The organism is Actinomyces stomatis (assembly GCF_031292835.1).
Lineage (GTDB): Bacteria > Actinomycetota > Actinomycetes > Actinomycetales > Actinomycetaceae > Actinomyces > Actinomyces stomatis.
Genome location: NZ_JASPEP010000003.1, coordinates 1 through 57,301, shown reverse-complemented (window position 1 = coordinate 57,301; position 57,301 = coordinate 1). Strand labels below are relative to the sequence as shown.

Sequence of the window (57,301 nt, the reverse complement as noted above, 5' to 3'; positions counted from 1 at the left end):
TGAACGCCCTGGCCCGCGAGGGCCTGGCGGACACCAGACGCGCTGTCTCCTCACTCCAGACCGCACCGGCTCCCTCCTACGACGTCGACACCGCCTGGGACCCAACCGGCCAAGTCGCGGAACACCAGCGGGCCCCCGGGGGCTCACCCGGCTGGGACCGGCTCACCGACCTGCTGACCACGGTGAGAGCCACCGGTATCAGTGCGGCTCTCACCGAGACCGGGAGGCGTCCCCGCGGCACCGCGGGCAGTCAGGTCCTCGGGGAGGTCGTCTATGTCGTCGTCCGGGAGGCTCTGACCAACGTCATGCGCCACGCTAAGGGCGCCACACGCGTCGTCATCTCCCTGGACCACGACCAGGCCTCCACACGGATCACCGTGTCCGACGACGGTCGTGGCGCTCAGACCGGCCCAGGAGACGACGGTCCCGGCTCGACGCAGGCGTCGCCCGTGGCCGGCCACGGACTGGCCAACCTGGCGGCCATGGTCGGTGAGCACGGTGGCACGATGTCCGCCGGCCCCACGACCGATCAGGGCGCATCCGGCTGGGTGCTGCACGCCCTCGTCCCCTTCCCGGAAGGTGCGCCGCGATGAGTCCATCCGCCCCCTCCGGGCCTGGCACCGGGGGCTCATCGAGCAGCCGCACCCCGATCACGGTGATGATCGTCGATGACCAGCGAGCCACCCGCATGGGTTTGTCCCTCATCATCAACCGGGCCGACGACCTGCGGGTCACGGCCCAGGCCGCCCACGGCCAGGACGCCCTCGACCAGCTCGCAGCCCTGCTTCAGGAGCGCCGGACACTACCCGACGTCGTCCTCATGGACGTGCGCATGCCCGTGCTCAACGGGATCGATGCCACGGCGCGCATCTCCCAGCTCTACCCCTCGATCCGGGTCCTGGTGCTGACCACCTACGACCAGGACGAGTTCGCCTTCGGGGCGCTGTCAGCCGGCGCCTCCGGCTTCCTGCTCAAGGACACCCGCACGGCCGACCTCCACCAGGCGCTGCGGGCGGTCAGCTCCGGGGACGCGATCCTCACTCCGCGCATTACCCGCGAGCTGCTCAACCGGCACATGCTCAGTCCCGTCACCTCACCCCGGCAACGCGCGGCACGACAACGTCTCGACGATCTCAGCCCCCGTGAACGCGAGGTGGCCGACCTGGTGGCCCAGGGGCTGACGAACGCGGAGATCGCTCAGCGCCTCGTCCTGGCCCCGGACTCGGTCAAGAAGAACGTCACCCGGATCCTGACCAAGCTGGACCTGCGCGACCGGGTCCAGCTCGTCATCCTCATGCGCGACGCCCAGTCCTGAGCCTCCGCCCCCGTCCCCTCAGGCCGCGGTGGCAAGGGCCGGGGCCAGAGCCGGCTGCTGCGCCGGAGCCCGGTAGATGAGGCGGGACTGGGCCAGGTAGTTGACGACGAAGAGCGTGGAGTCCACAAGTACCTTGGCCAGCCACAGGGGCGCGCCGGCGCCGGTGAGGACCGCGATGCCGGCGTAGGACGTCGCCGCGACCCCGCCCTGGACCGCCGCGTAGCCGCCGGCCGAGCGCCAGAAGTTCTCCGGGCCCGCTCCGAACAGGCGCCGATTGAGCAGGAAACCCAGGGTGCAGGAGACGATCCTGGCTCCGACGACGGCGTAGAGGACCGAGTCGGTCAGCGAGTTGAGGATGAGGACCAGCGCGTAATCGACGCTCCAGCCGGTGAAGGACACGGCGGCGAAGAGGACGACCGTGGGGATGCGGCGGCGCAGGCGGGCCAGGCGGCTCAGGATCGTCGGGCGGGCAGCGGGGAGGGCGGGGCTCGTCGTCATGGCAGCAAGCCTCGCCGGAGGGCTTATGCCACGTGTTTGATGGACCTGTGCCGTTTCTGTGAGAGACGGTCACCGGGGTCCTGCGGACACCGCGTCCGGCTCCTCCGCCTCAGAACAGGGCGTCGGTCTGCGGCGCGGCGGGGGTGCTCGACGACGCCGCACTCGGCGACTGCGCCGTCCCCAGGCTCCCAGGTGCCCGGCCGCCGCGGGTCCAGCCCGGCCCCGAGGGCACCGGACGACCCTGCTGGAAGGCGGTGGCGGCGCCCCGGGCCCGGGAGTCGGCGGCCTCGTTCATGGGGTGGCCGACGTGTCCGCGCACCCACTCGAAGCGCACGGTGCGACCCGCGAGCGCAGCGTCGAGGTCCTTGACGAGGTCGGCGTTGAGGACGGGCTTGCCGTCGGCCTTGCGCCAGCCGCGCTTCTTCCAGCCGTGGCGCCACTTCGTCAGAGAGTTGATGACGTACTGGGAGTCGCACTGGATGAGGAGCTCCTCGCCGGCGAGGCCGGCGGCCTCGGTGGCTCGCAGGAGCTCGAGGACGGCGGTGAGCTCACCGCGGTTGTTGGTCGAGCTCTCCCAGCCTCCGGCGGCCCAGCAGTCATCGTCCACGTACCAGGCCCAGCCGGCCGGTCCCGGGTTGCCCAGGGAGGAGCCGTCGGCAGCAGCAGTCAGCGTCATGGAGGGCACTCTACCCAGCCTCCCCGGTGCGCCCCGGACAGGCTCGACCACCCGTGCCGTGATCGGTACCATGCTAACCTGCCAGACAGCAAGAATGATCTTGCCACCTGAAACATATCCCCCGAGAGGTACACCGATGTCCTCCACGCTGCATGCTCTATCAGCCTCGTCAGCGGCTTCCGGCACACTCATCGCCGCACGCTGGTACGACTACATCCCCATCGCGATCTACTTCGCCTTCGTCATCGGCGTCGGGCTCATCGCCCGCGCTAAGGCGGCCACGGCCGATGGTTTCCTCACCTCGGGCCGGTCCCTGCCGGCCTGGGTGACCGGTATCGCCTTCGTCTCGGCGAACCTCGGTGCCGTCGAGATCATGGGAATGTCCGCCAACGGCGCCGAGTACGGCATGCCGACCTTCCACTACTTCTGGATCGGTGCGGTCCCGGCCATGATCTTCCTGGGTCTGGTCATGATGCCGTTCTACTACGGCTCCAAGGTGCGCTCAGTGCCCGAGTTCATGCTCAAGCGCTACGGCACCGCCGCGCACCTGGTCAACGCGATCAGCTTCGCCCTGGCCCAGCTGCTCATCGCCGGCATCAACCTGTACCTGCTGGGCAAGATCATGAACTGGCTGCTGGGCTGGCCCCTGTGGGTGGGGCTCATCGTGGCCGCCGTCATCGTCTTCTCCTACATCACCATGGGAGGGCTCTCTGCGGCGATCTACAACGAGGTCCTCCAGTTCTTCGTCATTGTGGCGGCCCTGCTGCCCCTGACCCTCATCGGACTGCACCGCGTGGGCGGCTGGCACGGTCTGACCGACAAGATCACCGACGCCGCCAAGCTCGCCGGCACAGACCCGGCTCAGCAGCTGCACTCCTGGCCCGGCAACTCGATCTCCGGCTTCGACTCCAACCTCATGTCGGTGATCGGCCTGGTCTTCGGCCTGGGCTTCGTGTTGTCCTTCGGCTACTGGACGACGAACTTCGTCGAGGTGCAGCGGGCCATGGCCTCGGACTCGATCTCCGCGGCCCAGTCGACCCCGATCATCGGCACCTTCGTCAAGATGTTCGTGCCCTTCCTCGTCATCGTCCCGGGCATGGTCGCCGGCGTCATGGTCACGGAGGTCCAGCAGCTCAAGTCCGGGGCCAACACGAGCTACCAGTACAACGACGCGGTCCTCTACCTCATGCGCGACCTGCTGCCCAACGGTCTGCTGGGTCTGGCGATCACGGGTCTGCTGGCCTCCTTCATGGCGGGTATGGCGGCGAACATCTCCGCCTTCAATACCGTGTGGGGTGTGGACATCTACCAGCACTACCTCAAGAAGGACGCCGACGACGCCCACTACCTCAAGGTCGGCAAGCTCTCGACCCTGACGGCCTCCGTGGTCGCGATCTTCACAGCGATCATCGCCGCGAGCTATCCCAACCTCATGGACTACCTCCAGATACTGTTCTCGATGTTCAACGCGCCGCTGTTCGCGACCTTCATCATCGGGATGTTCTGGAAGCGGGCCACCTCGCAGGCCGGTTGGATCGGCCTCGTCGGCGGAACCCTGGGTTCCCTGGCGGTCAACATCCTCGTCAAGTACGAGTTCCTGGTCCTGCCGGGGCAGGGCGGCGCCTTCCTCGCGGCGGGCGTGGCCTTCTCGGTCGACGTCGTCATCACGGTGCTGGTCTCCCTGGTCACTGAGCCGAAGCCCGACTCCGAGCTCAAGGGCTTCGTGTACGCCCTGACCCCCAAGAGCGAGCGCACCGACCCGCACCTGCACGAGCTGCCCTGGTACCGCCGTCCAATCCCGCTGGGGATCATCGCCGGGGCCCTGGTCATCACGCTCAACAGCATCTTCCACTAGACCCGCTCGGACACACGAAGGAGAACACTCATGAGCAATCGTTCACTCACGGACATCCGGGCGGTCATCACCGGTGCTCTGGGACTCATCGGCCTCTACCTGGTGGTGTGCTCGGTCCTGTTCAACAGCGCCGAGGAGATGAGCAAGACCGGCGGTATCAACGCCAACCTGTGGTCGGGCCTGGGTCTGCTGGCCATCGCAGCGGGCATGGGCCTGTGGTGGTGGATCAAGCCGAACCCCTCCGGTGGCGAGCAGGACTGAGACTGGCGGGGCCGCACTGAGCCCGCACCAGTGAGGGCCGCCTGCCCCATCACGGCCAATCGGATCGACGGCGTCGCCGCAGCCTCCCGCTGCGACGGCGCCGTCGGCGTGGCCGCGCACGGGCTTCCGACCTCACACGGTCAGAAGATCCGTCTCCAGAGCACCGGCTACCGCGAAGGGGACGCGCCGGTGTCCATGCCGGTCGCCAGCCCCATGAGGACCAGGCCGACGACGGCGGCCACCACGCCCGCGACCACCACCGTGCGTTCCCGGCCGGTGCGCTTCTCCCCCAGGATGGTCAGGCCGCCGAGGGTGGCCAGGACGAAGCCGAGCTGGGAGAGGGTGAAGCCGGAGGCGACACCCACGGCCGCCGTCGAGCGCAGCATGAGGGCGTTACCAACCGCCCACAGGCCCCCGGCGAGCGCGGCCGGCACGATCCGCGGGCCCCGTAGGGGCGCGCGCCGCGGCAGGATGAGGGCGCACAGGCCAGCACCGGCCAGCAGTCCCAGCCCCATGGGCCCGACGGCGTGGGCCGAGGGCACCTCCACGGCGCGCAGCAGCGAGGGGTAGGAGCCGTAGAGGACGGCTGAGGCGGCGGTGGCCAGTAGGCCGTCGCGTCGCTGTGCAGCCGTGGGACCGGGGCCGGTGCGCTCCTGCCAGGAGCAGGCGGCGGCGCCGAGCATGATGAGTGCGAGCGCCACCATTCCTAGGACCAGGGCCCCGGGAGCACGCCACTCACCGAAGAGGCTCACGCCCAGGGTGGCGTTGAGCAGGAGCTGGAGGGCCGTGGTCAGTGGCATGGTGCGGCTGACGCCCCAGGCGCGGAAGGCCCACAGGACGAAGACCTGCCCGCCGGTCCACATGAGTCCGCAGGCCGCACCCCACATGGTGGCGCGCAGGGACCAGGGTGAGCCGAGCATGGCGGCGCACCCGAGCGAGACGGCTCCGGCTCCCACCATGACCGCGGTGTTCTGGCGGCGGATGTCGGTGGGGAAGGCTCCGAGAAGAAGGGAGAGTGCCCCGAACAGCAGGGAGGGCACGAGGGCGATGGCGATATTCATGGCGGGTCCTCGGCGCTCTTCGTCACAGGTGCTTGGTCAGTGTCCCAACACGAACGGGGCGCGCTCCACAGTGGAGCGCGCCCCGCCGGCTGGGCCTGTTCTCAGGCGTCCAGGTCGGTCTCCAGGAGGGCCTTGAGGTCCTCGAGAGCGGCCTCGGCGCCGTCGGCGTCGGAGGCCAGGGTGACGACGTCACCGAAGCCGGCGCCCAGGGTCATCACACCGAGGATGGAGGAGGCGTCAACCGCAGCGCCGCCCTCCTTGGCGATGGTGACCGGGACGCCCTTCTCAGCGACGGCCTTGACGAAGGTGGCAGCGGGACGGGCGTGCAGACCGACCTTGGAAGCGATAGTGGCGGTGACCTGGGCCATGTGAAGCTCCTTGTGACATGTGGGGGCTAACGGAGCGGGAGCCGGATCATGCCCCCGCCCCGGTATGAGCAGCGCAGCGGCTGCCGTCCCGGCTGAGACTACCCGAGATCACGGCTCTGTTGCACTGTTCCACCCCTTCAAAAGCGAGGTTTGTCGTGGCGGCACTCGCTCAAGAACCGGTGGAGCCGGTGTAGGGCGCCAGGACGACCTCGACCCGCTGGAGCTCCTTGACGTCCGCATATCCGGTGGTGGCCAGAGTGCGGCGCAGGGCTCCCATGAGGTTGAGCGTGCCGTCGGCGCGGTCGGAGGGGCCGTTGAGGATCTCGGCCATGGTGCCGACCGTGCCCACATGGCTGCGGAAGCCCCGCGGCAGGCGCTCATGACGGGCCTCGGCGCCCCAGTGGTAGCCGCCGCCGGGAGCCTCCTCGGCCCTGGCCAGGGCGGCCCCGAGCATGACGGCGTCCGCGCCGCAGGCGATGGCCTTGACGACGTCGCCGGAGTTGCCCACCGAACCGTCGGCGATGACGTGGACGTAGCGGCCCCCGGACTCGTCGAGGTAGTCGCGCCGAGCCCCGGCGACGTCGGCCACGGCGGTGGCCATGGGCATGTGCAGCCCCAGGACCTGGCGTACGGAGGAGGAGGCGCCGCCGCCCTGCCCCACGAGGACTCCGGCCGCGCCGGTGCGCATGAGGTGGAGGGCGGCGGTGTAGGTGGTCACCCCGCCGACGACCACGGGCACGTCGAGCTCGTAGATGAAGCGCTTGAGGTTGAGGGGCTCAACGGCTCCGGAGACGTGCTCGGCCGACACGAAGGAGCCGCGGATGACCATGAGGTCCACGCCCGCCTCGACCACGGTACGCCAGTGACGCTGCGTCTGGGCGGGGCTGAGTCGCCCGGCGACGACGACGCCGGAGGCACGGATCTGGGTGAGCCGCTCGGTGATGAGCTCGGGTCTGACCGGAGCGCGGTAGACCTCCTGCAGGACGCTGGTGGCCCGGGACGGATCGGCCTGGCGGATGCGCTCGAGGGCTTCGGTGGGGTCCTCGTAGCGGGTCCACAGCCCCTCCAGGTCGAGCACGCCGATCCCGCCCAGACGCCCCACCATGATGGCGGTCTCGGGGCTCATCACCGAGTCCATGGGGGAGGCCATGACCGGCAGGTCCACGTGGTAGGCGTCGATCTGCCAGCCCACGCGCACCTCGGAGGTGTCTCGAGTACGGCGTGCCGGCACCAGGGCGATGTCGTCGAAGGAGTAGGCGCGCAGGGCGCGCTTGGAGCGTCCGATCTCGACCTCTGTGCTCATGGCCCGATCCTAGTGGGCCCAGCCCGGTATCGACCGGACCGACCGGCGGGGCGGCCACGCGCACGGGGGCACCGGACGCCGGCCGAGGCGCACTGGTGCTGGCGTATTGATGTCGTAGCCCGGTGGCATGCTGTCCCCATGAGCACCCCGCACTCCTCCTCCGTGCCCGACGACGCCGCCACCGGCCCTTCCGCCTGGCCCTTCGGTCCCCTGCTCGGATTCGACACCGAGACCACCGGAGTGGATCCCTCCGGGGACCGCCTGGTCACGGCGGCGCTGGTCTGGCGGGCGGCGCCCCAGGCCGATGGAGACCGGCCGCAGTCCGTGACCACGTGGCTCGCTGATCCCGGCGTGGAGATCCCCGAGGCCGCCTCCGCGGTCCACGGTGTGACCACCGAGAGGGCACGAACCGAGGGGCGGCCGGTGACCGAGGTGCTGGCGGAGGTCAGTGAGCATCTGGTGGCTGCGATGACGGCCGGCACCCCGGTTGTCGCCTTCAACGCCTCCTACGACCTGACTCTCATGGAGGCCGAGCTCGCTCGCCACGGACTGCCCACGATGCGCTCGCGCCTCGGCCGCGAGCTGGGGCCCATCGCCGACCCGCTGGTCCTGGACCGGGCCGTGGATCGCTACCGCCGGGGCAAGCGCCGCCTGGGGGACCTCTGCGAGGTCTACGGCGTGCGCGTCGACGAGGCCCTGCACACCGCGGAGGTGGATGTGGCCGCCACTCTCGATGTGCTCGAGGCCCTGGCCGGGGTCCACCCGCAGATCCTGGAGCTCGACCCCGGTGAGCTCGTGGCCTTCCAGGCCCGAGCCCACCGCACCTGGGCGGAGTCCTTCAACAAGTGGCTGGCGCGCCAGAATCCTTCACGGACGCCGGCCCAGACCGCTTGGCCCCTGCCGGACTCCCCCACGTACTGAGTCCCTCCGAACTCACCCGCCGCACAACCGGCGAGGGGCGTTCAACGCGGGGAGCCGGCCGGATCACTCCGGCCGGCTCCCCGCGCGGCAGTGCGTGCTGAGTCTGTCGGGACAGCTGGGGCTGCTGGCGCCTCAGGCCCCGTCTCGCCCGGTGTAGTTGGGGGCCTCGACGGTCATCTTGACGTCGTGGGGGTGGGACTCCTTGAGGCCGGCACTCGTGATCCGCACGAACTGCCCGCGCTCCTTGAGCTCGGGGATCGTGCGCGCACCCACGTAGAACATGGACTGGTGCAGCCCGCCCATGAGCTGGTAGACGACGTCGCCCAGTGCTCCGGAGTAGGGGACCTGTCCCTCGATGCCCTCGGGGACGATCTTGGAGTCGGAGGAGACATCGGCCTGGAAGTAGCGGTCCTTGGAGTAGGAGGTGCGTCCACGCGAGCTCATGGCGCCCAGCGAGCCCATGCCGCGGTAGCGCTTCCACTGCTTGCCGTTGACGAAGACGAGGTCACCGGGCGACTCCGTGCAGCCTGCCAGCAGGGAGCCGAGCATGACCGTCTCCGCACCGGCCACCAGGGCCTTGGCGATGTCACCGGAGTACTGCAGACCACCGTCGGCGATGAGGGGGACCCCGGCGGGCTTACAGGCGCGGGCGGCCTCGTAGATGGCCGTCACCTGGGGCACCCCCACGCCTGCGACGACGCGCGTGGTGCAGATGGACCCCGGTCCCACTCCCACCTTGACGGCGTCGGCACCGGCGTCGATGAGTGCCTGGGCGCCCTCACGGGTGGCGACGTTGCCGCCGATGACCTCGATGCCCTGGAAGGCGGAATCGGACTTGAGGCGCGAGATCATCTCCAGCGCCAGCTTGGCGCCGCCGTTGGCGGTGTCGACGATGAGGACGTCCACGCCGGCGTCGGCCAGGGCCCCGGCGCGCTCCCACGTGTCTCCCCAGTAGCCGATGGCGGCCCCCACTACGAGACGCCCCTCGGCGTCCTTGGTGGCGTGGGGGTACTGCTCGGTCTTGACGAAGTCCTTGACGGTGATGAGACCGGTGAGGCGCCCCTCGGCATCGACGAGGGGCAGCTTCTCGATGCGGTGCTCAGCCAGGAGCGCCTTGGCGTCCTCCCGGGAGATGCCGGTCGCGCCGGTGATGAGGCGATCACGCGGCGTCATGCACTCGCGCACGGTCAGGCTCGCCCAGCGCTCCGGGGGGACGAAGCGCAGATCGCGGTTGGTGATGATCCCCTGAAGGTTGCCTCCCGCGTCGACGACAGGAAGGCCGGAGACCTTGTAGTGGCCGCAGAGCTCGTCGAGCTGGGCGATGGTGGCGTCCGGGCCAACGGTCACCGGGTCGGTGACCATTCCGGACTCCGAGCGCTTGACGCGTCGCACCTGCTGAGCCTGGTCCTCGATGGACAGGTTTCGGTGGAGGATGCCAATACCACCCTGACGAGCCATGGCAATAGCCATGTCCGACTCGGTGACCGTGTCCATCGCGGCCGAGAGCAGCGGGGTGGCCAGGCCGATCCTCGGGGTCAGTCTGGAGGTCGTATCGACCTCGGAGGGGATGACGTCGGTCAGCCTGGGCAGCAGGAGCACGTCGTCGTAAGTGAGTCCGGTGGGGGCAAAGACGTCAGGGCTGGTGATCGAGTCGCTCACGGGAACATCGTAGGACGACCTGACCGCCCTGTGCATATCCGCCGGTACCGGCCTGTCCGCACCACCGGCCCACTCGTGCCATCGAGCCGTCCGGCACTGAAGCGTCCGGAGGGGTGAGGCCGAGCGGCCGACCCGACACCCGACACAGCACCCGGCCGGACGGCGAGACCATCGCGGCAAGGTGACGCGCGCCCCAAAATAAAGCGACAATGAATGCGGAACGTTTCAGAAAAAAGATGCTCTTCATGCATACATCATTCACAAAACGTTTCTGCTATTCGAGCGTCATATTCTGGCGCACGTTTTCAGACAGCCGGAATGCGTTCACTCAGCAAATCTGGAGAAAATTTCATTGTGAGATAGAATGATTCTTCTTGATTAACGCACCGCGCGATCTTATCGTTAGGTATAGCGCATCAAGTTCGGTGTGCCCGACCGCCATACCCAAAGGAGGGGAGGGAGACAATGCACGACTCATCACGTCTGCCCGGCCCGATCTCCACCCTCTGGGAGTGGCAGTACCGGGGGGCCTGCCTCGGCATGGACTCCTCGGTTTTCTTCCATCCCGAAGGAGAGAGAGGCGGTTCCCGTCGACGACGGGACGAACGAGCAAAGGCCATTTGTCAGGACTGCCCCGTCCTGGAGGAGTGCCGGGACCACGCCCTGAGCACTCGCGAGCCCTATGGCGTCTGGGGAGGCATGAGCGAGGAGGAGCGGCGCGCTTACTACGAGCAGCAGGCACGCCGTTTCGCCAACGAACCGGCCTGACGCTCCGCCCTGTGTCAGGGAATCGACAGCACGGACGTTCCCAACTCAACATCCAGACAATCGTCCGGACACGGCGCACACATGCAGCAGGTACTGCGCGCGCATACTGAAAGGGGAGGCACTCTGGAGTGCCTCCCCTTTCAGCGTGCCGTGGCGCCGGGCGACGCACACGACCTCAACGGGTCACTTGGTGACGACCGCCAGGACGTCGCGCGCCGACAGGATGAGGTAGTCCTCACCGGCGTAGCTGACCTCGGTGCCCCCGTACTTGGAGTAGATGACGACGTCACCCTCGGCGACGTCAACGGGCACGCGGTTGCCGGAGTCATCGACGCGGCCCGGGCCCACGGCCACGACCTTGCCCTCCTGGGGCTTCTCCTTGGCGGTGTCGGGGATGACCAGGCCGGATGCGGTGGTCTGCTCGGCCTCAGCGGTCTGAACGACGATGCGGTCCTCGAGCGGCTTGATGGAGATCGACATCGGAGACCTCCTCCTTCTCTTCAACGTGCAGTAGAACGGCTTGTTCGCCCTCCCCAGGCGTGCCCGACCGCCGTCGCGGGGGTCGGTCCGGCACGATGCAGGAGTGCGAGTCGCAGAAGGTGCCCGCCTGCGTCCCAGGACCGGGCGAGCACCCCGCTGCGCCTGACGGAGAATCTACGACGGCGTTAGCACTCAGTCAACGCGAGTGCCAAAACGTGGCGGTGGTTTCGCCATGGGCGTCAGCCCTCGTCAGCGTCGGTGCTCCCGGGTCCAGACGATGGCCTCCCCGACGCTCGTCTCTCGGCGCCCCAGAGTCGGGTCTCGTCGGGAGACGACATCGATGACGGCCTTGATCGCCGCCGGGCGCTCGCGTATCCAGCTGACCGTCCACCCGATGCGGTCGCTGCGGGCCCGCGAGTCTCCGACACCGTCGACGTCGACGCCGACCGAACGGCAGATGGCGACCGCGCGCGGCTCATGGAAGTCCTGGGTCACGAGCAGCGCCCGCTCGATCCCGAAGATCCTGCGCGCCCGCACGCAGGTGTCGTAAGTGTCGAAGCCCGCGTAGTCCACGGCGATCGCCTGATCGGGGATCCCTTTGGAGACGAGGTACCTGCGCATGACAGTGGGTTCGTCATAGCCGGCACGCCGGTTGTCCCCGGAGACCAGGATCGCCTCGACGCGACCGCCGGTGTAGAGGTCGGCGGCGGCGTCGAGGCGGTGGGCCAGCCAGGGAGAGGGCTGCCCGTCGGCGTGAACGGCCGCTCCCAGGACGATCGCCACCGGCGCCCTGGCGGCCTCACCGTCACCGTCGCTCCCACCGGTGATCTCGATATGCCCGGCGCTGACGGTCCATGCCCAGACACTGGCCCCGGCTGTCAGAAGGGCCGCAGCACCCATGACTGCCAGCGAGATCCGCACCAGTCGTCGCACAAGCACCCGGGGACGGACCGCAGCGCCAGGACTCTGCGATGCGTTCACCTCGTCATCCTTGTGCTCTGTGACGGCGTCGCCCCCGTGAGGGGCGGAGAGTCGAGGCTCCTCCTCAGTCATCAGGCACCCGCCCACCTTCCCGTCCAGCGCTACCCGGCCCCGTAGGCGTACAGGACCTCGACCCACAACCCTACCCACCCGGCTGCCCGACAGAATCCCTCCGCCCCTCTCAGACCCTTCCCGCTCCACCCAGTGAACATCACGCCCACTGGCAGGTTCTCCATGGAATGATTCGGGGTGATGGCTGAGAACCACGTCGCGCTCCTTCTGACCCCCGAGGGCTGGGAGCTTCTGTCCTCCCTGCCCCCCTACGACCCGTCCGAGGCCCTGTCCCTGGGACGCTCCCTGCGCGAGGAGGGCCACTCCCCTGCCCTGGTGGCGGCCGCACTGACGCAGCAGCGCCTGCGCGAGCGGGCCGCGGCGAAGTTCGGGCCCTTCGCCCAGCAGATGCTCTTCACCGCCGACGGCCTGGAGCAGGCCACCCGGCTGGCGGTCGCGGCTCATCATGCAGCCCGTTACGCGGCCGCGGGCGTGTCGAAGGTCGCGGACCTGGGCTGCGGGATCGGTGGCGACGCCGTCGCCCTGGCCGGGCTCGACCTGCCAGTGCTCGCCGTCGACCGCGATGAGGCCGCGGCCGCTCTGGCCACCATCAACCTCATGCCCTTCCCCCACGCGAGCGTCGAGTGCGCCGACGCCCTGGAGATCGACCTGGTCGAGCGCGGGGTCGACGCCGTCTTCGCCGACCCCGCCCGCCGCGCCGACGGGCGGCGCATCACCGACCCGGAGCAGTGGTCACCGGCCCTGTCGCAGGTACTCGCGCTGCGTGAGTCCGTGCCCGCCCTCGGCGTCAAGGCCGCTCCCGGCATCGACCACGCCGCGCTGCCGGCGGATGCCCACGCCCAGTGGGTGAGCGTGGACGGCGACGTCGTCGAGGCGGCCATCTGGTGCGGACCGTTGGCACCGGAGGGGCCCGGGCGCTCCGCCCTGATCCTGCGCTCAGGGACGGATGGTGCGAGCGCCTGCACGTTGGTCGATCCCAGCACCACCGATCCCTCGCAGCCGCCGGTCCAGGTCGACCCGATCGGCTCGCCCGACGACCTGGGCAGCATTATCCACGTTCCCGACGGCGCCGCCGTGCGCGCCGGACTCGTCGCCCACCTCTGTGAGACCCTGGACGCCAGGCCTGTGGGGCCCCGGATCGGCTACCTCACGGGAGAGCGTCTCCCCGATGAGTCGACCGCCCCCTTCGTGCGCTCCTTCCGGCTCACCGAGGTCCTGCCGCTACGGCTCAAGGCCCTGCGGGCCCGTGGCCGCGAGCTCGGTATCGGACGCCTGGAGATCCTCAAGCGCGGAGTCGATGTCTCCCCCGACGCGCTGCGCGCCTCGCTGAGGCTCAGCGGTCAGGAGTCGGAGACCTGGATCCTGACCCGGGTGGGAGACAAGGCGAAGGGCGCCGTTCTCGTCGTCGAACCGATCGCCGGCGCCTCATCGGCGCACTCGCCGACGTGACAGACCCCTTCCAGCGACGAGAGACCATCCCCGTCAGCGCCCACGAGGGACCTGAGGAACCGAGGAGACCAGGACATGCAGGACACGACTGACATGACGAGCCCGAGCGCCGCGTCCGCCGACGCTCAGCTGCCGCCGGCCCGCCGCCCCCAGTCCCTCCCCTTCGCCAGCTCGGCCCGCTCCACGCTGGGGGTGGAGTGGGAGCTGGCGCTCATCGACCGAGACAGTCTCGACCTGCGCCAGTGCGCCGAGGAGATCCTCCAAAAGGTGGGCCCGGACCCGCACGTGCATGGCGAGATGATGCTCAACACCATCGAGCTGGTCTCCGGGGCACGTAGGACCGTGGCCGAGTGCATGGAGGACATCGCTCTCGCCTTCGACCGCGTCCTTCCGGTCACCGACCCGCTGCGCGTGGATCTGGCCTCAGCCGGAACCCATCCCTTCGCGGACCCGTTGGTGCAGAAGGTGACCAACGCCGAGCGCTACGCCCGCCTGGTGGACCGCACCCGGCTGTGGGGCCACCAGATGCTCATCTTCGGCACCCACGTGCACGTCGGCGTCGAGGACCGGGCCAAGGTCCTTCCGATCCTCAAGGCCCTGCTCACGCGCACCGCCCATCTGCAGTGCCTGAGCGCCTCCTCACCCTTCTGGGCGGGGGCGGACACGGGCTATGCGGACAACCGGGCCATGATGTTCCAGCAGCTGCCCACCGCCGGTGCACCCGAGCAGTTCAGCACCTGGGAGCAGCTGGAGAGCTACACCGGGGACCTGGTCCACACCGGCGTCATCGAGGACTTCACCGAGATCCGTTGGGATGTGCGCCCCTCCCCTCGACTGGGGACTATCGAGGTGCGGGCCTGCGATGCCGCCACGAACCTGACCGAGCTGGCCGGGATCGCGGCGCTGACCCAGTGCCTCGTGGAGTCCTTCTCCCGCACCCTGGACCGGGGCGAGGAGCTCGATGCGATGCCGGACTGGTACGTCGCCGAGAACAAGTGGCGCTCGGCCCGTTACGGCATGGACGCGATCCTCATCGTCAACTCAGACGGCGAGGAGGAGCTCGTGGGTGACACCGTTGAGCGGATGCTCACCGAGCTCGCTCCCGTCGCCGAGGACCTCGGCTGCGCCGCCGAGCTGGAATCCGTGCGCGCCACGTTGGAGTCGGGGGCCTCCTACCAGCGTCAGATCGCCGCGGTCAGAGCCTACGACGGGCAGAGGGAGGCGGCCGTCAGGCTGCTGCTGGCAGAGGCCCGTGCAGGCAGGCCCCTGCGCCCCACCGAGGTGCTCTCGCTGGCGGCCAAATCCTGACCCGCCCCTCCCGCGTGTTTCTCCTCTAGACGAGGGACCAACCGCGCGCCCGGGTGCGCTGCTCCCAGAAGCTGCGGTAGGGCCCCTCGAGGGACACGAGCTCATCGTGGTGCCCGTGCTGGGCGACGTGCCCGGCGTCGTCGAGGACGACGACCTGGTCGGCGGCGGCGATCGTCTCGAGCTTGTGGGCGATGACGATGAGGGTCGAGGCGCGTCGCAGCTCCTGCATCGCGGCGACGATGTTGGCCTCGTTCTCAGCGTCCAGCGCACTGGTGGCCTCATCGAGCAGGACGATCGGTGCGCGCTTGAGCAGGGCGCGGGCGATGGAGACGCGCTGGCGCTCACCGCCGGACAGGGCTCGTCCGCCCTCTCCCACGCGCGTGTCCCAACCGTGGGGCAGACGGTCGACGATCTCCGTGACGCCGGCGAGCCCCGCGGCCCACCGCACCTGGGCGTCGTCGGCCGCGGGGTCGCCGATGCGGATGTTGGCGGCCAGGGTGTCGTCGAAGAGGTAGACGTCCTGGAAGACCATGGAGAGCTGCTCCATGAGCTGGGCGGTCGGCATGTCACGCACGTCGGCGCCGCCGACTCTCACGGCTCCCGAGCCCACGTCCCAGAAACGGGCGACGAGGCGGGCGATGGTCGTCTTGCCGCTGCCGGAGGGACCCACGATCGCGCACATGGTGCGCGCGGGCACACTCATCGATACTCCGGACAGGACGGGAGCATCGGCGCGGTAGCCGAAGACGACGTCGTCGAGCTCGACGGTCCCGGGCTCGGCCAACGCAATGGGGTCCTGCGGCTCGGTCATGAGCTCGGCGTCCATGACGGCGTCGAGGTGGTTCATCATCTGGCGCCGCTCCTCCATGCCCATCACGGAGGCCCCGATGTCGTCGAGCATAGTGGTGAAGCGCAGGCACATGCCGATGACGGCGATGGACGCCAGCGTCTCCATGGCGCCGGAGGCGGCCAGTGCGGAGGCCAGGACGATCATGGTGACGACGATGATCTGGCTCAGCGCACCGTTGACAAGGTTGCCGGCGGACTCCCACCACAGGGCGCGTCTGGAGGCGCGGGCTCCGGCGTCGAAGGCGGCTGTGAGGCGGCTGTAGCCGGAGGCGGCCCGGCAGGAGCGCAGGGCCCCCTGACAGCGGGCGAACTCGACGATGCGGGCGGCGAGCTCACGCTCGGCGGGCTCGGAGATGGACTTGCCCCGGTCCAGCAGACGGCGCGAGAGGCGCACGAGTCCGGCGAACAGGGGTGCGGCCGCCGTCAGCAGAAGTCCCAGGCGCCAGTCCCAGGCCCAGGAGCCGACCCCGATGACCACGCATGCGGCTGTCGTGGAGGCGAGCGTGTACATGAAGTGGGCGGCGGACTCCCCCAGTGCTACCATTTCCTGGCTCACGGCCCGCGACAGGGTGCCGGCGGAGTCGGCGGTGAACCAGCGCAGAGGCAGGCGCGCGATCCGGTCGCCCACCGCGTGGTGGACGTCGTGCATGAAGCCCAGCGCGCCTGACATGCCCCTGCGCCGTCCCAGGAAGTCGGAGACGGCCGCGCCGATGCCGACAACGGCCAACACGATGAGCCAACCACCGAAGGACAGCCCCCACCGGGGGGCACCGGTCGCCAGAGCGACCGAGGCTGGCAGCAGCGCCAGAAGCGCGAGCCCCACCAGGAAACCGTTGGCTCCCGCCAGGATGAGGCACCCTCGGGTCTGCTTCCAGGAGGAGTCGGTCATGAGCCGGCGGAAGCGAGACAGCAGGGAGCCCACCGGCCTGGAGGACCCGGTGGGAGAGGACGGGACCGGGAGCGCGGGCCCTGACCGCTCGCCCCGATCGCCGGTCCAGGACGCCGCAAGGTCCTCACTATCGGCTCCGTCGTCGACGGGTACGGGGATGCCCGCCCCGGTCGCGTCGTTACCGTCCGCCCCCGTGGCGTCCTCGAGCTCGCCGGCCTGGCGCAGCAGTGCCCGGTAGTGGGGCTCGTCCACCAGGTCCCGGTGGGTGCCGACGGCGGCGACACGCCCGCCTTCCATGACGACGATGCGGTCGGCGCCGCGCACGGCGGCCGGCCGGTGGGCGATGACCAGGACGGTGCGATCCTTGACCAGGGTGCTCAGTGCCTGCTGGATCTCGGCCTCGGACTCGGGGTCGGCCATGGCAGTGGCCTCGTCGAGCACGATGACGGGGGTGTCCAGCAGGATGGCGCGGGCGATGGCGATGCGTTGCTCCTGCCCGCCGGACAGTGACGTGTCCTGCCCCAGGACGGTGTCGTAGCCCTCCGGCAGCGCCATGATGTCGTCGTGGATACGGGCCACACGGGCGGCGGCGCGCACCTGCTGCAGGTCGGCCTCGGGGCGCCCGAGGGCTATGTTCTCCCGCACGGTGGTGGCGAGCAGCTGGGCGTCCTGGAGAACGAAGGAGACGGTGGAGTACAGGGTGGTCTCATCCATGTCCCGCAAGTCCACCCCGCCGATGCGTATGGCACCGGCATCGGGGTCGGCGAAGCGGGCGATGAGAGTGGCCAGTGTCGACTTGCCCGAGCCGGAGGGACCGAGCAGCGCGGTCACGGTTCCCGGTTCCAGGGTCAGGGAGGCGTCGTCGACGGCGAGGACGTCCCCGTAGGAGAAGGAGACATGGTCGATCTCAACGCGCGTCGCCTGGGGTCGCCCGGGCCGGTCAGTGGCGGGCAGGACGGGGGTATCGAGGACCTCGCACAGCCGCAGGGCCGCCGCTCCGGCCAGCTGGTAGGACCAGGAGATCGAGGCGATGGTGATGAGGGCGGCGGGAAGGACCAGGGCGACGAGGGTCGTGGCCAGGACCTGGGGCAGGGTGACGGCCCCGGCGTGGATGAGCAGCGCCCCGCCACCGAGATTGACCAGGAGCAGCACGGGGATGGAGACCCAGGTGAAGGCCAGGCAGGTGACGGTGACCAGGGGCATCGCCCAGGCGCGGTAGAAGGCGGAGAACTCGTCCGCGGCGGCGAGGTAGGCCGAGTGGGCGCGTCCGACGCGGCCGAAGGCCTTGACCACGCCGATCCCGGAGACGAACTCGACCATGGTGGAGGAGATGGCGGCCAGCTTGCGGTCCATCTCCACGGTCTTCTCGTTCATCCCGCGCATGGACACCGAGTAGGTGAGCACGTAGAGGACGAGTGTGGAGACGGCCAGCAGGGCCAGGCGCCAGTCGATCCAGAAGGCGCACCCCAGCAGGGCCAGCGGAGTGACGATGGCGTTGAGTCGCTCGACGGGGCCGTGGGCGATGACGGTGTGGACGAGGGTCGTGTCGTCCTGAACGGCCTTGCGCAGGTGCCCGGAGGTGGAGGCGGTGAACCAGGACAGCGGGGCGCGAGAGATGCGCTCGACGATGTCGCGGCGCAGGCGGTCGCGCAGGGACAGGTCGGCCAGGTGGGTGATGAGCAGCGCCAGGAAGTACAGCAGCAGGCGGGCGGAGTAGGCGCTCACGAGCACCATGACCGCGCCTGATACCTGCTGGGGGTTCGGGCTCAGGCCTGCCCGGTGGGCGCGCAGCAGGATGTCGCCGAGCTGGACCAGTGCGACGTAGGGCGCCACCGCCAGGACCGCGGAGAGCAGCACGAGGATCTGACCGATTCGCAGGCGGGTGCGCACGGGGGCACCGAGCCGGGCGATGGCGGCCTGTCCCTCGCGCGAACGCTGAGCATTGCTCTGCGAGTCCTGTTCACCTGCCTCGTCAGGCGCTGCAGCGCCGACCGAGGGCGCCGCCGGTGGGGACGCCGGCGATGAGTGAGGCGAGGCTTCCGGAGCCGACGGTTGTGTCTGCGTGCTCATCCGGTGTCCCAACCTTCCGTCGACCTAATTCTGAATGGCTTTCAGAACTCGATAAGGACCACCTTACTCTTGCTGCTGAACCTCGAGCAACCGCTCTCAAGGACCACTACGGTGCTGCCATGACACCACCTGCACGACTGGGCCGACCGACCGGACCGAGACCCGGTTTCTCACGCGATGACGTCGTCGACGCCGCGCTCGAGATCGGCATCGCGGACTTCACGCTCACGGCGGTGGCCAAGCGGCTGGGCGTGGCGGTCTCCGGGCTGTACCGCACGATCTCCTCGCGCGAGGACCTGCTGGCCGCCTGCCTGGAGAGGATCGCCGCCGAGGTCGATGTCCCAGCGGCCGGGAGGCGCTGGCCCGATGCGGTCAGGGCGCACGCCGAGGCCATCTGGGGGATGCTGGAGCGCTATCCCGGACTGGCCGGAGTCATCATGGGCGTGCCGTGGGCCCATCAGCTCTTCGCCACTCGGGTGGCCCAGGCATGTCAGGTTCTGGTCGACGGCGGCCTGGAGGCCGAGGAGGCCGGGGTGGTCCTGGACTTCGTCGGCGACACCGTCATCTCCACGCACGCACAGATCGAGGTCATGCGCTCCCCCGCCGGTCGCCCCGAGCTGCCTGCGCCATTCCTGGGACACGAACCAGGACAGAGCGCCTCGGACGCCGGGAGGGGTGGCGCCACGGGGCTGGAGGAGGCGAGTCGGTTCGCGACGGACAGCAAGGCACCGGCCCTGCCCGAAGCGCTGACACCCAACGAGAGCTGGCTGGACCGAGGCGGGCTAGACCGCAAGATCGAGATCATTATCCGGGGAGTGGCCGCGGGTCTTGCCCCGAGCGCGACGGATGCCGGAGGGCAGCAAGCCTCAGTGAGCGACGCTGACGTCCAGCGGCATTCCCGAGTCCGGAGCGAAGTCCATGGGGCTGGGGGCGACGCCGGCTCGCACGGCCGCTGACCCCAGGGCGGCGATCTGGGCGCCGTTGTCGGTGCAGAAACGCAGTGGCGGCAGGCGCAGGGTGATGCCGGCCTCCTCGCAGCGCTCGGCGGCCAGGAACCGAAGGCGGGAGTTGGCCGAGTAGCCGCCCCCAACGACAAGCGTGTCGCAGCCGGTGTCCAGGCAGGCCTGGACCGCCTTGGCCGTCAGGGAGTCATTGACGGCCTCCGAGAACGCGGCGCAGACGTCGGCAGTGGGCACCTCCTGGCCGGAGTCCTCCAGGGACTCGACGTAGCGGGCCACAGCGGTCTTGAGGCCGGAGAAGGAGAAGTCGTAGCGGTGGCGCTCCTTGTCCTTGCCCGCGGCCAGACCTCGAGGGAAGCGGATGGCGCTGCGGTCACCCTCCTGAGAGAGCCGGTCCACGTGCGGGCCGCCGGGGTAAGGCAGGCCGAGGAGCCGGCCGACCTTGTCGAAGGCCTCGCCGGCGGCGTCGTCGAGAGTGCCACCGAGCTCGACGACGTCGGTGGCGACGTCCCGGATGCTCAGGAGGTTCGAGTGGCCGCCGGAGACGATGAGTCCGACGAAGCGCTCCGGCAGGGGGCCGTCGACCAGCTCATCGACCGCCAGGTGGCCGATGACGTGGTTGACGCCGTAGATCGGCCGGTTCAGGCTCGCGGCCAGCGCCTTGGCGGCGGAGATGCCAACGGTCAGGGAGCCGATGAGTCCGGGGCCGGCGCACACGGCGACGGCATCGACCTCGCCCAGATCGACACCGGACTTCTCCAGCGCGGCATCGAGGGTCGGCAGGAAGGACTCCAGGTGGGCGCGTGAGGCGATCTCGGGAATGATGCCGCCGAAGCGCGCGTACTGGTCCATGGAGGTGGCGGTGACGTCGGCGAGGAGCTCGCGGCCACGCACAATGGCTACGCCGGTCTCGTCGCAGGTGGACTCGATACCGAGAATGAGGGGATCGCTCACCAGCCCAGCCTATCGCCTCGGAGATGGAGGCAGAACAGCTGCCCACTGATGCTCACTGACGCCCACCGAGCCGCCACGGCACGGTTCCACTGAGCCCGCGATGGGGATCAACACCCCTGTCTGACATCTGCATCCCCCCTTACGCTCCTGTCATGAACAGGCTCAGGCAGTACGTTCCTCCCCGTCAGCACGGCCACTCGAGGCGCACCCTGCGCACGTGGAACCGGCGGCCGATGGCCAGGCACTTCATGGCCGTCGCGACTGCGGCCCTAGCAGTTCTCCCGCTGACTGCGTGCTCCGACGGCGGAGGAAGCGTCATCCGCTCCTGGCTCTTGAAGCAGGACGGTGTTGAGAAGGTCAAGACCTCCTGCGAGACGTACGCCGAGACCGGGTGCCACGCCATCGCTACGACGACGCTCTCCGAGGACACGGAGCCGGACCAGGCCTGCGCCTTTCTGAACCGGGTAGCCACCGAGCTTCCCGGCCATGACAAGATCAAGGCGGGTATGGCATATATTGAGCTCACCTGGAAGTACCACAACACCGTCCTTGCATTCACAAAAGTCCCCATCGACCTCAGCGAAGAGAAGGATTCTTCTAGCTCCAACGACCAGGAACAAGCCCTGGAAAAAGCCTGCGCCTTCATGGAGACAGCAGCAGAGCATTCGGGCGGGACCGCCGAAAAAATCACCCAGGAATACGAGTCCCTGACAATCGATCGCGGCACCCAGAACTCAATTCCGTCTGATATATCCACTCATCCCATCCAGGCCAAGGATGGTCAATACCTCAGCGCGGAGGACAGTTTTACGATCGGCGACTGGTCCATCCGCACCAGCACGAGCAGAGAGGAAACAACGGAGACGCTACCCACCTCGTTGATCTCAGACATCGTCAACCTCCCCATTCCCGAGGTGAAGGAACCCAGGATCGTCATCACTGCCAATACTCTCATCTCGGACGAGAAAGAGGGATTCCGGGCGCTCGTCGGAGGCCTTGGCCCCGACAACCCCGATGGCCCCAGCCAGGACACCACGGACTCTCTCCTGTCAACGATCAAGAAGTACCCCAGCGTCTCCAGAGTCAGTCTTTGCACCGAATATCCCAAGAACAGTGCCCAGCACTGCAAGGAGTACGCTCTGAAGAACGGAGAGTTCGTCGAGGCCTCCAGCTAGACATGACGGCGCAGACATGTGCACGTGGATGGCACCCTGATGGACTCCTCGGCGGTCGTGGAGTCGATGTGGGACTCCTTCGCCCGCGATTACGGCATGAGTGAGCGCTTCGATGAGATCATGGCCTACTCCCCCGGCCGCACCGGCCTCGACACGATCCGTCGGTTCCTGCCGGAGCTGACAGCCGAGGAGCAGGATGCCATCCACAAGCGCTTCGCTCGTGAGGAGATCGTGCTCACCACTGGACGGATGACGGAGATTCTCGGCGCCGCAGCTTTCATGACTGCCTTGATCGACGCCGGCATTCCACTGGCCCTGGTGACCTCCGCGCCGATCGAGCTCATGCGGGCGCGCATGGAGGAGGCCGGTGTCCCCATTCCCCCTGTGGTCGTCTCCGCCGACGACATCGACCGAGGAAAGCCCGATCCTGCCCCCTACCTCAAGGCCGCCGAGCTCCTGGACGTACCGATCTCCTCCTGCCTGGTGCTGGAGGATGCCGCCTCCGGCTACACCGCCGCCCGGCGCGCCGGTGCACAGGTCCTTCTTGTGGGCGACGGTGTTCCCGAGGCCGACTCGAATGTCCCCCGGATCGCGGACTTCGCCGGGATCACCTTCACCGTCCACTAGCACCGAGCCGGGTACTTCTCGCGCTGCCCGACAGAAATACTGTTGGGGCCGCGAGAAGTACCCGGCTCGGTATTGAGTGAGGCAGGGAGGTCAGTGGGCGTGCTGACCCTTCCACACAGCGTGGCCGAGATCCCGGTTGAGGCGCGAGATGACCTCGAGCGGAACCGACTTGGGGCACACGGCCGCACACTCTCCGATGTTCGTGCAGCCGCCGAAGCCCTCGTCGTCGTGCTGGTTGAGCATGCTCACCACGCGAGCGAGGCGCTCGGGCTGGCCCTGCGGCAGCAGGCCCAGGTGCGAGATCTTCGCACCGGTGAACAGCATGGCCGAGGCGTTGGGGCAGGCCGCCACGCAGGCGCCGCAGCCGATGCAGGCGGCAGCCTCGAAGGCTGCGTCGGCCTTCTCCTTCTGCACGGGCACCGAGTGGGCCTCCGGGGCCCCACCGGTGTTGACCGAGATGTAGCCACCGGCCTGGACGATGCGGTCCAGGGCGGAGCGGTCCACGATGAGGTCACGCAGCACCGGGAAGCCGGTGGAGCGCCACGGTTCGATCGTGATGGTGGAGCCGTCCTTGAAGGAGGGGTCCTCCGCCAGGTGGCGCATGTGCAGCTGGCAGGTGGTCGAGCGGATGGGCCCGTGGGCCTGCCCGTTGATGACCACACCGCACTGACCGCAGATGCCCTCGCGGCAGTCGGAGTCGAAGGCCACCGGCTCCTTGCCCTCGGCGAAGAGCTGCTCGTTGAGCAGGTCGAGGACCTCGAGGAAGCTCATGTGCTCCTCGATCCCGCTCATGGCGTACTCCTCGAAGTGGCCCTTCGAGTCCTTGTTCTTCTGGCGCCAGATCTTGAGCTTGATGTTCACTTGTAACTCCGCTGCTTGAGCTCGATGTCCTTGTAGACGAGGTCCTCCTTGTGGAGGATCGGCGGCTGGTTCTCCCCGCCCCACTCCCAGGCGGCGACGTAGAGGAACTCGTCATCGTGCCGCAGGGCCTCACCCTCGGGAGTCTGGGACTCCGCCCGGAAGTGGCCACCGCAGGACTCACGCCGGTGCAGGGCGTCGATGCACATGAGCTCGGCCAGCTCGAAGAAGTCCAGCAGTCGTCCGGCCTTCTCCAGGGCCTGGTTGAGCTCGTCGGCCTGGCCCGTGATACGGGCGTCGCGCCAGAACTCCTCCTTGAGGGCCCGGATCTGCTCGATGGCGTCGCGCAGTCCGGCATCGCGCCGTTCCATTCCGCAGTACTCCCACATGATGCGGCCCAGGGCCATGTGGAAGTCGTCCACGCTTCGGGTGCCGCGCAGGGCCATGAGGCGGGCGACGCGCTCCTCGACGGAGCGTTGGGCCTCGGCGATCTCCGGGGCGTTGGGGTCGACCTTGCCCAGGCGCAGCATGTCCGCCAGGTAGTCGTTCATGGTGTCGGGCAGGACGAAGTAGCCATCGGCCAGCCCCTGCATGAGGGCGGAGGCGCCCAGGCGGTTGGCGCCGTGGTCGGAGAAGTTGGCCTCTCCGGCGATGTAGAGGCCCGGGACGTTGGACTCCAGGTCGTAGTCCACCCACAGGCCACCCATCGTGTAGTGCACGGCGGGGTAGATGCGCATGGGGACCTCGTAGGGGTCGTCCCCGGTGATGCGCTGGTACATCTCGAACAGGTTGCCGTAACGGGCGGAGACGGCGTCCTTGCCCAGGCGGTCGATGGCCTCGGAGAAGTCCAGGTAGACGCCGCGACGCATCATCCGCTCGTTGCCGTTGGCGTCACGCTCCTTGATGGCCGGTCCCACGCCGCGCCCCTCGTCGCACATGTTCTTGGCCTGGCGGGAGGCGATGTCACGCGGCACGAGGTTCCCGAAGGCCGGGTAGATGCGCTCGAGGTAGTAGTCTCGCGCCTCCTCGGGGATGTCGCGCGGGTCCTTGTCGCAGTCCTCGGCCTTCTTGGGCACCCAGATGCGTCCGTCGTTGCGCAGGGACTCACTCATGAGGGTGAGCTTGGACTGGAAGTCACCGGACTGCGGGATGCAGGTGGGGTGGATCTGCGTGTAGCAGGGGTTGGCGAAGTAGGCGCCCTTGCGGTGCGCGCGCCAGATGGCGGTGGCGTTGCATCCCATCGCGTTGGTGGACAGGAAGAACACGTTGCCGTAGCCGCCGCTGGCCAGCACGACGGCGTCGGCCAGGTGGGTCTCGATCTTCCCGGAGACCATGTCGCGGGTGACGATGCCGCGGGCACGGCCGTCGACGATGATGAGCTCGACCATCTCGTGGCGGCGGAACTCCTTGACCGTGCCGGCGTGTACCTGGCGCTCGAGGGCCTGGTAGGCGCCGATGAGGAGCTGCTGGCCGGTCTGGCCGCGGGCGTAGAAGGTACGGGAGACCTGCACACCACCGAAGGAGCGGTTGTCCAGCAGGCCGCCGTACTCACGGGCGAAGGGGACACCCTGGGCCACGCACTGGTCGATGATGTTGGCCGAGACCTCCGCCAGGCGGTAGACGTTGTCCTCACGGGCGCGGTAGTCACCGCCCTTGACCGTGTCGTAGAAGAGCCGGTAGGTGGAGTCTCCATCGTTGCGGTAGTTCTTCGCGGCGTTGATACCGCCCTGGGCGGCGATGGAGTGCGCCCGGCGGGCAGAGTCCTGGTAGAAGAAGACCTTGACGTTGTAGCCCTGCTCGCCCAGGGAGGCGGCCGCGGCGCCGCCCGCCAGGCCGGAGCCGACGACGATGATGTCCAGCTTGCGGCGGTTGGCGGGGTTGACCAGCTTGGCCTCGAACTTGCGCTGCTCCCAGCGCCTGTCGATCGGGACGGAGTGGGGGGCCTTGGTGTCGGCGATCTTCTCGCCCTCGTAGTACAGGCCGTCGATGAGTTCAGTCATAGTCGTTCACTCTCAGTGGGTCGCCGCAGCACACTCGGCGAAGTGCTCGGCGGAGGAGCCGATCGCGTCACAGAACTGCGGGTAGTAGTCGCCAGTGGCCATGGGGGCATCGACATAGCCGAAGAGGATCGCCGTCGGAACAGCCATGAAGGCGGCGAACAGCGCGAAGGCCAGCACGAAGGCGATCAGTCGGATGAAGGGGATGGTGTTTCCTCGCACCGCACCCAGCGTCTGCAGGGCGGACCACACGCCGTGCCACACGTGCAGGCACAGGGCGGCCAGCGCGACCGCGTAGATGAGCCACACCCACCACAGCTGGAAGCCGTAGTACATGTTGAGGTAGGCCCGTCCGTGCACGTACTTCCCTCCCGGCGTCAGTGACAGGGTGGTGTACTGCAGGATGTGCCAGATGATGAACAGCAGGAGGATGACACCGCCCCAGCGCATGGTGCGCATGGCGTAGCGGGAGGCGAAGTACTCGGCGCCGGGCTTCTTGACGGCGTACTTGTCATTACCGCGGGCCCGCTTGTTGCGCACCCACAGGTGGAAGGCGCTGCCGGCGTGAGCCAGGAGGCAGGCCATGAGAGCCAGGCGGAGGATCCACAGGACACCGCCGTAAGGCAGGATCGGCACCAGCAGTGCTCGCAGGAACACGGCGTAGTGATCGTAGGCGACCTCACCCTCGAAGTAGTGCAGGTTGCCGTAGGCGTGGAAGAGGACGAAGAACAGGAACACCAGTCCCGAGATCGCCATCATGCGCTTCATGAAGACGGTCGTGGAGAAGGCGGTCCGCCTCTTCAGGGAAGGAGCAGATGTTTTGGCCACAGCAGAAGGCTAGCCGGGCACGAGGTCCCGTAGGTCCCATCTGGGCCCCTACCAGTACAGTTAGCGCTGCGATCCGCAGAATCATGGGATTCTCTCCGAATCTCAGTTCCTCATTCAACGCCGCGGAATATGTTGAGACCGTCACCCGAAGCCACCTTTTCGTCACAGGGGCGTCAGACAAATCTGTGAAGTCGCCGACACTCGTCGCTCCCTCTCCACGGACCGTGTTTATTTCCGGCCGATACGGCACCTATCTGCTTCTTCGATCCCGGCGCAATCCGGCCAGTCGGGCACCATGGCGTGAACCCGGAAAGGCTGCCCCTCAGGCTCACATCGGGCTCGACTCACCGACCTCTGCCCCTGCCGGCCCCGGGCGCGGGCGCAGTGTCAACCGCATGACCACGGCGTCCTCAGGCGGCGCCTGGTAGTAGCGACGGCGCCGGCCGATGGGGACGAACCCGTGCCTGGCGTAGAGCCGCTGGGCGGCCTCGTTGGACTGGCGCACCTCCAGCAGGACGTCAGGGCAGCTCATCCCTCGGGCGGTGGAGATGAGCTCGCTGAGCATGAGGGAGGCGATCCCCCGTCCGCGCGCGGACGGGACGGTGGCGATGGTCAACAGGTCCGCGCTGGACAGGCCGCCGGCGTGGTAGAGACCGGCGTAGCCCAGGAGCCGCGACCCATTCAGTCCGCCTCCGGCGTCATGATCCGCGGCGTCATCGGCATCATCGGACTCGACGACGACGTAGCGGCGGTCCGCCCGAGGCCCGCGGGAGGCCTTCAGCTCGGCTGCCAGCAGGTCGCGGCTCCAGGCCTCGGCCCCGAACAGCTCGCTCTCGAGGCGGGCGATGGTCTCCAGGTCCCCCGCTGCCATCTCCCGCAATCCGGGGGCCCGGCCCCTTGCCTTCACCTCAGGCATCTCAGTCGCCTTCGTGGTCAGCCCCGGGGTCAGCGCACGCGCTTGCGCGCGGCGGGCATCTGCACGTCGGCGTGACGCAGGTAGAGCGGCTGCGTGCTCAGCTCCTCGCCGCGCTCGAGGCGGGCCAGGGCGATGCGCACCTGGGTCAGGGCGTCACCGGAGACGGGGGCCAGGGCCTCGGGGCAGGAGACCGCCTCCGCCAGCTCGGGGTAGAGGGCGGCGCCGGAACCGGCCACGACGTCGATGGTGTCGACTCCGCCGCCCTGCCCCAGTGTCTGCTCGGCGACCTGAGCCGGGGGGCAGACGCTGATCTCGGTCAGGCGGGTGACGTCGTCGGGCCCGTTGGCGCGGAAGAGTGCCGCATAGACCTCGCGTCTACGGGCATCGGTGGCGACCAGGACGACAGGTTCCTTCCGCCCCTCGGGGGCTCCGAGTCCGTCGAGGGCGCGGCGGGCGACGGCGTCGAGACTGGAGACTCCGTGAACGGGGACGCCCCGGGTGCGTCCGATGACCCCGGCCGTCACCAGTCCGGCCCGCAGCCCGGTGAAGGGGGCTGGACCGGTGGCGGCGACCACGGCGTCCAGCGGGCGCTCGGCCACCTCGGGGGCCGACAGGGCCTGAGAGAGCATCTGTCCCAGGGACTCGGCATGACGGCGGGTATCGGCCTGTTCGTCCTGGCTCAGTACCTGCAGGGCGCGTGCGCCGGCGGCCGTGGGAGCGGCGTCGACGACCGCGAGCTGTGTCCCCAGGGAGGAGTCGATGGAGAGGATTCGCACCGGACCAGCCTATGCCCTCGGGTCTCGCGGTGAGTTGATGCGGCTCTCGGGGATCGTGTCCCCCAGGGTCTCGCCGGCGGTCGCATCGGCATCACCCTCGCCCTCGTCCCCGAGAAGGGACAGGTCGATGGCAGCGCGGGGGATGCCCCGCCGCACTGCGGCGCCCTGAGTGTCGGACTCGTCCCGGCAGCGCCGGTCGGCGCGCTCGGCCATGTCGGCGCGGTTGCGGGCCTGACGCAGGGGGGGCGGTCACCTTGCGCTCGTGACGGACCGTGATGATGACGGTGACGAGCCCGACGACGACGACCGCCAGGACCGGCCCCCAGATCGCCCAGCCGCCCGTGGTGGAGCGCTCCTCGCTCTGACCGGCGGAGGTCTTGGGCTTGGAACCGGCGCGTTCACGCAGGATCTCTCCATAGGCACGGAGCTCGATGGGGCCGGCCAGGCGCCGGGTGGCGGCCTCCCCCATCGCCGTCACCGTGGTGCCGCGCAGCGAGTACCAGGCGTTGGCGTTGCGGTCGTGGACGAGGTGGGCCTCACCCATCTGGTCGACGTCGGTGGCCAGGTCGTCGTCGAACACTGGGGTGCAGGTGGCGTGCCCCTTGTCATGGACCACTTCGAGAAGACCGACTGGCTTGCCGCCGGCGGAGACGGTCGCGGCCCAGTCGCCGGTGTCGACGGGTTGCGCGGAGGGCTGGGAGCCGTTGAGGAATCCGGATGCCCAGGTGTAGACGCTCCGCGGCTCACCCACCGTGATCTCGCCCTGCTCGCCGGTGCTCTGACGCACCTGCGCGACGCACTCGCTCTCCATGAGTGCCTTGGCCTCGTCACGTGACTCGGCGTCGGTTGAGACACCCGTGAGGCCGCCGGCGGACGTGATCGGCGAGAGGTGGGGACTGGTATCGGCAACGGCCCGGGCCTCCCCCAGGGTCAGGAGGCAGACGCTCAGAAGCGTCGCCGCCAGCGCGGGAAGGATGAGGCCTCTGGGGCCCTGGGAGCGTCGGGACGGCCGGATGGGGATGGCGTTGCGGACCGGAGCCACGGTGGTGGGAGTGTTCACAGCGGTACTCCAGGCTGGGATGAGGCGTCTGCGGCCAGTGGGCTCAGATCGACGTCGGCCCAGCGCGGACCGACGGCGCTCACGATGATGGTCCGATTGCCGTCGTCGACCTCGCCGAGGTCCACGACAGGCTCCCCCGTCACCGAGCCGGCAGCGTACTCGGCACCGGCGGGGACGTCGTCGCCCTGCGGGGGCTCGGCATGGACGGCTCCGTGGGGGCGGAGCACCTGGATCTCCAGACGGTTGGGGCTCAGGGCCTCCACCTTCGCCTCACCCCACTCGACCAGGGTGACCGCACGGTCCAGGGAGGAGTCCAGGTCGAGGGCGTCGATCTCCTCCAGGGAGGTGATCCGATAGGCGTCGACGTGGATGAGGTCAGGGCCGTCGGACAAGGAGGGGTGCACACGGGCGATGATGAAGGTGGGCGAGGAGACCCGGCCACGCACCTCCAGGGCCGAGCCGATGCCCTGAGCGAGCGTGGTCTTACCGGCCCCCAGCCCACCGGAGAGCATGACGAGGTCGCCGGCGCGCAGCAGGCGGCCCAGCCGAGCCCCGAGTGCCCGGGTCTCATCGGCGTTGCCGGTGGCAACGGTGATCCCGGGGGCCGTCTCAGGTGTGTGCGGCGCTGCGCTCATATGCCCTCCTCATCCGTGCATGGATCCGTTGGTGGAACCGGTCGGCCCAGCGGGACCGGCGATATCCGACGTCTGCTGTTGTCTAGGGTCGAGAGTAGTCGCCCGTGCCGCGGCTCCCGACGTAGCAGCGCGGGACACGAGCACCCAACCGGGTCACGATCTCGTAGTTGATGGTGCCGCAGACCTGCGCCCACTCGTCCGCGGTGGGGACGGCCTCCCGGTCTGCAACCTCAGGAGCGCCCCAGAGCACGGCGATATCTCCGACCTGGGCCGGTGCCGGCAGCGACGCGCCGGTCTCGTCCACGGCCGGGCCGAGGTCGACGACCGCCTGATCCATGCACACCCGCCCCACGATGGAGGTCATGATGCTGCCGACCCCCACGGGCCCGGCGGAACTGGCGGCGCGGGGGATCCCGTCGGAGTACCCCAGGGGCACGAGCCCCACCCAGCGGTCGGTGGGGGCGCTCCAGGTTCCCCCGTAGGAGACGGCCTGCCCGGCCTCGATGCGCTTGACCTGCACCAGAGGGGACTCCAGACGCATGGCGGGCCGCAGCCCGAGCTCGGCGCTGGTGGCCACGGAGGGGTCGGGGCTCAGTCCGTACAGGCCGATCCCGGCGCGCACCAGGTCCATGCGGACCTGCGGGTGCCACAGGAGCCCTCCGGTGGCGGCGAGGTGGCGGATGGCCGGGTTGAGGCCGGAGGCTCGGACGACCTCCTCGGCCTGCTGGTATCGCTCCAGGTGCTCCTCAGTGGATCCGCTGGCGGGCTCGTCGGCTCGCGACAGGTGGGACCACAGGCCGACGACGTCGACCGTCCCCTCATCCACGGCCCGCCTCAGCGCGGCGGCCAGGGCGGGCAGCTCCTCAGGGGCGGCGCCGCCGCGGGACATGCCGGTGTCGACCTTGAGGTGGAGACGCGCCGCCCTCCCCTGCGCCCGGGCCGCCGCCGACAGGGCCTCGAGCTGGGGCAGGGTGGAGACCGACAGGTCCAGGTCGGCCGCCAGGGCGGCGCGCAGGGGCGAGTCCTCGGCGGCCGCCCGGGAAGGATCCATAACGGGCAGGAGCCAGGTGAGGACCCGGGGGGCCTGGGCGGAGGGCTCCCCCGTCGGGCGGCTCACGCCGGCCTCATCCAGAAGGGAGCGCAGGGTCAGGGCCTCGGCGAGCTGGGCCACCCCCAGCCAGGAGGCCCCCGCTGACAGGGCCGTCACGGCGATCGGCCCCAGCCCGTGACCGTAGGCATCGGCCTTGACCACGGCCATCCACGGCACGCCCGCCACCTGTGCCAGGCGCCGCCCGTTGTGGGCCACGGCCTCCAGATCGATGACGGCCCGCGAGGTGGCCGCCGGCGGAGCGGAGTGGGCGACCGCGGATCGCGGAGCGGCGGACGGGGTCATTGCGGCTGAGTCCATGGAAGTGGTCACGGCGCGATTGTCGCACTGGGCGGCTGGGACCGCCCCTGTTTCCTGAGGCACGCCTCCGGTTGAAAGGCCTGACGGGCACCACGTGGCTGACACGTCTCAGTGGTGGGGCACTGCCTGAAGCCAGTTGAGCTCGAGGCGGGCCGGGCCGAGGGCCGCGGCGATGTCGAGTGCGGCGACCGGGTGCCCACCGGCCCCCGTGCTCCCGCCGCCCTGCGGGATCGCAGCGGCGTAGGCCCCCGCGAGCGCGTGCAGCCTGACACCGGCGGCCACCGACTCGACCAGGGAGTCCAGTACCGGGTCCGGGCCCGAGGCGGCGAGCGCCGTCCCCTGCTCCCAGTGGGCCGCAGCGCCGGCCAGGACCGCTCCGAGGACCCCTGCGAGCACGTCCCCGCTTCCTGCGGTCGCCATCCAGCCGGGTCCGCCGTCCACACTGACCACGGGGCGCTGCGGTGCGGCGATGAGCGTGGTGGCTCCCTTGAGCAGGACGGTGGCGCCGGTGAGGCGACAGATCTCGCGGGCGGCGAGCCCCGGGTGGGCCTCGACGCGGTCACGGCTCCATCCGTGGGCGGTCTCCGCCGGCGTCTTCTTGCCCTCCAGCGCGGTCAGCAGCGCGGCGGCCTCTCCGGCGTGCGGGGTCAGCACGTGCAGCGGTGTGCAGCTCAGCTCCTCGGTGAGGAGCTCGGCCAGGACGCTCAGGGCGCCGGCGTCGACGACGGTGGGGCTCTGACGGCCTCCGTCGGAGGGGGCCAGGGTGGAGCGCAGGACGGCCCGCACCTCATCGGCCCTGGTGGTGTCGGCGGGGTCGATGCCCGGCCCCAGGACGAGCGCCTGAGCGCGTCCGGCGGTGGGGACGACCTCGGGTCTGGCCGCCAGGACGAGGTCCTCCACGCGCCTGGGGGCGGCCAGGCGCACCATGCCGGCACCGGCTCGCACCGCGCCACTGGCAGTCAGAACGGCGGCTCCGGGATAGGACTCGCTGCCGGCCCACACGCCGACCACGCCACGGGTGTACTTGTGGTCGTCGGGGCCCGGCTCGGGAACGGCTCGCGTCAGGTAGTCGCCCAGCGCGCCGTCGACGGGGCGGCGGGCGAGGGGCCGGCTGGTGGGCGCGGGCAGCCCGAGGGGAACGACCTCGACGACGCCGCACAGGTGCCGGGCCGGGGGGAGGCACTGGCATCCCTTGAGGCAGGTGAAGGTGACGGTGCGGTCGGCGGCCAGGACCGGACCGCTCACCGTGCCGTCGTCGACGCCGGTTCCGCTGGGCAGATCGACGGCGATGACGCGCAGCGGACGGCGCCCCGGTTCTCCGGCGGCGATGAGCGGGGCGATGAGGGCGGCGGCGTCGGGTCGCAGTGGTCCGGTGGCGCCGATGCCGGTGAGCCCATCCAGGACGAGCCCGCCGTGGACAAGGAATGCCTCGACGGCGGCCATGGCCTCAACGGAGTCCTGGTCGGTTCCGTCGGCGTTGCGGTAGCCGGCTCCGTAGACGGTGACGCCATGGCTGCGGGCCTCCTCCAGGGCGACGGGATGCGGGTGCTCGGTGACGAGCACGGCACTGACCGCGCAGCCGCTGTGTGAGAGCAGACCTCCCGCCAGGAGGGTGTCGGCCCCGTTGTGGCCGCCGCCGACCAAGAGGAGTACCGGCGCCCCTGAGATCCATCCGGGGCCCGCGTGCGCTCCCGTCCCATCGCCCGCTCCTGCCATCGGCGTCGCCGGGGACTGCGGTGAGACGGGGGTCGCGACCGCCCCCATGGGGCTCGTCACGGACAACGGGTTGGGGGCCGGCCTGGCGGGGGCCGCCGCGGAGCCCGGAGCTTTGGGGCCTTGGCGCAGCTCGCGCAGCGCCGCCCGGGCCACCGCGTGGGCGGCGGCTCTCATGTAGCGGTCGGTGCCCGCGGTGACAGGGGCCTCCGCGGCCGCTATCTCCCGGGCGGGCCAAGCACAGGTGGTGGGGTCGGTGACGTCGTCGGAACGCGGGAGGTCGTTGAGGTCACTCATCCATCCCATTGTCCTCCACTCACCATTCCTCGCCCCTCCAGCACAACTTTGAGACAGGACGTTTCACCAAACGGGACTCGCAGGGTGGCCTCCGGTCCGTTTCGGCCGCCTTCGGGCACTCGGCAAGAAGTTGTCCGTTCCAGAATTGGGTGGCGCGTTCACCCCTCACGGCTCCCGCTCACCCGGCACAATGGCCGAGTGATCCGCGCTGTAGGGACTGACCTGGTCGACATCCCCCGCCTCGAAGGCTACATGGACCGGGTACCCGGCCTGCGCGAACGCCTCTTCACCCCCGCCGAGCTGGCCGTCTGCCAGGGGCGCGCCGCCTCTCTCGGGGCACGCCTGGCCGCCAAGGAGGCGGTTCTCAAGGCCCTGGGGTCGGCCTACGCCGAGCTCGGGCTGAACGCACCCCAGGGGTGGGAGTACAAGGACATCGAGGTGACCTCCACGCCCGGTACCCCGCCACGCCTGCGCCTGACCGGGGCGGCCGCGATGGCCGCGCGCCAGGCCGGCATCGGCCACTGGCACCTCTCCTTGGCCCACGACGGCGGCATGGCCCAGGCCTTCGTCGTTGCCCAGGCCGACCACGTCGACAACGACGACGACCTGACCCTGTCCTCCCAACGCTCGGAGGCCCGCACGAAGCGGCAGATCAAGTCTCTGCGCCCCGCCCTGTAGACGACGGCGCCGAGCCCGGAATCCGGGCTCGGCGCCGTTGAGGGGCGAGTCGACGTGTCGCCGTCGGTCCTACTCGACGGTGACGGACTTGGCCAGGTTGCGCGGCTGGTCGATGTCCAGGCCCTTGGCCCCGGCCAGGGCAGCGGCGAAGACCTGCAGCGGGACCACGGTGAGCAGCGGCCACAGGATCGTGGGAGTGGCGGGCACCCTGATGATGTGGTCGGCGAAGGGCTCGACGTCGGCGTCCCCCTCCTCGGCGATGACGATGGTGCGCGCACCACGGGCCCGGATCTCCTGGATGTTGGAGATGACCTTGTCATGCAGGACGGGTCGGCGCGGGGTGGGCACGATGACGAAGACCGGCAGCCCCTCCTCGATGAGCGCGATCGGGCCGTGCTTGAGCTCGCCGGCGGCGAAGCCCTCGGCGTGGACGTAGGCGAGCTCCTTGAGCTTGAGCGCGCCCTCCAGCGCCACCGGGAAGCCGACGTGGCGGCCCAGGAACAGGAAGGAGGACTTGTCCGCCAGCTCGGTACCCAGCTCACGCACCCGCGCCTCCTGGCTGTCCAGGACGTGCTGGATCCGCTCGGGCATGGCCTCCAGGTTGTCCAGGTACTCGGCGACCTCGTCGGGCCACTTGTTGCCGCGCAGCTGGGCCAGGTAGAGGCCCAGCAGGTAGCAGGCGGTGATCTGGGCGAGGAAGGCCTTGGTGGAGGCCACGGCCACCTCGGGGCCGGCGTGGGTGTAGAGGACGGCGTCGGCCTCGCGGGCAATCGTCGAGCCGTAGGTGTTGACGATGGCCAGGACCTTGCTGCCCTGCTCGCGGGCGTGGCGCACGGCCTGGATGGTGTCCATGGTCTCGCCGGACTGGGAGATGGCGACGGTGAGGGTCTTCTCGCTGACAACCGGGTCGCGGTAGCGGAACTCGTGGGCGAGCTCGACCTCCACGGGGATGCGGCACCAGTGCTCGATGGCGTACTTGGCGACGTGCCCGGCGTAGGCGGCGGTGCCGCAGGCGATGACAATGATCTTGTCGACGCTGCGCAGGACGGCGGGGTCGATACGCATCTCGTCGAGCTGGAGCTCACCGCGCTCGTCAACGCGGCCGCGCAGGGTGTCGGCCACGGCGGTGGGCTGCTCGTGGATCTCCTTGTCCATGAAGGTGTCGTAGCCGCCCTTGACGGCGGCCGAGGCGTCCCAGGTGACCTCCCAGGTCTTGGGCTCGACGTCGTGACCGTCCTTGTCCCAGACGTGGACGGCATCGGCGGTCAGGAGAAGGACCTGGTCGTCGTCGACCTCGGCGGCCTTCTTGGTGAAGGCGACGAAAGCCGCGACGTCGCTGCCCAGGAAGTTCTCGCCCTCGCCCAGCCCGATGACCAGCGGGCTGGAGCGGCGGGCCGCGACGATGGCCGCGGGGGCCAGGTCGGTGACGGCCAGGAGTGCGAAGGTTCCTTCGAGGCGAGCAGTGACGGCCCGCATCGAGGCGACCAGGATCTCGGCGACCTTGGCCGAGTCGGAGGCGGCGGCCGGGTCCTGGCGCAGGCGCTCGGTGAAGTCGATGTCCAGGACGTGGGCGACGACCTCGGTGTCGGTGTCGGAGAGGAGCTCGCGCCCGGCGGCCTCGACCTCCTCGCGCAGCGGGCGGAAGTTCTCGATGATGCCGTTGTGGACCACGGCGAGGTGGCCGGCGCGGTGCGGGTGGGCGTTGACCGTCGTCGGGCCGCCGTGAGTGGCCCAACGGGTGTGACCGATACCTGCGGTGGCAGGGGCCGGCGGGGTCGCCTCCAGCAGCTCGCGCAGGCCGGAGAGCTTACCGGCCTCCTTGACGACGTCCAGTCCCGAGGGGCCCACCAGGGCGACGCCCGCGGAGTCATAGCCGCGGTACTCCAAGCGACCGAGGCCGTCCATGAGAACAGTGAGGGAACGGGAAGAACCAGTTTCAGTCAAAGGGCCGACGTGGCCGACGATTCCACACATACTCTGATCGAATCATGCTGACGCGATGTTGACAACGAGCGCAGGACCACGTCAGTGTGATCTCGGCGTGATGTAGGCCTTACTGCGGGCTCCTTGCAGGCCGCACCCCCGTCTGCCGGCCCCTCGATTCGTTTCCGAGTCGGTATCCCACCGGTTCCTCTTCGGTCATCCGGGATTGTCCGCCGAACGACTCTTTTTGCGACACTGTGTCGGTGACCTCCGAGCTGAGTGACCCGAGCGACCTGGGCATCCCGGGTGCCTCGCCCTATATCGAGCTGGACCGTGACCAGTGGTCGGCCCTGGCGTCCTCGGCGCCGTTGCCGCTGACCCAGGCCGATGTCGAGAAGCTGAGAGGTCTGGGGGATCCCATCGACCTGGCCGAGGTGGACGCCGTCTACCGCCCCCTGACCGCGCTCCTGGAGGACTACATCGCCACCTCGCGCGAGCGCGCGCAGCGTACCGGATCCTTCCTGGGCGTGGATGAGCCGCCGACCCCCTTCGTCATCGCGGTGGCCGGATCGGTCGCCGTCGGCAAGTCGACGACGGCCCGCCTCATCGCCCATCTGCTCGCCCGATTCCCGGACACGCCGCGGGTGGACCTGGTCACCACCGACGGCTTCCTCCTGCCCAACCGGGTCCTCGAGGAGCGCGGGCTCATGGCCCGCAAGGGCTTCCCCGAGTCCTACGACCGTCGCGCGCTGCTGGAGTTCGTGGCGGCCGTGAAGTCCGGCAGCGAGCGCATCCAGGCGCCGGTCTACTCCCACACTGTCTATGACATCGTGCCGGGCCGGCACATCGTGGTGGAGCGGCCCGACATCCTCGTCCTGGAGGGGCTCAACGTCCTTCAGCCCGCCCCACGGGGAACGCGGCCGGGGACCTCGACCCTGGCGGTGAGCGACTTCATCGACTTCTCCATCTACGTCGACGCCGATCCCGCCGACATCCGCCGCTGGTACCTGGACCGGTTCCTCACTCTCAAGCACACGGCCTTCACCCGGCCGGGCTCCTACTTCCGGCGCTTCGCCGATATCCCGGACGACGTCGCCCTGGCCGGAGCGAACGAGATCTGGGAGAGCGTCAACCTGGTCAACCTGCGCGAGAACATCGCCCCCACCCGGGGCCGGGCCACACTGGTCTTGACCAAGGACGCCGAGCACCGCATGAGCCGGGTCCTGCTGCGCAAGTCCTGATTCCTCATCCCCACACTGAGACCGAATCGGACGGGCGGACGACCCGCGGCCAGTGGGACCGAGGCTCGTGAGTACCGCTTAGTCGCTGCGGTGGCGCCCAGCACGCACTACACGAGGGTGGGGGGGCTACTGGAAGAGATTCGGGGAGACTCCACGACGGTGGGGTTTTCGTGCAGTACACACTGCCCTTGGCCAGTACACCTCCACCCTCGTGGAGTACACCCCCCGGAGGAGGGGCGCACCCACGCCACCGTCAAGCGAGCACCGCCAGGAGTCCGAAGAGGGACCACGGATGTCCAAATCGGTGACAAAAGCCCGGATCGTTCTCATGCAGACGAAGCAAAACCGCATGATTCCAAGGTTCTCGTTCATGCGGCCTAGGGACTGGAGGTCTCTTTGTCACCGATTTGGACACCAACAGACCGATCCCCCGAAGAGTCCGGTGCGGCGGACCTACTAGGCCACCTCGATCTGCGCGCCGCCGAGCAACTCACGGGCTCACCACGATGCTCGTCTGAGTGGTCAGAGCATCCGAGAGGCATCAAGAATCGCAGACTCCGCAGTATTGATCTGAGACGTTACCGCGGCGAGCTGGGCACTGACTGGCCGCCAATGTCACCGGGCGTTAAAAGACTGGAGAAAGTCGCACTCCGCCGGAGCCGCACGAACGATGCCTCAACCACCACCTCACTACTCATCGTTCGTAGTGCGACCGGTCTGCCCAACGGGAGACGGATAGATGACATCCGGCATGTCCCCAGGGATATCGATGCACCCCACACTCCCAGGACAAAGTGCCGATACTGTACGTGCAGCCGCTGAGACATGATCCCACAGGACACGTGCAGCCCAGGGGCCGTAGCGCTGCGCGACAGCAGTGAGATCTCCTCGCATCGCGGTCTCGTCAACTTCATCGTCAGAAGCAGCGAACACCATACTGGCAGTAGCGCCGACGAACCATTCACCAGCACCGACGGCAAGATCACCGACGAGAGCGTGGATCGGAGCAGTCTCCTCCGGCGCCATCTGCACTTCAATCGGGCTGATGCGCCACTGAACGAACTCCTCCTCCATGTCCTGTGGCTGACAGATGACACGGAAGGTCTGAAGCTGCAGGACGGTGGCCGATCGCAGCGAGAAGCGTTGATCGCTCGTCTCGTCAGAACTCGGCGCGGACATCATGCCCCCACCAGCTTGCCCGTGGATACTCGTCGCGCAGCTTCCGTGGAGGACGAGTCCCACCTGTATTCAGGCATACCAGCGTTGCAGGCGGCACGACGAACGTCATGCTCACCGACAGCAATCACCTCGTGGCGGATGAGCGCGCCCACTGCCTTGGCATAGCGACGCACTGTGGACAGGTGAGCATCCGAGTGGCCTGACTCGAACCGGGAGACGGATGCCTGACTGGTGCCCATGGTGCGCGCAACGTCAGCCTGAGTCATACCGCTGCGGTCGCGCACGGCGACGAGATCACGGACCAACGCATGGTCGGCAGCGACCAGGCTGCGCGCATGCTTGTGACCAGGGGCGTCCGGGTCCTCGCCGAGAAGCTCGTAGATGTCCATGTCTCTCACCGCCTTGTGGGATATATCAGTGGCGACATACTAGTCTCTGCTTCGAGCATATGGAGAGCATGTCGTCACATCTCACATCACTTCACTCGCCGCGTCTGCGACCAAGACTCGAAACGCTCCTGAGCTTCGGCGATGTGCACGTCCTGCTCCTCCAATCCGCTCTTTCCACCTCGCTTGTGGCGGAAGCTGAGTGAGAGCAGCAGACGGTCCTCGTCGTCCGGTTCACTGAAGTACAAGCGTAGATGGTGCTGCTCTCCGTCGAGGTTGACGGTCAGCTCCAGGCGGGCCTCGAGTACGTCATGCGCACTCTGAGCCTTGCAGACGACGCCCTTAGAGTAACTGCTGTCATAGTTGAGACGACCGGACTCTGCGTCGCGGATGAGCTTGTCAACCTCCGCCAAGAGCATCTGCCACTCGTCTTCACTGATGCCACACGCCCGCAGCTTGCTCATCTCTTTGGTCAGATAGGGACGCCCGCAACTGTCCGCCGCGTGCTTCCAGTACCCGCCACAACGACACGAACGAGCCCCGTAGCCGTAGACCTTGTGGTGGAGAAGGGCGGTCATCGTGACCACACTCGCAACGAGAACGTTGTCATTAGGGACTCCTCGGGGTGCTGTGGAGTGACTCATGAGGATAGTAGCCCTACCGCTCGACCCGACAGCGTTATCAAACCGAGCACGGACGCAGCCCCGTCTCAGGCCGTGAAACCCGACGGCATCGCACTGAAGCCGCTGTGAAACCGCCGGGGTCCAGCCTTGGCGGCATGGCAACACGAACAGCAAACGAATCGCTCTCACCGGGCGAGGCACCGGCCATTAGGACCGATGGCCTGACCCGCACCTTCGGCTCCTTCACCGCCGTCGACCGCCTGGACCTGGAGATCCCCACCGGCATCGTCTACGGCCTGCTCGGCCCCAACGGTGCCGGCAAGTCGACGGCGCTGCGCATGATCACCACCCTGTTGGCCCCCACCCGGGGCCGGGCGATGGTCCTGGGGCACGACGTCGTCCGCGAGCGCCACGCGGTGCGCAGCCTCATCGGGGTGACGGGACAGTACGCCAGCGTCGATGAGACGCTCACCGGCTCGGAGAACCTGCGCCTCTTCGGGCGTCTTCTGGGCCTTGGCCGACGTCGGGCGCGGGAGCGGGCCGAGGAGCTGCTGGCCGCCTTCAGCCTGACCGAGGCAGGCGGCAAGCGGGTGAGCGGTTACTCCGGTGGGATGCGGCGGCGACTGGACCTGGCGGTCTCGCTCATCTCCCGTCCCCCGCTCATCTTCCTCGACGAGCCCACCACTGGTCTGGACCCGCGTACGCGTGAGCAGATGTGGGACGTCATCCGTTCCCTGGTGGAGGGCGGCTCGACGATCCTGCTGACCACTCAGTACCTGGAGGAGGCCGACCGTCTGGCTCACCGGGTCGGCATCATCGATGCCGGACGGCTCATCGCCGAGGGCACCCCCGATGAGCTCAAGGACCGGGTGGGCAGCAGCTCTCTGGTGCTGACGCCGGCGACCCCCGAGGACCAGGGGGCCACCGCGGCGATCATCGAGCGGGTGACCGGTCACGCCCCGGCGACCGTCGACCAGGGCACCCACCTGCAGGCGCCGCTGAGCGAGGCCTCGGTGGCCACCGAGGTGCTCGTGGCCCTACGCGACGCTGGATTGTCGCCCAGAACCGTCTCGGTGGACCGCCCCAGCATGGACTCGGTCTTCATGGCCCTGACCGGGCAACCCACGAAGCACGACGACGAGGCCTCGCCCGACTCCGCTGCGCCGTCGGCGTCCTCGCCCGCCTCCCCGTCCGCCCGTCCTTCAGACGTCAAGGAGCAGTCATGACCACCCCAGCAGCAACCACCCCGACCAGTACCGCGCTCTCCCCCAGCGTCTGGCGTTTCAGCGAGGCTAGGCTCGTCCCGGACACCCTCGCCATGGCATGGCGCTCGCTCATCACCATGGTGCGCAACCCCGGGGAGTTCTACGACATCCTCATCCAACCGGTCATGTTCACCGTCCTGTTCGGCGAGCTCTTCGGCGGCGCCATCGCCGGCGACGTCAAGGCCTACCTGCCCACGATCGTCCCGGGTCTCATCATCATGAATGCCTTGACCACGAGCCAGAGCGTGGGCGTGGACCTGCGCGAGGACATGGACAAGGGCGTCTTCGACCGCTTCCGCACCATGCCGATGTCCCGTATCGCGCCGGTCCTGGGGCCCATGGTCTCCGACGTGCTGCGCTACCTCATCTGCACCTCACTGACCGTACTCACCGGCTACATCCTGGGCTACCGGCCTGCCAACGGCTGGTCGGGAACGATTGGCGCCATCGCCCTGGCGGCGGGCTGCGCCTGGGCCATCGCCTGGATCTTCCTCTTCCTGGGGACGGTGTTCTCCTCGGCCCAAGCGGTCACCTCCTTCACGGTGATCGTCCTGTTCCCGCTGACTTTCCTGTCCAACGCCATGGTGCCCACCTCGACGCTACCGGTCTGGCTCAAGGCCTTCGTGCGCCACAACCCGGTCTCGCACATCGTCGACGGCGACCGGTACCTGTTGGACGGAACAGCGGGCTCGGCCGGGGACGTGCGGGCCGCGATCATCGGTTCACTCCTGATCCTGGCCGTCATGGCTCCCCTGACGGTCGTGCGCTACCAGCGGCGCAACGCCTGAGCCGCACCTCAGGGACTCAGCCGACCTCGCCCGCCAGACGGCCGGCGAGGTCGGCGGCGTGAGCCACGAGCCCACCGCGGTCCAGGGACCGAATCCTCTCCTCGGCCTGCGCCAGTGCCCGGGCGTCCAGCCGCTCAGTGCGGCTGCGCAGGTAGTCGTGGGAGAGCAGGCGGCAGGTCTGGTTGGTGCCCACCGCCAGGGCGGTGGCGACCAGCTCGCCCCCTACTGCCCGCCGGTCGGAGCCCACGTCCTCAGCAGCCACGGCGGACAGGCCGACGGCCGCGACGAAGGCCATGATCGTGGGAATGTCACGCTGCCGTGGGGCGGGGTCGGACAGGATGTCACGCAGCAGCGAGGTGGCCCGGACCCGGACGGCATCGGCGTCTAGCTCGACGGCATCGTCGGTGCTGAGCTCGACGTCGGTGATCAGGCACATGCTCAGGATGTAGAGCTCCCACTGGGAGCCGGATCCCAGGATGGAGCGCCAGTTCCCGGCATAGCGCAGGCTCACGCGCTGGATGAGGGCGGCAGTGCGCGCGTTCCCGCGGGTGAGCTCCAGCTCGCCGCGCACGGAACGGGCGATGAAGCGCATGGTTCCCGGCAGGTCGACGGGCTCCAGGCTCTCCAACAGCCTGTCCGCCGTCTCAGGACGCGGATCGAGGTAGACGGCGCAGTACGCCCCCTCCAAGTGCAGCGTCGTACGGAAGAACTCGCCCCAGCTGGGCAGAACCCGGTCCAGGAGCACCCGGGCGCGCGAGCAGGCGTCAACGACCTGGCTGTAGCGTCCCAGGGACATGAGGACCTGCAGCCGGTGGAGGTGCAGCTCGAGCAGGTGAATACCGGCCAGGTCGTGACCGTGGAGCCTCCCCAGGAGGGCCTCGATGGTTCTCAGTGCGGCCTGGGGATCGCCGTCGTCCTCCTGCTGGGCGGCCAGGCAGCGGGTCGCCGCCCAGGCGACCCAGGGGTCGGCGTCGCCTATCAGCTCGGGCCACTGCTCGTCGCCCGCACGCAGGAAGCGTCTCACCCGGGAGAACGGCCCCTCGCCGTCGAAGGAGGCCGGCAGCAGGGAGCGGACCTGCGTGGGCACGTGACTCAGAAGCCCGAACAGGGTGACGCACAGGGCCAGGACGCTCAGACCCGCCTCGTTTCCACGCGAGTCCTGGGCCGGTTGCACGGCGTGACCGATGAGCCGCGCACCGTAGTCAGCGATGCGCTCATAGCTCCAGGTGACGCTCCACAGGCGCATGAGCGCGGCGCCGATGAGACAGATCGCGTCACGCAGGCCCGTCGGCAGGAGCTCCGAGCCGTGGTCATCGGCCTGAGCCAGGAGCCGGTCGAGCTGCTGCAGGATGACGGCTTCATCGTGGGAGACCTGCTGGAAGAGGCGGTCGTGGTGGCGCGCCTCAGGGTGACGGGCATCGCCGAAGTCGCCGGCATCGATGGGGAAGCGGATCTGGGAGCACAGGTCCACCGCCCAGCGGCGCAGGGCCGCACGGGCCACGGCCTCGTCTCCGGAGGCGGCCAGCTGCTCCAGGGCGAAGTCACGGACGGTGACGAGCATGTGGAAACGGGGCAGGCCGTGGTCGCGCACCACGAGCAGGGAGTGGGAGACCAGGGCGTCGATGAGGTCGGCGGCCTGCGCACCGACGAGAGCCTCCGCGGGCAGGAGGGTGAAGCCGTCGGCGAGCAGGGCCAGCCGAGCCAGGGCACGACGCTCGGAGGCGTCGAGCAGGTTCCAGGACCACTCGATGACCGCTCTCAGAGTGCGCTGACGGGTCGGGGCGTCACGCGTGGCGGTGAGCAGATCGGGCCTGCCGGGCAGTCGCTCGGCGATCTGGCCGACCGACAGGCTGCGGGTGCGCGCTGCGGCCAGCTCAATGGCCAGGGGGATGCCCTCCAACCGGCTCAGGAGCTCGCCTAAGTCGTCATCGTCGATGACCTGGCCGGGGCGAGCGGCCAGAGCGCGGGCGCGGAACAGCTCGGCCGACGATGCGGTATCGAGGGGTTCCAGACGGTGGACGTGCTCCGCGGCCAGGTCGAGGGGGCGTCGCGAGGTCGCCAGGACGCGCAGGTCGGGGCAGGCACCCAGGAGCGGCCCGATGAGGTCGGCCGTCTCGTCGGCCAGGTGCTCGCAGTTATCCAGAACCAGGATGGTTCCGGGTTGGGAGAGGGCGGCGGCCAGATCGCGGCGCGGGTCGCCGTCGACCGCTCCGGGGACTGCGACGGCGTCGAGCAGGACCCTGGCCAGATCGGCTCCGGGTGATACCTCGGCCAGAGCGACGACGTAGACGGCGGGGCGGCGGCTGCGGGCCGCCACCACCTGGGCCAGGGTCGTCTTGCCAACCCCGCCGGGGCCGGTGAGCGTCACCAGATGGCGGGTGCTCAAGGCCTTGAGAACACCGGTCACATCCGCCTCGCGCCCCAGGAAGTGCTCGGGCGCGGGCTCCAGGCCGTGGCGCACAGGGCTCTCAGCGGCCAGGACGGCCTCGTGGGCGGCGCGCATGGCCGGGCCGGGCACGGCTCCCCGCTGACGCAGCCGACGACGGTACTGCTCGTAGAGCTCCAGGGCCGCAGCGGGCGAACGCACCCAGGACTCGGCGCGCATGAGGGCGGCCAGGACGGTCTCGTCGCCGGTGTCTCGCCGGGCGGCCTCACGCAGCAGGTCCGCGGCCCGCTCGTGCTCACCGGTGGCCTCCAGGGCGAGCCCCCGATCGCGGCGGAGCTCCTCGGTGAGCCGGGCAGCCCGCTCCCGCAGAAGGGTCAGAGAGCCGGCCCCTGCTCCAACACCGTCATCGGCGTCGTCGGGAACCGGCACCCGCAGCAGGGAGTCGCTGAGGTCGAGGACCTGCTCCCACTGGCCTGCGACGGCGCAGGCTCGGGCCCGCTCCGCCCTGTCCGACAGGTCTCGGACGTCGACATCCGTCTTCGGCAGCACCAGCCTGTACCCGTCGCCGCTGCGCTCGACGACCCCCTCCCCCACGACGGCACGCAGCCGGGAGACGACGACGTGCAGCGCCCGCAGGGGGCGGGCCGGGGCGTCGTCGGGCCACAGGGCCTCAATGAGGGCGCTGTCACTCACCCTGGTGCCCTGGCTGCCGGCGAGCACGGTGAGCAGGTCAAGACTCCTCCCGCTCAGGGCCGTGCCGCACCAGGTCGGAGGATCCGACAGGAGAGCCAGGCGGTACGGGGAGGTCACGGGCCTATTCTCCCCCATCACCGCGAGGCGGTGCTCCACGGGCCGGGGCCGGCCGCGACGCCCGCCACCGTACTGGTGGCGGCGTCCGCGACCGGCCCCGGGGAGGAACCCATCGTCAGCTCACAGGCTGAGGTTGCTCTTGACGGTGTCGGCCAGGGAGCGGGCGACGCGGTCGGCCTCCTCCTGGGTGGCGGCCTCGACCATGACACGCACGAGCGGCTCGGTGCCCGAGGGGCGCAGCAGGACCCGGCCGGTCTCGCCCAGCTCCTTCTCCGCGGAGGCCACGGCGTCCTGCACGGCCTTGTTGGTGCTGGCGGCGCCCTTGTCGACGTTCTTGACGTTGATGAGGGTCTGGGGCAGACGGGTGACGACGCTGGCGAGCTCGGCCAGTGTCTTGCCGGTGCGCTTGACGCGCGCGGCCACGTGCAGAGAGGTGAGCACGCCGTCGCCGGTGGTGGCGTGGACGGTGTCGATGACGTGCCCGGACTGCTCGCCACCCAGGGTGTAACCGCCCTGGAGCATCCGCTCGAGCACGTAGCGGTCGCCCACGCCGGTCTGGACGGTGCGGATGCCGTGCTCGCGCATGGCCAGGATGAGGCCCAGGTTGCTCATGACGGTGACGACGAGCGTGTCGGAGCCGAGGGTGCCGTCGGCCTTCATGCCGATGGCGAGCATGCCCATGATCTGGTCGCCGTCGACGAGCTTGCCGTCGGCGTCCACGGCCAGGCAGCGGTCGGCGTCGCCGTCGTAGGCCACACCCATGTCCGCCCCGACCGCCGTGACGTAGTTCTGCAGCTGCTCGGGGTGGGTGGAGCCGCAGTTGTCGTTGATGTTAAGGCCATCCGGGGAGGCGTTGATGACGATGACCTCGGCGCCGGCGGCCCGCAGCGCGGCGGGGCCGACGACGGAGGCGGCACCGTTGGAGGCGTCGACGACGATGCGCAGGCCGGACAGGTCGGTGGCGACGGAGTCGACGAGGTGATTGATGTAGTTCTGATCCGCGACGGTCTCCCCCTTGATGACGCGGCCGACGTCGGCGCCGGTGGGGCGGTCGTTGACCTTGCCCAGGAGGGACTCGATCTCGTCCTCGACGGCGTCGGCGAGCTTGTAGCCGCCGCGGGCGATGAACTTGATGCCGTTGTCCGGGAAGGGATTGTGGGAGGCGGAGATCATGACGCCCAACTCGATGTCCTGGGTGGCCGTCAGGTGGGCGATCGCCGGGGTGGGCAGGACGCCCACACGGGTGACGTCGATGCCGGAGGAGGCCAGGCCCGCGCTGATGGCGTGGTCGAGGAACTCTCCGGAGGCGCGGGTATCACGGCCCACGATGGCGCGGGGCCGGCCGCTGCGTGAGCTCCGTGCGGCGGAAGTGTCCTTGGACAGGACGCGGGCCGCGGCCTCACCGAGCTGCACGGCCAGGGTGGGCGTGAGCAGGTCGTTGGCCAGGCCGCGTACGCCGTCGGTTCCGAAGAGACGAGCCATGGAAATCCTCCTGAAAGGGTGACGAAACAGCACCATCCTGCCACGGGGCGCCGGGCATCGGGGCCCAACCTTCGGCCAACGCAAAAGGTCTGATGTCCTGCGGTGGCCCCGGCACTGCGGATTCCGCCTGAGATCGTGCCCCTCACCGCGGCATATCGGCGGCATATCGGCTGCGTGTCGACACGGCCGGTGCGGCCTGAGTGAGTCTCCGCCGCCCCTGACACATGACGACGGCGGCCGCCCCGGAAGGGGACGGCCGCCGTCGTCAGCGAGCGGAGGGAGGTCCGGCCGGTTCGGCCGGAGCCTCTCCCAATCAGCGCTTGGAGTACTGGGGGGCGCGGCGGGCCTTGTGCAGACCGGCCTTCTTGCGCTCCACGATGCGCGAGTCGCGAGTGAGGAAACCGGCCTTCTTCAGGGTGGCGCGGTTGGCCTCACGGTCGATCTCGTTGAGCGCGCGGGCGATGCCCAGGCGCAGGGCGCCGGCCTGGCCGGAAACGCCACCGCCGTTGATGCGGGCGACGACGTCGAAGCGGCCCTCGAGGTCCAGGATGGTGAAGGGGGCGCGCACGAGCTGCTGGTGCAGCTTGTTGGGGAAGTAGTCCTCCAGGGAGCGGCCGTTCAGCGTCCACTGGCCGGTGCCGGGAACGAGGCGCACGCGAGCGACGGCCTCCTTGCGGCGACCCAGGCCGGAGCCGGGGGCGGTGATGGACTGGCCGCGACCCGGAGCGGACTCCTCGGTCTCGGTGGTGTAGCTGGAGGGGGCGTTCTCCTCGTCCAGCGCGTCAATGTCGACAGTGGTCTCAGCCACGATATGTCCTTTGCTTGTCGCGGGGTGCCGAGCGCTGGAGCGCTTACTGGGCGACCTGGGTGATCTCGAACGTCTTCGGGCTCTGGGAGGCGTGCGGGTGCTCGGCACCCGCGTAGACCTTGAGCTTCTTGAGCTGGGCGCGACCGAGCTTGGTGTGGGGAACCATGCCCTTGATGGCCTTCTCGACGGCGCGCTCGGGGCGGGTGGCCAGCAGCTCTCGGTAGGAGACGGCGGTCAGACCACCCGGGTGGCCGGAGTGCCGGTAGGCGAACTTCTTGTCGGCCTTGCCGTTGGTGAGGGCCACCTTGTCGGCGTTGATGATGACGACGTAGTCGCCGCAGTCCTCATTGGGAGCGAACTGGGGCTTGTGCTTCCCACGGAGCAGGGTGGCGGCCTGGGCCGCGAGTCGACCCAGGATGACGTCGGTGGCGTCAATGACGTACCAGTTCTTCTCGACGTCGCCGGGCTTCGGTGTATACGTGCGCACGGGCGTTGCCTTCGTTTCTCTTGGCGAGTGGGCACGCCGAAGCGCGGTGAAGCGTTCGCGGTTCGGCGAGACCACCATGGTCAGGTGAGTGGTCGGAGCACAGGCGATCCGGGGCGAGTGGGACGGCACCGCGGACACGCACACGCGTGCTGCACGACGATTGCCAACAGTACCGGGCGGCCTGCGGAGGGGTCAAAAGGTGTGGCTTTCCAGTTCCGTGAATCGCACCACGCGACTTAGTGGGCTCCTGGCCGCGGATCAGCAGCTCAGACGCCGGATGGTGCGGGCGCGCTCGGCCTGTGCGGCGAGCTCGTCGTCGGCCGGGTAGGTGACCTCCTCCAGGGTCAGCCCGTGCGGCGGGGCGACGGGGGCGGCGCTCTGGCGTGTGCGGGCGGCCAGGATGTCGCCGGGCCAGGTGACCGGTTTGCGTCCCTGACCGACGGCGAGGCCGGCCCCCACCAGGGATCGGACCATGGAGTGGCAGAAGGCATCGGCGACGACGGTCAGAGTCACGAGCCCGGCTTCCGGTCCGGCCTCGGACCGTCGCCACTCCAGTGCGCGCAGGGTGCGGATCGTCGTGGCGCCGTCGCGGGGCTTGCAGTAGGACAGGAAGTCGTGCTCACCGAGCAGGGCGCGGGCGGAAGCGGCCATGGCCTCGACGTCGAGCGCATCGGGCAGCCACAGGACGGTGGTGCGCCGGGCGGGGTCACGCGGGGCGCCGGCGTCGGCGATCCGGTAGCTGTAGCGGCGGCTCAGGGCACCGAAGCGGGCGTCGAAGACCTCCGGCACGGTGCGCGCCCCGGTGACGACGACGTCGCCGGCCCCACGCGGCGTGCGCGCCAGGCTCTCCTGGGCCTCGCGGGCCAGGACGCCCGCCATCCGGGTGAGCAGGGCCTCCTCGGGGAGGCGCTCGGAGCGTCCGGGCAGCGCGGCCCAGGCCTCGGGACTCACGTCGAGATGGGCCACCTGGCCGGCGGCGTGGACGCCGGCGTCGGTGCGTCCGGCCACGGTGAGACGGACGGGCTCACGCACAACGGTGGCCAGGGCGGAGGTGAGGACCCCTTCGACGGTGCGCAGCCCGGGCTGGGCGGCCCACCCGGAGAAGAAGGTGCCGTCGTAGGCCAGGTCGAGGCGGATGCGTGGCATGCCCTCATTGAACCGCACCGGCCTCGCGCTTCCACTAGGCTCGCGGCCGTGAGCACAACGACCCTGTCCGTGGACTGCGGAGGCGGCGGCATCAAGGCCTCGGTGCTGGATTCCGAGGGCAACATCATCTCCCGCGCCGTGCGCACCCCGACCCCCTACCCGCTGCCGCCGACGAAGCTGGTGGAGACCATCGCCTCACTGGCCTCCCAGCTGCCGGGCGCGGACCGGGTGACGGTGGGGATGCCGGGCATGATCCGCCACGGGGTCGTCATCGCCACACCTCACTACATCACCAAGGACGGCCCGCGCTCCAAGGTGCTGCCCGAGCTGGTGGAGGCCTGGGCCCGCTTCGACATGGGTGCCGGCGTCTCGAAGGCCCTGGGGATCCCCTCCCTGGTCCTCAACGACGCCGAGGTCGCCGGGGCCGGCGTCGTCACGGGCCACGGGCTGGAGATGATCGTGACCCTGGGCACGGGCCTGGGCAACGCCGTCTTCGACAACGGCCTCCTGGCCCCGCACGTGGAGGTCTCCCAGGGGCCGGTGCGCTGGGGGCTGACCTATGACGACTACATCGGCGAGCACGAGCGTCTGCGTCTGGGCGACGCCCACTGGTCTCGCCGGGTGCGCCGCGTCGTCGACGCCCTGCGCCCCATGTACCTGTGGGACCGCCTCTACCTGGGCGGCGGCAACTCGCGGCGGATCACGGCGACCCAGCTGGCCAAGATCGGCGACGACGTCGTCGTGGTCCCCAACGAGGCCGGTATGACCGGGGGCGCCCGCTGCTGGGACATGGCCCGTCCCTAATTCTCGTTACTCCGTCCGTCGCCGGCCCCCTCTCCCACGGAGCACTGGCTTCCTCTCCGACACGCACCGTCGCCCATCTCCTCGGTCCGGCACCAACAGTCCCTTGCCGAGGGCTTCATCACCTTCTATCTTGCCGATAGTTTGTTGTGACATGCCGACGACGGCACCCAGATCGTGCAAGGAGGCACTATGCGTATCGGAGTCCCCTGTGAGCCGGCCGATCAGCCGCGCGCCGCTGCGAGCCCGCAGACGGTGGAGCGGATGATCCGTCTGGGCTACGAGGTCCTGGTCGAGCGCGGCGCCGGGGCGCGGGCGCAGTTCCCCGACGAGGCCTACGAGACCGCCGGGGCCCAGGTGGCCGGCGGGGCCCAGGTCTGGGGCAGCGACGTCGTGGTGAGCGCCTCGGCCCCCGGTGAGGAGCACCTGGCGCTCATGAGCCGGGGCGCGGTCCTCATCTGCCGGCTGGACCCGGCGCGCCATCCCGAGATCCTTGAGTCGCTGCGGGAACGCGGCATCACCGGTCTGGCCCTGGACGTGGTCCCGAGGATCTCGCGGGCGCAGTCGCTGGACGTGCTCTCCTCGCAGGCGAACCTGGCCGGCTACCGCGCCGTCATCGAGGCGGCCTCCCACCTGGGCAGGCTGTTCAGCGGGCAGGTGACCGCCGCCGGCAAGTTCCCGCCCGCCACCGTCTACGTCATCGGTGCGGGCGTGGCCGGCCTGTCCGCGATCGGGACCGCCTGCTCCTTGGGCGCGCAGGTGCGCGGCTCCGACGTGCGTCCGGAGGTCGCCGACCAGGTGCGCTCCATGGGGGCGCAGTTCGTGCCGCTGCCCAGCGCCCAGGAGGTGTCCTCCGACGGCTACGCCAAGGAGCTGAGCGCCGATCAGGCGAGTGCGGCCAACGCGCTCTACGCCCAGCAGGCCGCCGAGTCCGACGTCGTCATCACCACGGCGAGCATCCCGGGGCGTCGGGCACCGGTACTCCTGGACCGCTCCGCGATCGAGGCCATGCGCCCCGGAACGGTCATCATCGACATGGCGGCGGCCACCGGCGGCAACACCGAGCTGACGGTGCCCGGGCAGGTGGTCACCACCGACGGCGGCGTCACGATCGTGGGGCACACGGACCTGGCGGGGATGCTGCCCGCGCAGGCGACCCAGCTCTACGGGCGCAACATCGTCAACCTGCTGGGCCTGATCACCCTCGACAAGGACGGGGCCCTCACCCTGGATCTGGATGACGAGGTGGTCCGGGCCATCACGGTCACCCACGACGGCGAGCTGCTGTGGCCCCCTCCCCCGATCCAGGTCTCGGCCACCCCCGCCCCGAGCCAACCGGAGCAGACGGCCGCCGACGACGCGGCCGCTCAGGAGGCCGCTCGCGCGGCGCAGGCGCGCTCGCGCTCCCGGCAGTGGCTGGGGCTGGCCGCCGCGACCCTCGTGGCCGCCGCCCTGGTGCTGGTGACGCCGTCGGCCGCCACGAGCCACTACATCGTTCTCATGCTCTCGGTGATCCTGGGATTCCACGTCATCTCCAACGTGACCCCTGCCCTGCACACGCCGCTGATGTCGGTGACCAACGCGATCTCGGGAATCATCCTGGTCGGGGCGATCTCGCAGGTCGGCCACCCCTATCCGCTCATCAGCGCCATCAGCCTGGCGGCGGTGGTCCTGGCCACGATCAATATCGTCGGCGGCTTCGCGGTCACCCACCGCATGCTCGCCATGTTCACGAAGGACTGAGGTGAGGAGCAGATGATGACTCACATCCTGATGCCGGCCACGTCGTCGAGCACGTTGATCGCCGCCGTGCCGTCGCTGCCCTCACCGGTGGTCCTGGCCTACATCGCCGCCGCGATCCTGTTCATCCTGGCCGCGGCCGGTCTGTCCCGCCATGAGACGGCCGTGGCCGGCAACGTGGCAGGCGCCGTCGGCATGGCGGTGGCGGTGCTCGCCGCCATCGGCCTGGCCCTGAGCAACCACCCGGCGCGGGGCGTGCTGCCCACGCTGCTGCTCATCGCCATGGGGCTGGCCCTGGGCTCGGTCATCGGGCTGGTGGTGGCCAAGCGCGTGGCCATGACCGGAATGCCCCAGCTCATCGCCGTACTCAACGGGCTGGTGGGTCTGGCGGCCGTCCTGGTGGGCTACAACTCCTACGTCTCCCCCGACGCCCTGTCCGCCTCGCTGGGGGCCTTCCACCTGGGCGAGGTCTTCCTGGGAGTGTTCGTCGGCGGTGTGACCTTCACCGGGTCGGTCCTGGCGGCCCTCAAGCTGGCCGGCCGGGTGCCGGGCAGACCCCTGACGCTGCCGGGCCGCAACCTGCTCAACCTGGGGGCGCTCATCGGCTCCCTGGTTCTCATGGTGGGATTCATGATGGCGCCGGCCGGCTCCGGCGCGGGCTGGGCCTTCCTGGCGGTGATGACGCTCATCGCGCTGGTGCTGGGTGCGCACCTGGTGCTGGCCATCGGTGGCGGCGACATGCCGGTGGTCGTCTCGATCATGAACTCCTACTCGGGGTGGGCCTCCGCCTTCACCGGTTTCATGGTGGACAACGACCTGCTCATCATCACCGGGGCGCTGGTGGGCTCCTCGGGGGCCTACCTGTCCTACCTCATGTGCCAGGCCATGAACCGATCCTTCGTCTCGGTGCTGCTGGGCGGCTACGGAACCGACTCCACCAGCGCCGCCACGGGTGGTTCGGGGCAGGAGGGCACGGTGCATGAGACCAGTGCCGGCGAGGTGGCTCACCTGCTGCAGTCCGCCCGACGCGTGGTCATCACCCCCGGCTACGGGATGGCCGTCGCCCAGGCCCAGTACCCGGTGGCCACGCTGACCGAGATGCTGCGCTCGGAAGGCGTGGAGGTCACCTTCGGCATCCACCCGGTGGCGGGCCGCCTGCCCGGGCACATGAACGTGCTGCTGGCCGAGGCGAAGGTCCCCTACGACATCGTCCTGGAGATGGATGAGGTCAACGACTCCTTCGATGAGGTCGACGTCGTCCTCATCATCGGCGCCAACGACACCGTGAACCCGACCGCCAAGGAACCGGGCTCCCCGATCGCGGGCATGCCGGTGCTGCACGTGTGGGAGGCGAGCCGGGTCATCGTCTTCAAGCGGTCCATGGCGACCGGCTACGCCGGGGTCAACAACCCGCTCTTCTTCCGGGAGAACAGCTCGATGCTCTTCGGCGACGCCAAGGACACGGTCGAGGCCATCATCCGCGCCCTGGAGTAGGAGGGGCCGGGCTCAGTCGAGCCGTCCTCCCTCGAGGCGCTCGACACCGTCGACGCCGTCGAGCCCGGAGAGGGCCTCAATGAGGTTGGCGGCGGGCCGCTGCCCGTGGAAGCGCATGACGGCGTTCATGGTGCGACCGTGCTCGCCGCGGGTCACCTCGGTCTCCTCCAAGGTGGCGGTGAAGCCCGATGCGGTGGCGACCTGGAGGATCTCGGGCATGATGGCGCTGCCGATCTCGTAGTCGATGCGCACGGTCACCTCGCCGCGGCGGCGCTGCAGGCGCGAGGTGAGGGGACCCAGGAACAGGACGACGATGTAGTCGAGCGCGACCGCCGTGGCCGCCAAGGGGATCATGCCCGCCCCGCAGGCCATGCCAATGGCGGCGCTGAGCCAGACGGTCGCGGCGGTGGTCAGGCCCCGGACGGTGTCGTTGTTGACGAAGATGACCCCGGCTCCCAGGAAGCCGATACCGGAGACGATCTGCGCGGCCACACGGCTGGGGTCCACCGCGACATCCGCGCCGGTGATCGGGGCGAAGCCGTAGGCGGACACGAGGGTGAACAGGCACGAGCCCAGTCCCACCAGGACGTGCGTCTTGACGCCGGCGTCCTTGTGGCGCAGGTGGCGCTCGGCGCCCAGGGTCAGGCACAGGAGGAAGGTGGCGAGCATCGCGACGACCTGAACCCCCACGTGGTTCAGGCTGAACAGCGTGTTCACACCGACTCCCTTCCCTGCGATCACTGTGTCTGCCCCGCCGGCACCCCGCCGGCACTGCGCCGATTCTAAAGGAGCAGCTGGCGGGGCGCGTCCCCGGTGACATCTCCCCATCGCGGCGGCTCTCACGCACCGTTTAGCGTGAGCCCACCACCGGTCCCCCAGTTCCTGAGGCTTGTCAGACGTGTCGACCTCCCCCTGCACCACCCCCGAGGGGGCCGCTCGCGCCGGTCGGCTGCTGGAGCTCAGTGAGCGCCTGGCCGAGTCGGGCCGTCGGGGGGAGGCGCTGGATGCCGCACGGAAGGCCTGCGAGGTTCTCCGGGGCCTGGCCCGCCTCGCCCCGGACACCTACCTGGCCGACCTCGCTGAGGGGCTGTCCATCATGGCGGCCCGCCTGCGCGAGGCCCGCCGCATCCGTGAGGGGGTCGCGGTCTCGCGAGAAACGGCCCGGATCCGACGACGCCTGACCCGGCACGACTACGACGCCCATGCCCCCGGCCTGGCTAGGGCTCTGTGCCGGCTCGCCATCGACCTGAGCGCTTCCGGAGACCTGCGTGACGCCCTGGCCAGCGCGCAGGAGTCCGTCGACCTCTACCGGAGCCTGAACCGGAGTGATCCCTCCGGCGACGAGACCGGTTTGGCGGAGGCGCTGACCACGCTCACCTGCTGTCTGAGCGAGTCCGGTCGGCCGAGCGGCACCTTCGTCACCGCCCAGCAGTCCCTCACTGTCCGACGGCGTCTGGCCCGGGTCGATCCGGATGCACAGGTCCGCCGGCTCGCGGCGGACCTGGTACGTCTGGCACCCAGGCTACGCACGGTGGGCTATGTCGATGAGGCCCTCGAGCAGGCCCGGGAGGCCGTGGCTCTCTTCCGCCGCCTCGATGAGGATGAGATCGGTTCCTGCACCGGTGATCTTGCCGGTGCCCTGGAGGCCCTGGCCGCCTGTGGGGCCGCCGTCGGGCGCCGGGACGAGGCCCTGGAGGCGGCCGAGGAGGCCGCCGCGCTCTACCGAGGGCTGTCTCGCCGCACACCGGCGCTCTACTCGCCCAAGGTCGCTCACGCCCTGGGGACTCTGGCTCGACGCCTGAGCGACGCGGGTCGGCACCGTGACGCGCTCGCCGCGACTGAGGAGGCGGTCGGCGTCGCTCGCGCTCTGGCCCACAGCGCCCCCGAGACCCACCTGCCCGACCTGGCCGACGCCCTCACGGTCCGGGCCGCCTGCCTGCGTGACGCCGACAAGCTGGACCGAGCGCTGGCTGCGGCGCGGGAGGTGGTCAGCATCCGGCGCGCCCTGGTGCACAGCAGCTCCGGCGCTGACACCCCGGCTCTGGCCGAGTCCCTGTACGTGCTCGCCGTCGACCTGTACACGGCCGGGCAGCTGCAGGAGTCCTTCGCGGTGGCCTGGGAGGCCATTGACATCTACCGGCGGCTGGTCCGCGCCGACCCGGCCCCTCATACCGCCGATCTGGCTCGGGCGCTCAATATCCTCACCTTGAACCTCAGCCGGGCGGGGCGTGCGCATGAAGCGCTGGCCGCGGTGCAGGAGGCGGTGACGTTCTACCGGAGCCTGACGCAGATCGATCCGGTTGCCTACAGGCCGGACCTGGCGGCCTGCCTGCACAATCTGGCCACGTGCCTGGGGGATGTCGGGGACCGTTCCGCCGCCCTGGCTGCGATCCGGGAGACGGCGGTGATCCGCCGGGAGCTGGCCGAGCGCGATCCGGCGACTCATGCCCCGGCGCTGGCCCCGTGCCTGCACCGGCTCGCCAAGCGCCTGGCCGAGGCCGGTCACCGCAGCGAGGCCCTGGAGACTGCGCGGGAGGCGGTCGCCGCCTACCGGAGTCTGGCCCGCAGGCACCCGGAGGCCTTCAGCCAGGGGCTCGCCGACGCCCTGGGAACCTATGCGTCAGTCCTCGAGTGGGCGGGCAGGGAGGCCGACGCCGCCCGCATCCGCCAGGAGAGCGAGACCATGACGGAGGAAAAGGCCTTGGAAGAATCCATCAGGGGCTTCTGAGGGGCGGTACCGGCCCAGCAGTGCCGCGGTGCAAGCGCGAAGCCTGGAGAACGCGAAGCCTGGTGGACCGAGGACTGCGTTCTGCGCCCAGGACGTACTTCTCCTCCAAAGGACTGCGGCCCGCCCCCAGTGATCTGGAGGACATCGCAGTTCTCGTCGAAGAAGTAAGTCCCCGCTCAAGGCGCTGCTGGCGCAGGCGGCCTGTACTGACCAGAAGCTCGACCCCGTCGCCCATCAACCGAGACCGAAGGGAACGACCACAACAGACCTACGTAACCGCACTGCTCATAGCGGCCGCCGTCCTTCCGCAGTCTCAGTGTCCGGGGATCCGTGAGAAACCGAGCGGCTGCTCGGTAGACTGCCCTACAGCAGTCTTCCTCTTCTCCCCGAGGTCCGTACCGTGACAGAGCCGTCCCCTTCACCCATACCGATGACGTCCTCAAGTCAGTCGTGGCTCGACTCGCTCGGCCCGTTAAACCACTTGTGGAAGGAGCAGCCCTTCGTCGCGTTCGTCATCACGGCGCTGGTCCTCCCTCTGGCGATCTGGCTTGGCAAGCGAGCGTGGAAGACATGGAAACGGAAGCTGCACACGCAGCGTGTCGCCGCTCGCAGGCAGCAGCTACCATCGGTTCGCCTTCCGTTCACAGTCGAGGTTGGATACCAACGGCTGACCCTGGAACCCGCGCAACCGCAGCAGAACTTCGCGCCAGAAGGTATGAGCATCGTCCGGCTTCTGAGCGCTAGGTCCACACCGGTTCCCTTCCTTGACCGCGCGGAGGCGCTCACCCGCTTGGAAACGTGGGCGCGAAGCGAGGAGCGATTCGCGATCCACGTTCTGGGCGGGGATGGCGGATCTGGGAAGACTCGCCTCGGCGTGGAGCTCTGCCGACGCGTCACCACTCCAAACACTCATCGCCAAGGTGGTGAGGTCTGGCAGGCCGGGTTCCTTCAGAACATCGAGCAGTCCGACAACACTTCGTCCAGCGACAACGCTTCGTCGCTGCTACTAGTCGTTGACTACGCCGAGGCTCGGCCAGAAATGGTCACAGAGGTCATCAAGATTGCTCTCCGCGCAGCCGAGGATCCCGAGAGGCGGCGGGTGAGGATCGTCTTCCTGGTCCGCCGGCCGTCGCCGATCTCCTCGACCCGCCAAGGCTCCAACGAGTGGATTGACGCTCTTCGACCGCAGGACTCCAAGGATGAAGGCGTCAACCTTATCCTCGATAGCGCCTCCACGATCACCCTCAACAATGAGGAACTGGCTGATACGGAGCGCAGGTCTCTGCTTACTCAGGCATACAGATCATTCACCGGCACTCCTGATTCTCTACCAGCAGCCGACCTTCTTGAACGGCTAGGCGATCCGACGTACTCACAACCACTACTCCTCATAATCGAAGCCTTCCTGAACGTACTCCCGCCTTCTAACCCTCAGCACAGCCACTCTCCGGGCGAACTGTTTGAAGAGGTTCTTCGCCATGAAGAAAAGTACTGGCACTCTCACTGGCCAGAAGGAATCGCTTTTGACGCCAGACTAGCCCGCCACGTCGCTGCTGCCGCCACACTGGTCGATATTTGCGACGAAGTGGACGCCACCACTCTCATCGAGCTTCTACCAAGCCCTCTTGGCAAGAATGCCAAGGAACTGACTCAGTGGCTGCGAGACTGCTACCCACCCCACATGGACGGTGGCGGGCACTCAGCCTTGTGGTGCGAACATCTTGAACCGGACCGCGTCGGCGAGCACCTCGTCGCCTCCGCAACTGACGACCTAGTACCTCTTCTCCGAGAGCTTTTGTCTCCGAGCAGAGTGGGAACGTCGTCTCTTCGAACCTGGACCGTCCTCGAACGCGCATCAACAGATCCTCACCTCAATGAGCACGTAGGACGAATCCTCAACGATGTTCTAGTGGAAGTGACTCAGGCAGTTCACGCACAGACCGTCAACCTCCAGAGTCCAGACCTCACAGCAGCCTTCGCCAAACTCTTCAGCGCTGTGTGCTCCCACATCGAGCCAGACGAGGCTCATGAGGCGGAACAGTCACTCTCCAATGCTGGTTACTTAACCATCTTCTTGGAACGCGAGCTTGCTCAGCGCGCAGCCGACATCACCCGTCCGACAGATGAATCGCCTGGAATCGATCGAGCGACCTATGCTTCACGGAGATTGTCACTCAGCAGATGCTTGGCTGCCTCAGGGAGACACGATGAGGCCCTCCAAACCGCTCAGGAAGCTACCAACCTCTACCGGACCCTGGCCGAGCACAACCCAGCGGCCTACACACCCGACCTCGCCACCTCCCTCAACTCCCTCGCCAATTATCTGGACAGTAACGGGCAACAACGCGAG

The 57,301-nt window shown here is 69.1% G+C and carries 49 protein-coding genes (1 of these 49 cut by a window edge); 20 read left to right on the top strand and 29 right to left on the bottom strand.

What is annotated here, in order from left to right; all coding sequences use genetic code 11:
* A protein-coding gene (locus RIV12_RS02800; RefSeq protein WP_309322020.1) for a sensor histidine kinase crosses the window boundary here: on the top strand, positions 1–593 show its final stretch. Its footprint begins 727 nt before the window's first position; the window shows 593 of its 1,320 coding nt (coding positions 728–1,320); its start codon lies off the left edge, out of view; the stop codon is at positions 591–593.
* Positions 590–1,315 (top strand): response regulator transcription factor, encoded by a 726-nt coding sequence (locus RIV12_RS02795; RefSeq protein ID WP_075417320.1) that lies wholly within the window; start codon positions 590–592, stop codon positions 1,313–1,315. The genes RIV12_RS02800 and RIV12_RS02795 overlap by 4 nt, the downstream gene beginning before the upstream one ends.
* Before the next feature lie 18 nt (positions 1,316–1,333).
* Here the strand turns inward: RIV12_RS02795 and RIV12_RS02790 are convergent, their stop codons facing one another.
* Both RIV12_RS02790 and RIV12_RS02785 read right to left on the bottom strand, forming a co-directional pair.
* On the bottom strand, positions 1,334–1,813 hold the full coding sequence (locus tag RIV12_RS02790) for a GtrA family protein (RefSeq protein WP_309322019.1): 480 nt from the start codon (positions 1,811–1,813) through the stop codon (positions 1,334–1,336).
* 109 nt (positions 1,814–1,922) lie between these two features.
* Complete coding sequence (locus RIV12_RS02785) at positions 1,923–2,489, bottom strand: ribonuclease H family protein (protein ID WP_075417400.1); 567 nt, start codon at positions 2,487–2,489, stop codon at positions 1,923–1,925.
* Positions 2,490–2,625: 136 nt separating this feature from the next.
* Between RIV12_RS02785 and RIV12_RS02780 the strand changes: the two genes are divergently transcribed.
* Positions 2,626–4,344 (top strand): sodium:solute symporter family protein, encoded by a 1,719-nt coding sequence (locus RIV12_RS02780; RefSeq protein ID WP_309322018.1) that lies wholly within the window; start codon positions 2,626–2,628, stop codon positions 4,342–4,344.
* Between the two features lie 30 nt (positions 4,345–4,374).
* Positions 4,375–4,605: a hypothetical protein gene (locus RIV12_RS02775; protein WP_075254226.1), complete on the top strand. Its 231-nt coding sequence runs from the start codon at positions 4,375–4,377 to the stop codon at positions 4,603–4,605.
* 167 nt (positions 4,606–4,772) lie between these two features.
* Here RIV12_RS02775 and RIV12_RS02770 read toward each other — a convergent pair whose 3' ends face one another.
* The 3 genes from RIV12_RS02770 to RIV12_RS02760 form a co-directional block, all read right to left on the bottom strand.
* Positions 4,773–5,666, bottom strand: a complete 894-nt coding sequence (locus tag RIV12_RS02770; RefSeq protein WP_309322017.1) for a GRP family sugar transporter — start codon at positions 5,664–5,666, stop codon at positions 4,773–4,775.
* A 101-nt stretch (positions 5,667–5,767) separates the two neighbouring features.
* Positions 5,768–6,034 (bottom strand): HPr family phosphocarrier protein, encoded by a 267-nt coding sequence (locus RIV12_RS02765; RefSeq protein WP_010614584.1) that lies wholly within the window; start codon positions 6,032–6,034, stop codon positions 5,768–5,770.
* A 169-nt stretch (positions 6,035–6,203) separates the two neighbouring features.
* On the bottom strand, positions 6,204–7,337 hold the full coding sequence (locus RIV12_RS02760; RefSeq protein ID WP_075417324.1) for a GuaB3 family IMP dehydrogenase-related protein: 1,134 nt from the start codon (positions 7,335–7,337) through the stop codon (positions 6,204–6,206).
* Positions 7,338–7,475: 138 nt separating this feature from the next.
* Between RIV12_RS02760 and RIV12_RS02755 the strand changes: the two genes are divergently transcribed.
* Complete coding sequence (locus RIV12_RS02755) at positions 7,476–8,258, top strand: exonuclease domain-containing protein (RefSeq protein WP_309322016.1); 783 nt, start codon at positions 7,476–7,478, stop codon at positions 8,256–8,258.
* A 132-nt stretch (positions 8,259–8,390) separates the two neighbouring features.
* Here the strand turns inward: RIV12_RS02755 and guaB are convergent, their stop codons facing one another.
* Positions 8,391–9,953 (bottom strand): IMP dehydrogenase, encoded by a 1,563-nt coding sequence (guaB, locus tag RIV12_RS02750; RefSeq protein ID WP_309322015.1) that lies wholly within the window; start codon positions 9,951–9,953, stop codon positions 8,391–8,393.
* A gap of 429 nt (positions 9,954–10,382) precedes the next feature.
* Here guaB and RIV12_RS02745 point away from each other — a divergent pair, with 429 nt between their 5' ends.
* A complete protein-coding gene (locus RIV12_RS02745) occupies positions 10,383–10,685 on the top strand; it encodes a WhiB family transcriptional regulator (RefSeq protein WP_009403699.1) in 303 nt (100 codons plus the stop codon).
* Positions 10,686–10,868: 183 nt separating this feature from the next.
* Here RIV12_RS02745 and groES read toward each other — a convergent pair whose 3' ends face one another.
* Positions 10,869–11,165, bottom strand: a complete 297-nt coding sequence (groES, locus tag RIV12_RS02740; protein ID WP_070661353.1) for a co-chaperone GroES — start codon at positions 11,163–11,165, stop codon at positions 10,869–10,871.
* Positions 11,166–11,414: 249 nt separating this feature from the next.
* A complete protein-coding gene (locus tag RIV12_RS02735) occupies positions 11,415–12,065 on the bottom strand; it encodes a SanA/YdcF family protein (RefSeq protein ID WP_428978909.1) in 651 nt (216 codons plus the stop codon).
* Positions 12,066–12,398: 333 nt separating this feature from the next.
* Between RIV12_RS02735 and RIV12_RS02730 the strand changes: the two genes are divergently transcribed.
* Both RIV12_RS02730 and RIV12_RS02725 read left to right on the top strand, forming a co-directional pair.
* Positions 12,399–13,667: a class I SAM-dependent methyltransferase gene (locus RIV12_RS02730; RefSeq protein WP_309322014.1), complete on the top strand. Its 1,269-nt coding sequence runs from the start codon at positions 12,399–12,401 to the stop codon at positions 13,665–13,667.
* A 75-nt stretch (positions 13,668–13,742) separates the two neighbouring features.
* Positions 13,743–14,975 (top strand): glutamate--cysteine ligase, encoded by a 1,233-nt coding sequence (locus RIV12_RS02725; RefSeq protein ID WP_178388810.1) that lies wholly within the window; start codon positions 13,743–13,745, stop codon positions 14,973–14,975.
* Between the two features lie 25 nt (positions 14,976–15,000).
* On the opposite strand, the gene RIV12_RS02720 is transcribed toward RIV12_RS02725, so the two are convergent.
* Positions 15,001–18,783 (bottom strand): ABC transporter ATP-binding protein, encoded by a 3,783-nt coding sequence (locus RIV12_RS02720; protein WP_309322013.1) that lies wholly within the window; start codon positions 18,781–18,783, stop codon positions 15,001–15,003.
* A gap of 119 nt (positions 18,784–18,902) precedes the next feature.
* Between RIV12_RS02720 and RIV12_RS02715 the strand changes: the two genes are divergently transcribed.
* Complete coding sequence (locus tag RIV12_RS02715) at positions 18,903–19,739, top strand: TetR/AcrR family transcriptional regulator (protein WP_309322012.1); 837 nt, start codon at positions 18,903–18,905, stop codon at positions 19,737–19,739.
* Here the strand turns inward: RIV12_RS02715 and tsaD are convergent.
* Complete coding sequence (tsaD, locus tag RIV12_RS02710) at positions 19,650–20,696, bottom strand: tRNA (adenosine(37)-N6)-threonylcarbamoyltransferase complex transferase subunit TsaD (protein ID WP_309322011.1); 1,047 nt, start codon at positions 20,694–20,696, stop codon at positions 19,650–19,652. The genes RIV12_RS02715 and tsaD overlap by 90 nt on opposite strands.
* A 152-nt stretch (positions 20,697–20,848) precedes the next feature.
* Between tsaD and RIV12_RS02705 the strand changes: the two genes are divergently transcribed.
* Positions 20,849–21,871, top strand: a complete 1,023-nt coding sequence (locus tag RIV12_RS02705) for a hypothetical protein (RefSeq protein WP_309322010.1) — start codon at positions 20,849–20,851, stop codon at positions 21,869–21,871.
* 24 nt (positions 21,872–21,895) lie between these two features.
* Positions 21,896–22,498 carry an HAD-IA family hydrolase gene (locus RIV12_RS02700; RefSeq protein WP_309322009.1) on the top strand — a complete coding sequence of 201 codons (603 nt, stop codon included), beginning with the start codon at positions 21,896–21,898 and terminating at the stop codon, positions 22,496–22,498.
* Positions 22,499–22,588: 90 nt separating this feature from the next.
* Here RIV12_RS02700 and RIV12_RS02695 read toward each other — a convergent pair whose 3' ends face one another.
* The 9 genes from RIV12_RS02695 to RIV12_RS02655 all read right to left on the bottom strand — a co-directional run bounded on the left by RIV12_RS02695 (position 22,589) and on the right by RIV12_RS02655 (position 32,986).
* Complete coding sequence (locus RIV12_RS02695; protein WP_075417331.1) at positions 22,589–23,359, bottom strand: succinate dehydrogenase/fumarate reductase iron-sulfur subunit; 771 nt, start codon at positions 23,357–23,359, stop codon at positions 22,589–22,591.
* Positions 23,356–25,356, bottom strand: a complete 2,001-nt coding sequence (locus RIV12_RS02690) for a fumarate reductase/succinate dehydrogenase flavoprotein subunit (protein WP_075417332.1) — start codon at positions 25,354–25,356, stop codon at positions 23,356–23,358. Before RIV12_RS02690 ends, RIV12_RS02695 begins: the two co-directional genes overlap by 4 nt.
* 12 nt (positions 25,357–25,368) lie before the next feature.
* The gene (locus RIV12_RS02685) at positions 25,369–26,121 is read right to left on the bottom strand and encodes a succinate dehydrogenase cytochrome b subunit (RefSeq protein WP_178388817.1); all 753 of its coding nucleotides are present in this window, start codon (positions 26,119–26,121) and stop codon (positions 25,369–25,371) included.
* 388 nt (positions 26,122–26,509) lie between these two features.
* On the bottom strand, positions 26,510–27,097 hold the full coding sequence (locus RIV12_RS02680; protein ID WP_309322008.1) for a GNAT family N-acetyltransferase: 588 nt from the start codon (positions 27,095–27,097) through the stop codon (positions 26,510–26,512).
* A gap of 29 nt (positions 27,098–27,126) precedes the next feature.
* Positions 27,127–27,873, bottom strand: a complete 747-nt coding sequence (tsaB, locus tag RIV12_RS02675) for a tRNA (adenosine(37)-N6)-threonylcarbamoyltransferase complex dimerization subunit type 1 TsaB (protein WP_309322007.1) — start codon at positions 27,871–27,873, stop codon at positions 27,127–27,129.
* Between the two features lie 91 nt (positions 27,874–27,964).
* Positions 27,965–28,933, bottom strand: coding sequence for a hypothetical protein (locus RIV12_RS02670; protein WP_309322006.1), 969 nt, complete (start codon positions 28,931–28,933; stop codon positions 27,965–27,967).
* Positions 28,930–29,568: a tRNA (adenosine(37)-N6)-threonylcarbamoyltransferase complex ATPase subunit type 1 TsaE gene (tsaE, locus tag RIV12_RS02665; RefSeq protein ID WP_309322005.1), complete on the bottom strand. Its 639-nt coding sequence runs from the start codon at positions 29,566–29,568 to the stop codon at positions 28,930–28,932. The genes RIV12_RS02670 and tsaE overlap by 4 nt, the downstream gene beginning before the upstream one ends.
* A gap of 82 nt (positions 29,569–29,650) precedes the next feature.
* Positions 29,651–30,961: an alanine racemase gene (gene alr / locus RIV12_RS02660; protein WP_075417338.1), complete on the bottom strand. Its 1,311-nt coding sequence runs from the start codon at positions 30,959–30,961 to the stop codon at positions 29,651–29,653.
* Between the two features lie 123 nt (positions 30,962–31,084).
* Positions 31,085–32,986 (bottom strand): bifunctional ADP-dependent NAD(P)H-hydrate dehydratase/NAD(P)H-hydrate epimerase, encoded by a 1,902-nt coding sequence (locus RIV12_RS02655; RefSeq protein WP_309322004.1) that lies wholly within the window; start codon positions 32,984–32,986, stop codon positions 31,085–31,087.
* Between the two features lie 198 nt (positions 32,987–33,184).
* On the opposite strand from RIV12_RS02655, the gene RIV12_RS02650 reads away from it, so the two are divergent.
* Positions 33,185–33,664, top strand: a complete 480-nt coding sequence (locus RIV12_RS02650) for a holo-ACP synthase (RefSeq protein ID WP_075417340.1) — start codon at positions 33,185–33,187, stop codon at positions 33,662–33,664.
* A 69-nt stretch (positions 33,665–33,733) separates the two neighbouring features.
* Here RIV12_RS02650 and glmS read toward each other — a convergent pair whose 3' ends face one another.
* Positions 33,734–35,638: a glutamine--fructose-6-phosphate transaminase (isomerizing) gene (gene glmS / locus RIV12_RS02645; protein ID WP_075417341.1), complete on the bottom strand. Its 1,905-nt coding sequence runs from the start codon at positions 35,636–35,638 to the stop codon at positions 33,734–33,736.
* Between the two features lie 206 nt (positions 35,639–35,844).
* Here glmS and coaA point away from each other — a divergent pair, with 206 nt between their 5' ends.
* Positions 35,845–36,828: a type I pantothenate kinase gene (coaA, locus tag RIV12_RS02640; RefSeq protein WP_309322003.1), complete on the top strand. Its 984-nt coding sequence runs from the start codon at positions 35,845–35,847 to the stop codon at positions 36,826–36,828.
* Positions 36,829–37,518: 690 nt separating this feature from the next.
* Here the strand turns inward: coaA and RIV12_RS02635 are convergent.
* The 3 genes from RIV12_RS02635 to RIV12_RS02625 all read right to left on the bottom strand — a co-directional run bounded on the left by RIV12_RS02635 (position 37,519) and on the right by RIV12_RS02625 (position 38,971).
* Complete coding sequence (locus RIV12_RS02635) at positions 37,519–38,010, bottom strand: hypothetical protein (RefSeq protein ID WP_309322002.1); 492 nt, start codon at positions 38,008–38,010, stop codon at positions 37,519–37,521.
* Positions 38,007–38,396 (bottom strand): helix-turn-helix domain-containing protein, encoded by a 390-nt coding sequence (locus RIV12_RS02630; RefSeq protein WP_309322001.1) that lies wholly within the window; start codon positions 38,394–38,396, stop codon positions 38,007–38,009. Before RIV12_RS02630 ends, RIV12_RS02635 begins: the two co-directional genes overlap by 4 nt.
* Before the next feature lie 86 nt (positions 38,397–38,482).
* On the bottom strand, positions 38,483–38,971 hold the full coding sequence (locus tag RIV12_RS02625; RefSeq protein WP_076221687.1) for a hypothetical protein: 489 nt from the start codon (positions 38,969–38,971) through the stop codon (positions 38,483–38,485).
* A gap of 200 nt (positions 38,972–39,171) precedes the next feature.
* Here RIV12_RS02625 and RIV12_RS02620 point away from each other — a divergent pair, with 200 nt between their 5' ends.
* Together RIV12_RS02620 and RIV12_RS02615 are read left to right on the top strand one after the other, a co-directional pair.
* Positions 39,172–40,242, top strand: coding sequence for an ATP-binding cassette domain-containing protein (locus RIV12_RS02620; protein WP_309322000.1), 1,071 nt, complete (start codon positions 39,172–39,174; stop codon positions 40,240–40,242).
* A complete protein-coding gene (locus RIV12_RS02615; RefSeq protein ID WP_309321999.1) occupies positions 40,239–41,069 on the top strand; it encodes an ABC transporter permease in 831 nt (276 codons plus the stop codon). The genes RIV12_RS02620 and RIV12_RS02615 overlap by 4 nt, the downstream gene beginning before the upstream one ends.
* 16 nt (positions 41,070–41,085) lie before the next feature.
* Here RIV12_RS02615 and RIV12_RS02610 read toward each other — a convergent pair whose 3' ends face one another.
* The 5 genes from RIV12_RS02610 to truA all read right to left on the bottom strand — a co-directional run bounded on the left by RIV12_RS02610 (position 41,086) and on the right by truA (position 48,188).
* Complete coding sequence (locus RIV12_RS02610; RefSeq protein ID WP_309321998.1) at positions 41,086–44,283, bottom strand: ATP-binding protein; 3,198 nt, start codon at positions 44,281–44,283, stop codon at positions 41,086–41,088.
* Between the two features lie 102 nt (positions 44,284–44,385).
* Positions 44,386–45,747: a phosphoglucosamine mutase gene (glmM, locus tag RIV12_RS02605; RefSeq protein WP_309321996.1), complete on the bottom strand. Its 1,362-nt coding sequence runs from the start codon at positions 45,745–45,747 to the stop codon at positions 44,386–44,388.
* 313 nt (positions 45,748–46,060) lie between these two features.
* Positions 46,061–46,555 carry a 30S ribosomal protein S9 gene (rpsI, locus tag RIV12_RS02600; RefSeq protein ID WP_003789348.1) on the bottom strand — a complete coding sequence of 165 codons (495 nt, stop codon included), beginning with the start codon at positions 46,553–46,555 and terminating at the stop codon, positions 46,061–46,063.
* A gap of 43 nt (positions 46,556–46,598) precedes the next feature.
* Entirely contained in the window at positions 46,599–47,042 is a 444-nt protein-coding gene (gene rplM, locus RIV12_RS02595) for a 50S ribosomal protein L13 (RefSeq protein WP_075390435.1), read from the bottom strand.
* Between the two features lie 258 nt (positions 47,043–47,300).
* Positions 47,301–48,188 (bottom strand): tRNA pseudouridine(38-40) synthase TruA, encoded by an 888-nt coding sequence (gene truA, locus RIV12_RS02590; RefSeq protein ID WP_309321995.1) that lies wholly within the window; start codon positions 48,186–48,188, stop codon positions 47,301–47,303.
* A 48-nt stretch (positions 48,189–48,236) separates the two neighbouring features.
* Here truA and RIV12_RS02585 point away from each other — a divergent pair, with 48 nt between their 5' ends.
* The 3 genes from RIV12_RS02585 (at position 48,237) to RIV12_RS02575 (ending at position 52,223) form a co-directional block, all read left to right on the top strand.
* The gene (locus RIV12_RS02585) at positions 48,237–48,992 is read left to right on the top strand and encodes an ROK family protein (RefSeq protein WP_075417348.1); all 756 of its coding nucleotides are present in this window, start codon (positions 48,237–48,239) and stop codon (positions 48,990–48,992) included.
* Between the two features lie 189 nt (positions 48,993–49,181).
* The gene (locus RIV12_RS02580) at positions 49,182–50,732 is read left to right on the top strand and encodes a Re/Si-specific NAD(P)(+) transhydrogenase subunit alpha (RefSeq protein ID WP_309321993.1); all 1,551 of its coding nucleotides are present in this window, start codon (positions 49,182–49,184) and stop codon (positions 50,730–50,732) included.
* 12 nt (positions 50,733–50,744) lie between these two features.
* Positions 50,745–52,223, top strand: a complete 1,479-nt coding sequence (locus tag RIV12_RS02575; RefSeq protein WP_309321991.1) for an NAD(P)(+) transhydrogenase (Re/Si-specific) subunit beta — start codon at positions 50,745–50,747, stop codon at positions 52,221–52,223.
* A gap of 12 nt (positions 52,224–52,235) precedes the next feature.
* Here the strand turns inward: RIV12_RS02575 and RIV12_RS02570 are convergent, their stop codons facing one another.
* Positions 52,236–52,964, bottom strand: a complete 729-nt coding sequence (locus RIV12_RS02570; protein ID WP_075417351.1) for an MgtC/SapB family protein — start codon at positions 52,962–52,964, stop codon at positions 52,236–52,238.
* Between the two features lie 157 nt (positions 52,965–53,121).
* On the opposite strand from RIV12_RS02570, the gene RIV12_RS02565 reads away from it, so the two are divergent.
* The gene (locus tag RIV12_RS02565) at positions 53,122–54,951 is read left to right on the top strand and encodes a tetratricopeptide repeat protein (RefSeq protein WP_309321989.1); all 1,830 of its coding nucleotides are present in this window, start codon (positions 53,122–53,124) and stop codon (positions 54,949–54,951) included.
* 400 nt (positions 54,952–55,351) lie between these two features.
* On the top strand, positions 55,352–57,301 hold a 1,950-nt coding region (locus RIV12_RS02560; protein ID WP_309321987.1), incomplete at its 3' end, for a tetratricopeptide repeat protein.

What these genes read in the sequence shown, in the direction of transcription:
- RIV12_RS02795 (WP_075417320.1), top strand. Translation starts at nt 590, where the DNA reads ATGAGTCCATCCGCCCCCTCCGGGCCTGGCACCGGGGGCTCATCGAGC.
- RIV12_RS02790 (WP_309322019.1), bottom strand. Translation starts at nt 1,813, where the DNA reads ATGACGACGAGCCCCGCCCTCCCCGCTGCCCGCCCGACGATCCTGAGC.
- RIV12_RS02785 (WP_075417400.1), bottom strand. Translation starts at nt 2,489, where the DNA reads ATGACGCTGACTGCTGCTGCCGACGGCTCCTCCCTGGGCAACCCGGGA.
- RIV12_RS02780 (WP_309322018.1), top strand. Translation starts at nt 2,626, where the DNA reads ATGTCCTCCACGCTGCATGCTCTATCAGCCTCGTCAGCGGCTTCCGGC.
- RIV12_RS02775 (WP_075254226.1), top strand. Translation starts at nt 4,375, where the DNA reads ATGAGCAATCGTTCACTCACGGACATCCGGGCGGTCATCACCGGTGCT.
- RIV12_RS02770 (WP_309322017.1), bottom strand. Translation starts at nt 5,666, where the DNA reads ATGAATATCGCCATCGCCCTCGTGCCCTCCCTGCTGTTCGGGGCACTC.
- RIV12_RS02765 (WP_010614584.1), bottom strand. Translation starts at nt 6,034, where the DNA reads ATGGCCCAGGTCACCGCCACTATCGCTTCCAAGGTCGGTCTGCACGCC.
- RIV12_RS02760 (WP_075417324.1), bottom strand. Translation starts at nt 7,337, where the DNA reads ATGAGCACAGAGGTCGAGATCGGACGCTCCAAGCGCGCCCTGCGCGCC.
- RIV12_RS02755 (WP_309322016.1), top strand. Translation starts at nt 7,476, where the DNA reads ATGAGCACCCCGCACTCCTCCTCCGTGCCCGACGACGCCGCCACCGGC.
- guaB (WP_309322015.1), bottom strand. Translation starts at nt 9,953, where the DNA reads ATGCACAGGGCGGTCAGGTCGTCCTACGATGTTCCCGTGAGCGACTCG.
- RIV12_RS02745 (WP_009403699.1), top strand. Translation starts at nt 10,383, where the DNA reads ATGCACGACTCATCACGTCTGCCCGGCCCGATCTCCACCCTCTGGGAG.
- groES (WP_070661353.1), bottom strand. Translation starts at nt 11,165, where the DNA reads ATGTCGATCTCCATCAAGCCGCTCGAGGACCGCATCGTCGTTCAGACC.
- RIV12_RS02735 (WP_428978909.1), bottom strand. Translation starts at nt 12,065, where the DNA reads ATGGGTGCTGCGGCCCTTCTGACAGCCGGGGCCAGTGTCTGGGCATGG.
- RIV12_RS02730 (WP_309322014.1), top strand. Translation starts at nt 12,399, where the DNA reads ATGGCTGAGAACCACGTCGCGCTCCTTCTGACCCCCGAGGGCTGGGAG.
- RIV12_RS02725 (WP_178388810.1), top strand. Translation starts at nt 13,743, where the DNA reads ATGCAGGACACGACTGACATGACGAGCCCGAGCGCCGCGTCCGCCGAC.
- RIV12_RS02720 (WP_309322013.1), bottom strand. Translation starts at nt 18,783, where the DNA reads ATGAGCACGCAGACACAACCGTCGGCTCCGGAAGCCTCGCCTCACTCA.
- RIV12_RS02715 (WP_309322012.1), top strand. Translation starts at nt 18,903, where the DNA reads ATGACACCACCTGCACGACTGGGCCGACCGACCGGACCGAGACCCGGT.
- RIV12_RS02705 (WP_309322010.1), top strand. Translation starts at nt 20,849, where the DNA reads ATGAACAGGCTCAGGCAGTACGTTCCTCCCCGTCAGCACGGCCACTCG.
- RIV12_RS02690 (WP_075417332.1), bottom strand. Translation starts at nt 25,356, where the DNA reads ATGACTGAACTCATCGACGGCCTGTACTACGAGGGCGAGAAGATCGCC.
- RIV12_RS02685 (WP_178388817.1), bottom strand. Translation starts at nt 26,121, where the DNA reads ATGAAGCGCATGATGGCGATCTCGGGACTGGTGTTCCTGTTCTTCGTC.
- RIV12_RS02680 (WP_309322008.1), bottom strand. Translation starts at nt 27,097, where the DNA reads ATGCCTGAGGTGAAGGCAAGGGGCCGGGCCCCCGGATTGCGGGAGATG.
- tsaE (WP_309322005.1), bottom strand. Translation starts at nt 29,568, where the DNA reads ATGAGCGCAGCGCCGCACACACCTGAGACGGCCCCCGGGATCACCGTT.
- alr (WP_075417338.1), bottom strand. Translation starts at nt 30,961, where the DNA reads ATGACCCCGTCCGCCGCTCCGCGATCCGCGGTCGCCCACTCCGCTCCG.
- RIV12_RS02655 (WP_309322004.1), bottom strand. Translation starts at nt 32,986, where the DNA reads ATGAGTGACCTCAACGACCTCCCGCGTTCCGACGACGTCACCGACCCC.
- glmS (WP_075417341.1), bottom strand. Translation starts at nt 35,638, where the DNA reads ATGTGTGGAATCGTCGGCCACGTCGGCCCTTTGACTGAAACTGGTTCT.
- RIV12_RS02635 (WP_309322002.1), bottom strand. Translation starts at nt 38,010, where the DNA reads ATGATGTCCGCGCCGAGTTCTGACGAGACGAGCGATCAACGCTTCTCG.
- RIV12_RS02630 (WP_309322001.1), bottom strand. Translation starts at nt 38,396, where the DNA reads ATGGACATCTACGAGCTTCTCGGCGAGGACCCGGACGCCCCTGGTCAC.
- RIV12_RS02625 (WP_076221687.1), bottom strand. Translation starts at nt 38,971, where the DNA reads ATGACCGCCCTTCTCCACCACAAGGTCTACGGCTACGGGGCTCGTTCG.
- RIV12_RS02620 (WP_309322000.1), top strand. Translation starts at nt 39,172, where the DNA reads ATGGCAACACGAACAGCAAACGAATCGCTCTCACCGGGCGAGGCACCG.
- RIV12_RS02615 (WP_309321999.1), top strand. Translation starts at nt 40,239, where the DNA reads ATGACCACCCCAGCAGCAACCACCCCGACCAGTACCGCGCTCTCCCCC.
- RIV12_RS02610 (WP_309321998.1), bottom strand. Translation starts at nt 44,283, where the DNA reads ATGGGGGAGAATAGGCCCGTGACCTCCCCGTACCGCCTGGCTCTCCTG.
- glmM (WP_309321996.1), bottom strand. Translation starts at nt 45,747, where the DNA reads ATGGCTCGTCTCTTCGGAACCGACGGCGTACGCGGCCTGGCCAACGAC.
- truA (WP_309321995.1), bottom strand. Translation starts at nt 48,188, where the DNA reads ATGCCACGCATCCGCCTCGACCTGGCCTACGACGGCACCTTCTTCTCC.
- RIV12_RS02580 (WP_309321993.1), top strand. Translation starts at nt 49,182, where the DNA reads ATGCGTATCGGAGTCCCCTGTGAGCCGGCCGATCAGCCGCGCGCCGCT.
- RIV12_RS02575 (WP_309321991.1), top strand. Translation starts at nt 50,745, where the DNA reads ATGATGACTCACATCCTGATGCCGGCCACGTCGTCGAGCACGTTGATC.